Genomic DNA, 57671 nt, shown 5'->3' with positions numbered 1-57671 from the left:
TATTGTATCTGTAACCTCAACAGGCGGCAGCACTTCGATGGTCGGCAATAGTCCTGGGAATGTGACAGTAACGGCAGTAACTTATGATGGAAATTTTACGGCTTTCGCCAATGTAACAGTAGACCCAGGAGTGACATTACAGAGCGTTATAGCTAGCGCTCAGGTCAAGTTCAATGCAGCAGTGGAGGGCGACGGGGACGGTCAGTTTGTGACTGGCTCCAAAGCACAATTACAGTCAGCTATTGAAGCAGCTAAGGCGATAGCAAACGATTCGAATGCTACGAAGGAGCAAAAAGATAGTGCGAAAGCAGTATTGCTTGCGGCTATTCAAGAGTTTGACAAGATGAGCATTAACGCTGATGTCAATCGAGATGGAAAACGCTCTGTTGGAGACTTGGCTATTCTTTCTGGTGTATACGGCAAACAACAAGGTCAAGAGGGCTGGAACGAAAGAGCAGATGTGAATCATAACGGTACGGTTGATATGGCAGACTTTGTAATTGTCTCCAATGCGAGTATGCAATAGAATTTACCATCAGATATGGATTACTGGCTTTGTTACCGGCGGTAACAGAGCCAGTGAATTTTTGTTCAACTACTTGGTCCATTTTATGAAAAGAGGTTCAGCAGCTATGAACTTAAGAATTTTCCTCTCCTTGTTCATCATCGTATTATTTTTCGGAAATGCCACAACATCTTTTGCACATTCTGAAAGCATGGGTTACTCGGCGATATACGTTAAAGGGAATGAAATTAACTATGAGCTATTTCTTGATCAACGAGACCTGTTTGTGAAATTTGATACCAACAAGGATAATAATTTGGAGAATGAGGAGCTGACTTCGCAAAAGGAAGGAATCGAATCGTTATTACAGAAAGATCTTCAAATAGATGTGGATTCGGAACCCTTGAAGATGGAATTACTTTCGATGAACTTGGCAACTAAAGGATCCACAAAAGGCGTAGTTTTTCAAGTAAGGTTAACCAACGATGAAGTGATCGAACAATTTAGTATTCATTACAATCTGGGGTTTGAAGATGCGGCATTTCATAAGAGTATGCTCTCGGTCCATTCAGGGGAATTTTTCTATCAGGATATTCTTGATATCAATAGAAAAGAGATTCAAATAACTTTTCCCCAGTCCGAGATGGATTCCTCTGCTCAACCTGAGATGGGCTCTACGCTGTGGAAATACTTTGTACTTGGTATCGAACACATTTTGACCGGATATGATCATTTGATTTTTTTGTTATCATTAGTTTTAATCGCGTCCCGATTCAAGGATGCTTTGACCATAGTCACTGCTTTTACAATCGCCCACAGCATTACACTATTCTTGGTGGCCTCGGGCCGCATTCATGTCATTTCGTCTTGGGTTGAAGCGTTGATTGCAGTGACGATCTGTTACGTGGCCGTGGAAAATATGTTTGTTCTTAAGGCGAAATGGCGGTGGGTACTGACAGCCATATTTGGCCTGATTCACGGTATGGGCTTCGCCGGGGCTTTGGCTGAAACAGGACTTCCGAAAGGCAATCTGATTGGCACGCTCCTGACGTTTAATTTAGGAGTAGAAACTGGCCAATTGATGGTTTTATGCCTTCTACTGCCCCTCTTGATTTGGCTGCGAAGGTTTCCATGGTATCGTAAAATGATGATTTCAACGTCTTGCCTTATTTTTGTAATCGCATTATATTGGTTGATTCAAAGATTGTAAACCATACCCACTTTTCAGGGCATTCGCACTGAATAGCGGGTATTTTTATTTGTCTCAGACCATTACGGGCGAAATAAGATGACGCAGGAATACTGCGTCTTTTTGTATTTCTTTAATATGATACATTATATGGTGTATTACCCCTTATTTCATTTTATAATACGTTTTATATGATGATTTAAATTATATATTGTGTCATTAATAATATGGTGTTATATTTATGACATACTAAATAATGAATTGTGATAAGGGCTTAAGAATATGGCGTGTATCGAAAACAATAAGGAGGATAACAAATGAAGACTCAGAAAMAAGTGCTGCTGTTCCAAGAGGGAGACGCTTCAATGAAAACGTTACTAGGAGGCAAAGGGGCCAATTTAGCAGAGATGACTCGTGCTGCCCTTCCGGTCCCTCCGGGATTTACAATTACGACAGAAGCTTGTTTAACTTTTTTTAAGGTGGGAAATCGGATCTCCGATGGGTTGCTTGAACAGATTTCAGCAGCGCTCCAAGAGCTTGAGAAACAAAAAGGACAATTGTTCGGGGATGCTACAAATCCCCTATTGGTTTCTGTACGTTCGGGTTCTGTAAGTTCGATGCCAGGTATGATGGATACCATTTTGAATCTTGGACTTAATGATCTCACCGTACAAGGGTTGGCGGCTCTTACAAGTAATGAAACATTTGCATACGATTGTTACCGTCGCTTGATGCAGATGTTTGGGAACGTGGTTCTGGGCATTGAATCCTACCACTTCGAACAGCTATTGCATCGCTTGAAAGAGAAAGAAGGCGCAGAGCATGATCAAGATATTTCGGCCGTCGGTTGGAAGCTGCTCCTTGAGGATTATAAGAAGTGTATTTTGGCCAAAACGGGCTGTGCTTTCCCGCAGGATGTACATGAACAATTGAAAATGGCGATAGAGGCTGTGTTTAAGTCATGGAATAACCCACGGGCTCAAATTTACCGTAAAATAAATCGGATTCCAGATGATCAAGGAACAGCAGTCAACATTCAAAGTATGGTTTTTGGTAATAGGGGAGGGAATTGTGGCACAGGTGTTGTTTTTACTAGAAATCCATCTACAGGTGAGAATACATTTTTCGGTGAATACCTCATTAATGCGCAGGGCGAAGATGTTGTAGCAGGTATAAGGACGCCGCTTGCGATAGCTGCTTTGAAGGAAGAGATGCCAGAGATTTACGAGCAATTGTTTGCGGCTTCCAAGCAGCTTGAGAGGCATTACAAAGATATGCAGGATATTGAATTTACGGTTGAAAATAATAAGCTTTACTTGCTGCAAACACGTAATGGGAAGAGAAATGCCCAAGCAGCTCTGAAAATTGCGGTCGATTTGGTCCACGAAGGGTTATTGTCAAAGCAGGAAGCAATTGGACGTATAGAAGTGTCTCATCTTGATCAGCTCTTGCACAGAGGAATTGATGAAGAGGCCATTAAGGATGTGCTGGCAAAAGGACTTCCGGCTTCGCCGGGTGCTGCGGTTGGACAGCTTGTATTTGATGCTGACACTGCGGCAGAGTGGAACCGTGCTGGTAAGACGGTCATTCTGGCTAGAAATGAAACGACTCCTGAAGATATCCATGGCGTAATTGCCTCGGAAGGCATTCTTACAAGCCGTGGAGGGATGACAAGCCATGCAGCTGTAGTGGCAAGAGGAATGGGGAAGCCATGCGTATGCGGCTGCGAAGAAGTCCGAATCATGCCTGATGATAAGCAGATGACGGCTGGAGGCAGTATCATGGAAGAAGGAGATTGGATTACACTCGATGGTGCAACCGGGCGTGTCATTCTAGGTGCCATGCCTTTACGAGAAGCCAAAATGACGGACGAACTTCTCATTGTACTTAATTGGGCGGATGAAATTCGAACACTGAAAGTTTACGCCAATGCAGACAATCCCGAAGATGCCAAAATCGCCAGGCTATTAGGTGCTCAGGGGATCGGATTATGCCGAACAGAGCATATGTTTTTCTCCCCTACTCGCTTGCCTGTCGTCCAACAAATGATTCTAGCGGATACGAAGGAGAAAAGAATGCAGGCACTTGCGCAGCTGCTTCMCATGCAGCAATCCGATTTTGAAGGCATGTTCGAAGAAATGAACGGTCTTCCAGTAACGATCAGATTGCTGGATCCGCCTTTGCATGAGTTTTTGCCAAACCTCGAGGATCTACAAAAAAGACATATGCAGTTGACCTATGAGTTAGATGGGACAGACTCGGAACGGGAAGAAACGGCTGATCTTCTGCGTAAGGTACAAGCGCTCCACGAGACGAACCCCATGCTCGGTCAGCGTGGATGCAGATTGGGCATTGTATTTCCAGAGATTTATGATATGCAGATTGAGGCTATTTTCCGTGCGGCTTCTAAGTGTATGAACAAAGGGATTCGAGTTATTCCTGAAATTATGATTCCGCTGGTTGGCCATGTGAATGAACTTAAACTATTAAGAGAGCTTGTTGATTTCGTTGCCGAACAGGTGTTGGGAAATGACAAATTTAGAGAGTGCCCCTACATGGTAGGGACGATGATTGAGGTACCACGTGCCGCGCTTACTGCTCGTCAAATTGTGGCGTATGCGGATTTTTTCTCCTTTGGCACCAATGACTTGACACAGATGACATATGGATACAGTCGTGATGATGCGGAAGGGAAATTTCTAACTCATTATGTCGATCGCAAACTTCTTCCACATAACCCTTTTCAGGTATTAGATACAGAAGGGGTCGGACAATTAATTGAATTAGCCGTGAATGGAGGGCGTTCCATTAAGCCTACTCTCAAAACAGGAATTTGCGGCGAGCATGGCGGAGATAAAGAATCGATTTTCTTTTGTCATTTGACGGGACTAGACTATGTGAGTTGTTCCCCTTTCCGCATTCCTTTGGCACGCATAGCTGCTGCACAAGCATTCATCCTACATGGTAATCCTAGTGAAATAAAAATAACTAAAGTAGTTTGATACGAAAGTTTAGGGAGGGGTAGACGATACAACTTACATCCCGTCAAATGGAGATCATTGAAATTGTTAAGAAACACGCTCCGATAACAGGAGAGAGCCTTGCAGAATTGATCGGAATCGCTCGTCCAACTATTCGTTCCGATCTTTCATTACTTGTGATGCTTGGTTATTTAGACGCAAAGCCCAAAGTGGGTTATTTCCTCGGTATGACACTAGAACGTGAGGAAGTTGCTTTTAAGAAGCTAGACGATATTAAGGTCAAGGATGTCATGGGGTTACCTATCGTCCTAATGGAAAAAGCTACGGTGAATGATGCCGTAGTTACTTTGTTTCTGGAGAATGTCGGAACCCTGATGGTTGTCAGTGATAAACAGGCGTTAGTGGGTATTGTTTCGAGAAAAGATTTGTTAAAAGTAACACTAGGTAATGCGGGTGCTCCTACAATGCCAATTAGTCTAGTGATGACCAGACATCCGAACATTGTGACAATAAATTTGAATGATCATGTCCTGGATGCAGCTCGAAAAATGATTTTTCATCAAATAGACAGTCTGCCTGTGATGAGAACGGACGTTGTACATGACCATGAAGAAATTATTGGACGAATAACGAAGACAACCATAACCAAATTACTTTTGGATCTAGCAACGAATTAGGAGGTAAGCAAGGATGGAAGAGAAAGTTCAAACGATATTCGTTTGTTCGGATTCGGTTGGAGAAACTGCGAATACGGTCGTTCAAGCGACAATTCGTCAGTTTAATACTAACCAGGTTTATGTAAAACGGTTTGGATCTATGCGTTCGGAAGAAGACATTCGAAATATGATGGAAGAAGCTTCGCGTATAGGGAGTTTTGTTGTCTACACACTCGTTCTTCCAGAATTAAGAGAGATGATGCGACAAGAAGCGATACGCCTAAATGTGATTAGCATAGATATCTTAGGTCCTGTTATGCAAGCTTTTATTGATACCTATAAAGATTCACCTAAAAAGAAAGCCGGATTGCTGCATCAAATGGACGAAGAATATTATAAAAGAGTGGAAGCCATTGAGTTCGCTGTCAAAAGTGATGACGGTAAAGATACGAGTGCTTTAAAACAAGCACATATTGTTCTTCTCGGCGTTTCTAGGACATCGAAAACACCACTTAGCATTTTTTTGGCTCACAAAGGTTATAAAGTTGCCAACTATCCGTTAGTACCAGAAGTAAAGCCGCCGCTGAACTTATTGATGAACAACAAAAGCAAATTAGTTGGCTTGACGATGAGCGCCGATCAACTAGTCAAGATCCGTACAGAAAGGCTGAAAGCAGTAGGTCTGCCATTCGGCGCTAAATATTCAGCATTAGAGAGGGTTGTAGAAGAATTGGAATATGCGTACGGGATGTATAAACAGCTTGGATGTATGGTGATAGATGTTACTGAGAAAGCCATTGAGGAGACAGCTGGAATTATCTTGGACGCTATGTAAGGATCTCGTTCGGCATTCGTTGATGATATAAGATTAATATGTATAGGACATTTGTCCTTAGCCAGCAACTGCGTTCACTCCACAGGGTGAACGCAGTTTTTAATTTCAGGGGGACGTAACTAAGACAATTTTTATAATTTCCGACGTAATTTACAGTATACATTCGAACTTGTGTTAGCTATGTTTAAAAGAAGGATTGGGCTGCTACCCAGAGAGCTCATCCTATTCGAAATTCACATGGAGATGAGTGTAAATGGAGACCATACAGCTTCGAAATCGTTTAACACAAGTCAAAAGTAAGCTGCAAGAAGGGCAATTAACGTTGGGATTCATTGGTGGATCTATAACCGCAGATAGCAGAGTGATGGCGAATTGGCCAGAGCCTGTCGCACGTTGGTTTGTAGAAACGTTTCCTCACGCACGCATCACAGTGGAGAATGCTGCGATTGGTGCGACAGGCAGCGATTTGGCTGTTTTCCGTGCAGACCGGGACTTGATTAACCATCAATGTGATCTGATTTTCATTGAATTTGCCGTCAATGACTACAATACACCGTCTGAACAGCGGATGAGGGCGAGAGAGGGATTAATCCGCAAGCTATTGGCAGACGGACGAAGTGAGCTCGTATTTATTTATACCTACTGTCAGAAAATGTACGAGGACATGTCTCAAGGGAAAGTTCCAGCTAGTATCGCTGAATTCGAAGAATTAGCGGAACATTATGGCATCAGCACGGTGTGGGTCGGACAGCATGCCTGGCAGGAAGTGAAGAAGGGCCGAATGACCTGGGACGAGTGGTTGCCAGATGGGCTGCATCCTACGCATCGAGGCAGTTTGAGTTATGGGCATTGTGTGATTGACTATTTGGCTAAAGAATTGCTAACAGCTCCCGACTTGGAGAGGGACATAACCTCTAATCTGCTCGCAGCGCCGCTTAATAGCAATCATTGGGGACATGTGAGTACGCTCTCCTTCGATGAGGTTCAGTTGGATGGACCATGGATGACTAGACGCGCTGCGGCTCACATATCTTGGGTTGATCAAATATTGAGCACATCAGCGATTGGGGCTAAGCTGTCTTTTTCATTTTCAGGCAAGGGGCTGGCGTTAGCTTTCGATTTTGGTAAAAAATCAGCTGAATTCACGTATAAGCTTGACGGTGGCCCTGCGATTACGACTTGTCGCGATCGGCCTAATTGGTGTGAAGATGGAGGCTGGTTCCGCATCTATTGGATCGCGGATGATCTGAAGGACGGGCTGCATCATATGGAGCTAGAGGTTGTTCACGGTAACAGAGAGGAATGCACGGGGACGAATTTTCATTTGGGACTTATTGGAATAGTCAAGTAAGAGGAGCGATGGCAATGAAACTACTTTTAAATGAAGATTGGCACCTAACGTGGGAGCCGCTCTATCGCCAGACGGCAGATTATATACAAGTTAAAAATAAACAGCAGGATTGGCTGCGGAGCGATTTGCCTTGTGACGTGCATATGCCGCTCATCGCACAAGGGATCATCGCGGAGCCGCTAGTAGCGGATCAGTGTTTTACGAGTGAATGGATCGAGGACCGCTCTTGGTGGTTTAAGAAATCTTTTGTGCTGACGGAAGATCAGCTGCATGCAGATCAAATTATTCTTCGATTTGAATCTTTGGATGTAGAAGCCGATATCTGGTTGAATGATGGCCATCTGGGCCATCATCGCAGCGCCTTTTATCCGTTTGCGTGTGATGTGAAAGGTAAGGTGCAGCAAGGGGTTAATCAACTTTTTGTGCGTGTTACCACTGGTTTGGAGCGCTATTCAGAGAATGATCTTGCGCTGATTCGTGAAGCCAAAGTAGTGTATGAGAATGAGCAGATCGGTCATCGAGGCGATCATCGCCGTGGTATGCTGAGAAAACCGCAATATGTATTTGGTTGGGATTGGGGACCCAGGGTCGCGACGTGCGGGATCATGGGCGAGGTGAGTATTGAATTTGGCCAGAGTTTTCAAATTCGCGACATTCATGTTACAACGACAAGCTTGGATCCTGTGAGCAAAGCGGCACACTTACAGTTTCAATTAGAACTGGAGAATCTACACCCTTTTCAAACGTTAGAAACGGAGTTGAAATTGGCGCTGCTTTTCAATGGTAAGGAAGTGCAGCTGATTCACATGGATTGTTGTCTTCGTTCTGGGCTGAACTATATCACAATTCCGATGGAGGTGCCTGAAGCTAAGCTTTGGTGGCCCAATGGGATGGGTGATCAGCCTCTGTATGCGGTTCGGGCAACGCTGCAGACGTCAAAGCATGTAGTGGAATATCCCTCCTTCTCCTATGGGATACGCACATTGTACTTAAACATGGATAAAATCCCTGAGAGTCAGGATGAACGTTCATTCGCTTTTGAAATTAACGGAGTGTCTGTCTTCAGTAAAGGTGGAAACTGGATTCCTGCGGATGCCATCTATGCGCGGGTCACGGATGCTACATATGAGGCTCTGCTTAGTGAAGCCAAGGAAGCTAACTTCAATATGCTGCGTGTGTGGGGTGGGGGTATTTATGAAAGAGATATTTTCTACGAAAAGTGTGACGAGTACGGAATTCTCATTTGGCATGATTTCATGTTCACCTGCGCGAAATATCCAGATCACTTAGCTTGGTTTCGGGACGAGGTGGAGCGGGAGATCGATTATCAGACTCGTCGGCTCCGCAATCACTGTGCGCTCGCGCTTTGGTGCGGCAACAATGAGAATCATTGGGGCTTTGAGGAATGGTGGAATGAGACGGAAGCTGCGGATTTCTACGGGGGAGCGGCCTGTTACAATGACATCGCGCCACGACTTGTTCAGCGGAACTGTCCGGCTATTCCCTATTGGAATAGTTCGCCGTACGGTGGTGTCCATCCGAATGGCAACCAATCTGGCGATACGCATCATTGGAACGATTGCATGATGCATGCCGACATGGAAAAGCGAATTACACCCGAGGAATATGACAAGGTGAGCGCTAAGTTTGTCTCGGAGTATGGATACATTGGTCCCTGCCGGAAGCCATCCATGGCTATCTACCATAACGGTCAGGAAATGGATCGCGCGAGCAAGCTATCGCAGCTTCATACGAATTTTTTCGAAAAAGATACGGTACTTGCCGGTATAAACAAGCATTATTTGGCTACCGAACATTTGGAAATCGACGATTACTTGCTATTCGCGGGTTTATGTCAGGGTCTGATGCTGGGGTATTCGCTTGAGGCGATTCGGTCTAAGTTGTTTTGTTCTGGCGCATTATTTTGGATGTACAATGATTGCTGGGGGGAGGTTGGCTGGTCGATCATTGACTATTACCTCACGCGCAAAATTTCTTATTATTTTGTAAAACGAGCATTAGCACCGGTAAAACTCATTTTACGCGAACAAGATGGGATGATTCAGCTCACGGCCATCAATGAAACTAGCTCGGTTATTCGTGAAGTCCTAGAATACGGACTTGTCTACTATGATGGGAGCGGGAAGCAAGCGACGGAAGTAACAGTTGAACTCCAGCCATTCTCGCGGGTAGTCGTCCTGCAATGGGCTACGCCTGTCTATAATTCGAAAGAGGCATGTATTTACGTCAGAGCGCTAAGTGAATCCAGCGAAATTATGCCGGCTACCCTACAAAGCGATGTGTTTCGCGATCTCATTTTACCTGACCCACAAGTAAAGGTGTCAAACATCCATGCCATCGAACCAGGGCAAATTCGCCTTACGGTTTCATGCGAAACCTTTGCGCATGCGGTGCATTTTGGATTGGATGAAACGATTCAGTTGAGTGATGAATATTTCGACTTGCTCCCAGGCGAGAAGCGGGATATTACGATACGACACGGGGAGATTGCCCTTACATTAGATCAGATTGTACCTCGAGGAATCACACTAACTAATAGAGAAGGCGGCGTATAAAATGAAACAGAAATTTGCGGTACAGCTGTATACCTTTCGTAACGAATGTGAGCAAGATTTTCCGGGGGTGCTTAGAGAACTGAAACAGATGGGCTGGGCAGGGGTTGAACTTGCAGGGCTACACAGTTACTCGGCAGAAGAAATTTCCGCCGTGCTGCAAGAAACAGGCTTACAAACGGCAGGTATGCATGTTTCTTTTCAACGTCTAAGCAGTGAGCTGAAAAGTGTGCTTAAGGAAGCACGACTTTGCAAGACGACTTCCTTAATCTGTCCCTCTGTCCCCCATGAGCTGCGAACCGAGGAAGGTTACCGTCAGTTCCGCAATGAATTAAATGATATTGCGAAGCAAATACAGCCAGATGGCTTTACCCTCAGCTTTCACAATCATGCTTTTGAGTTTGAAACAACTGTGGATGGTAGAAGTGCTCTGGAATATCTGATTGAGCCTTCTGCTGATAATGCAATACTGGCTGAAATTGACGTCTATTGGGTGAAAAAAGCTGGCAAAGATCCGGCTGATTTCATACGTCCATATAGCCACAGGATGCTAACGATGCACGTAAAGGATATGACCAACGATGAGAGGCAGACGTATGTTGAAATTGGTACGGGCGTGATCGATTTCGATCCTATTTTGCTATGGGGAGAGCAGAATGGCGTGAAGTGGTACGTTGTGGAGCAGGATGTGTGTCAAGGGAATCCCATGGACTGCGTGAAGTTAAGCTTAGAGAATTTACACCGAATTGCTGAAAGACTCGTAGCAAATACATAAATCTATATAAGGAAGAGCTGCCACGAGGCAGCTCTTTTAATATAGAAGCTTGCCTGAATGCCAATGAAAAACCTAAGACTTCCAGACCTGAACCTTCTCTTTCATATAGGTGGAGGGTAGGGTGCCGGTACATTTTTTAAACACCTTGTTAAAGTACGACTGTTCGCAAAAACCGAGAAAATCGGAGATTTCTCCTACGTTCATCTGTGAGTTGGTTAGCAGGTCGCAAGCTGCGGCAATACGGATTTGCTGGATATAGTCCGTGACGGATTGTCCGGTAACCTGTTTGAAAATCGTGCTGACATAGTTAGGGGTCCGATCCGCATATTCGGCTAATTCACTCAAGGTAATGGTTCGGTGATAATGATTGAGGATGTAGGCTTGAAGCAGCATCACGATGCTGTAAGATTTGCCCTGTGTAGATTGCGAATCAATTTCTTCATTGATAACCGCGAGCATTTCAAGCAGGATGCCGTGGCAGATCGTGTCTGAATAGACGGATTTGCGCAGCCAATGCTGGGTCAACAATGAAAATCTTTGCTTCATATAATCAAAGTTAAAAGGTCTGGTTAAGCAGCGATCAGGTGTGATCAGCAGCGGAAGTCCATCCCCATCCCCTTGATAATGAAAGTGCGCGACATACATATCATGCGGTTCTTTGGTCGAATTCATCGCGCTGCGCCACACACCTTGAGGGACAAATAGAAGATCGCCTTTTTGCATTGTAAAGGTATGATCTTCAACGGTATAGTGAATGGTTCCATTGGTCATGAGGATTAAAATATGGTTGTTCGTCTTACTCTTGGGTACATGCCAATTCGGCTCACAATGCTCGAAATAAATAGCAACAGGTTGGATCATAACGCGCTCCTTTCAGTAGATACTCACACCTCTGTGAGGTCTAATACTCATTCTCTTAGTATAAATGAAATCGTAGAATTATTTAAATAATTATTGGATAGTTCATTGTTTCAATAGCCTGATTTTACTAAGCTTAAGATGAAAGATATGCGGGGAGGATGAGGGAGAAATGAGTAGTTTATTCCAAAAAGTAAAAGCGCGTGTAGGCGTGATGATGGTAGGTCACGAGCCATATTGGGTACAATTTCCGGGGTTGAAAGAGGAGCTGGAAGGTTACGGACGTGAATTCGAGGAAATGCTTCGTAAGCATGACGTCGAAGTGGTATCGGCAGGCTTTGTCGATACGGTAGATAAGTCTTTTGCTGCTTCCTCCTATTTGAAAAGCCAAGATGTTGACTTCCTATTTTGCTTCTTGAGCACGTATGTGACGTCATCAACAGCTGCTACCCCGATCCTGAACTTGTCGGTTCCGACGGTACTTGTTGCGTTGCAGCCAAGGAAGCGGCTAGACTATCGCAACACGACGACGTATATGCAGCTAGCCAACGATAATATTTGTTCACTTCCTGAAATAGGCGGTGTGCTTGTGAGGGCAGGAAAACCTGCGGCAGGGATGATTGTGGGAACGCTCTATGATGATCCACGCGCGATGAAGGAGTTACAAGGATGGTGCCAAGTCGCCAATACGCGCAGAGCGTTTAAATATGCCAAGATCGGCTATATGGGGCATACCTACGAGGGTATGTATGATATGAACTCCGATCCGACTGCTTTTACGGCTTCCTTTGGTTCGCATGTGCAGATGCTCGAAATGTGTGATTTAGCCAAGCTAGTCAATGGGGTAACGGCTAAGGAAACCGCTGATAAACTGGATGAAATTAAAAGCGTTTTCAAAATATCCGATCCGTTTATCGATCCGGTGACAAGACCGATCAAACAAGAGGATCTCGATTGGTCTGCTAAAGTTGCGGTTGGGCTGGATAAGCTGATTGTAGAAAATGGGTTAACAGGTCTGGCCTATTATTACCGGGGTCTCGACAATAATGAATATGAACGAATCGGATCGAACATGGTGCTCGGTAATTCGCTGTTGACAGGCAAAGGAGTTCCGCTTGCCGGGGAAGCCGATTTGAAAACATGCGCAGCGATGCTAATTATGGATCGTCTAGATGCAGGAGGTTCGTTCGCAGAGCTGCATCCATGTGACTTCGTCGACGATATCGTGTTAGTCGGACATGATGGGCCGCATAATATTAAAATTAGTGACGGGCAGCCGATCATTCGCGGATTGGATCTGTTTCATGGTAAAAGCGGATCTGGTATCGGCGTAGAATTCAGCATCAAATCAGGACCTGTTACGTTGCTCAGTATTTCACAAACCGCTAACGGCAAATACAAAATGATCGCCACGGAAGGCGAATCCATCAAAGGTGAAATTCCGCAGACGGGCAATACCAATACACGCTGTAAATTTAATTACAGTGTTTCAGAATTCGTAGAGAAATGGTGCTCAGCAGGTCCTACGCATCACTTTGCGCTTGGTGTAGGGCATGTGGGTTCCAAGATTCGTCATGTAGCCAAAGTTCTAGGCATTGAGGTGGAAGTGATATGACAACACTCGTTAAATCAAAGAAGTCCTTGCAGAGAGTTACACTGGAAATGAGCCTTAAGCCTTTTAAAAGTATGGCACCTGAGGCCATTGAAGCTGTTTGTGCGGAGGCTATTCGGCAGTGGCTCCCATTGATCGGCATGGCAGACAGCTGTTCCATCCTGTTATGGGTAGCTGATGGTAGCGAGATCCTAGTTTGGGACGGCGATTTACAGCGCGAGATTGAATGGGGCCGCTATATTGGATTTGCCAATGAGGCGTATTTCGGTCATATCAGAGACGATAAAGACCCGCGAATCGCTACGCCCTACATTAATGAACCGGCACGAATCACTTATGGTGATTTGCAAGTTATTATTGCGTCTTTCAAAAGAATTGCCTCCGAGCGTTATGGCATTCGCATGGAAGTGGGAGCGACTTTTGACGCAGGACCTGAATTTGCCTACTCGGATTTCAAATATAAGCTGCACCCGGAAATCAATCGCGCCGAAGTTGGTGGGCAATTTATATCGCTGAAGGCGGACTATACAGTAGTATGCAGTTGGTCGAAGCTAAAAGAAGATAAGGTTGCTTATGCGGCTTATCCTGACGGCATTCCCCAAAACACAGCGTTTGGCGAGTTTCTGGGGCGGCAGTGTGCCAGCTTTTTACCTACATTAGGCTTTGATTATATATGGTTTTCTAATGGATTCGCGCTGTCGTACTTTCCCTGGACCTATTTAGGCGCTAATTATGATGGCACGCAGATTGCGATGTCGGAGTATGAAGAGTTATCGTCTAAGATGTTGTCATTCTGGGAAATTTTCAAGCAAGAGTGCCCGAATTACCGCACAGAAATCAGAGGGACGAACTACGGAACGGGCATGGATCTTGCCAAGGACTGCATTCCCTTACTTGATCTGTATGAGAGAAAGTATGTTGAATATCCGCCGCCGAATTCGCCTTGGGGAGCGCTTAACTATGATTTCGGCTTAGAACTGACGGGTTACATGTCGCGTATTGCTGTATTGCCTGCAGAGACGTACCTTTTCCGCTTTTATGCCAATGATCCTTGGTTTTGGCAAAATCCGTGGTGGGATCTCTACGATCGGGAGCCGCATGATATTTATTGTCCGCTCACGGTCGCTCGTGTTAACAAGGAGGGCGAGCTGGAGAGCCCGGGTGTTGTAGAGATTTTGACCATCGATTCGGAAAAAGGCGAGCTGGATGCAGATATCCCGTTGGAAGTGATTCCTCATATTAAAAGAGCATTCAAAGACGCTCCCGACCAACCTGGGATCTTAACTTGGTTATACCCGTTCCGAGAGTTGCATGAAGCGATGGTGGAATCGGGTGAGCATTCGAGCGACGTGTTCTTCCATGATTGGTTTGTGCGAAATGGGATTAACCAAGGCTTGCCGCTGAATACGGTGCTTAGCACAGATGATTTCTTCGCGATGAATGATGATGCCCTCTATAAGCTTCAGGATACGATCTTGTTTACTTCGGCCTTTTGGATCAAAGGGGAGAAAGCAGAGCGAATCATCGAGTATGTTCGTCGTGGCGGAAAGATCATATTCTATGGCCGTGTCGAGGATCCTGAACTATATAAGCTGCTGAATCTTAGAAACGAGCCTGAGCTTGAAGGTGCTTTTTCTGTGAACCTCTCATTGCCAGAAGATACGATCAAGAGTGCGGAGCGCACAAAGGGTGAGGCGACTTATCAACTGCAACACTATCCCCACATTTCAGGCGGTGGGTTGAGTGAAGTTGTGGACGATCTGGCTGATCGCGCAACACAAATTCATGCAAGTGTGAATCAGAGAGGGCTAGAACGTGCATTTACAATAACTAGAGCTTTACCTGAATGGGATGGAGGCCAAGTGGGGTGGGTGCGCGGTTCGCTGCCATTCCAAGCAGCCGGCGTCTCGCATTTACCGATTCGGCAGGAAAAAGAATTTCTAGATTCCTCGCTCTTCGTGCGGTATGTCCTGCGACAATTTGGTTACTCACTGTACCAGGTGAAGGAAGAGGCAGCATCTGAATCAGCGCTGATGTTTATCACAAGAAATGACAATGCATTTATCTTTACGGGATGTAAGCAGGATACATCTGTTGGGCTTCAGCTTCAATTTCCCGATGGTGCTCCACTGATCATCGGTCAGTCCGTTATGATTGGAGAAGGAATGGTTGCTGCTTATACACTGGATCGCACGTTTCATGATGAATGCCGCGTGTTTGTTAATCAAAAGCAAACATCTCGCATTACGTGTAGAGAAAAAGCTCCTGATCCAACACCACAGAAGCGTAACCGTACGCTTCGCAATTTTGCTGTGCACAATCTGATTGAGGCCGATCTTACCATATATCCACCACTTGCACAGCTGCAAGCAGGCAGCGTCGAAGTGAAGAATGGGGAGCATAACTTGGAATTATCCAATAAAGTGGTAGGGAATTGTATACGACTAACCCAAATTAGCGGGACCATTGATATATCATGGTAGGCATCTAATTGTTTTGTTACTTGAATCAATCCGTTATGTGAAAGGCTGGTGAAAATACATGAATGCATCAAGGAAGAATGAGATCGAGAAGCTGGACAGTAGTATGAAAATTGATGTCGATACCAACAACGACTGGGAATGGCACTCACCGCGAAGTGAACCTTTTCGAATAACAGGACTGCCTTGGCTGGAACAAGACGGCGTATATCGAAGATTACCAATTGAACCAAGCCATCCGATTCGATCAGAGGTAGATCGACTTGCGAATTATACGGCAGGCGTGCAGATTCGTTTCCAGACAGATTCACCAAAACTTTCTGTAAGGGTTGTTCTGGCTGACAAGTCCACTATGTACCAAATGCCTGCCACTGGTCAATGTGGAGTTGATTGCTATATCGGTTCGACTGGAGCTCAGCTTTATGTAAATACCACTCGCTTTGATCAGTCGCAAAACGAATACGAATCCATACTCTTTGAAGCCTTACCATGGGAAATGCGGGAAATCACACTTAATCTTCCACTATATCAAGGCGTGAAGGAGATTTGGATAGGTTTGGATCCTTCTTCATCGGTAGCTGGATTTCCTGGCTTTGTCACCAACAAGAAAGTACTTATCTACGGAACATCCATCACTCACGGCGCTTGCGCTTCGAGACCTGGTATGGCCTACTCCAACATTTTAAGTCGGAAATTTCCGATTGAAATGGTGAATCTCGGTTTCTCTGGAAATGCCCAAGGGGAACCAGAGCTTGCCCATTTGATCAGCCAAATCGATGAACCGGCGTTGCTTGTTCTGGATTATGAAGCGAATACACCAAGTACAGAACGCCTTCAGGAATCGTTGCCTGAATTTATCCGGATTTATCGTTCACGGCATCCTGAAGTTCCAATTCTCGTCATCTCACAGATTCGACTAGCGAAGGAAGCCTTTGACGAAACCATGCTTCGCCGCCGGGAAGAACGGAAACAGCTTCAAATAGCCATCGTTGAGCGATTGCAGCAGGAAGGGGATACGAATCTCCACTTCTGTGATGGTGCAGAGTTGTTAGGGGCGGATTACCAGGAATGCACCACAGATGGTATTCACCCTTCGGATTTGGGTTATTTTCGTATAGCGGAAACACTTAGCCCTATTCTTGGGAAACTGATTTTCTAATTGCGTATTTAGACTATTTTGTAGATCGCCTTGCCCGGATCGTAGTTCCGGACGKGGCGATTTTTTTAAAGTTCCCTTATTTATAGGAAATGACGTATATTAAAGTATACATTCGAACTTCATACAATTACATTTAGATAACATACTAACATGCAAAATGTAGGAGTTTAGACGTTGGATTGCGCGGTGGGACTGGTGCATGCCAGACGCTTTCACTTCGAATAAAGGAGAATATAAAGGCATGAACATAAAAGCTTTTTTAGGAGCTAAAGCCTATTTTATAAAAATGGTTCTTTGGATTAGCATAGCTATATTGATTCTTGTTGTCGTACTTTCAACGGTCATTTATATTAATTCGCAAAATCTTTTGGTCAAAAATGAATATGCAGCCAATCAAAAAATACTGTATCAGGTCAAGTATAATATGTCTTTTATGGATCAAACGATTTCCAATTTATCGAAATTTCTTTACTTGAACAGCGATGTAACCGCTATCATGTATGCGAAAAAGGAAGATATGATTGAAGTGTCAAGCCACATGTCTAAAGTCGTTAGCTCTGTCACTTCAGCTATTCCTTATATTCACTCTATTGGCATTTATAATCGGAATTTGGATCATTCCTATAGCACGGGTTTTCCTTTATTTTTTAAAGATCAGATGCTCTTCGACTTTATTAATTCGGATCAAGCGCTGCCTAAGTTGAAACCGATTTTCCGTGATATCAAAAAACTAGTAAATGGGGTAACCGAGTCTGAGTATGTATTCTCCTATTTCATATACGAAACGACAGTGAGTGGGGCTAAGCCGGATGGTGTTGTCGTTATTAATGTTAAGCCGGAGTGGTTGCTGGAGAATATTAATCAAATCAATATGATCGATAAACAAAAGGGAGATAACGTATTTATTCTGGACCAGGCTGGCGAGTACTTGGATGATAGTACCAATGACCMTGCAATCAAGAAGTGGCTGAGAACTGACTTTTTGGTGTATAAAACAGCACATCCACAGGCTGATCGAGATGGTTTTTTTCAAAGCAAGCATGGCGGAACGAAATATTTAGTCACGTACACAAATGTCGACAACACGGGGATGACGCTGTTAAAAACGCAGCCTGTTCTTGAAATTTATACCTATATCAACAGCTTAAGAAATAGTATTATCATCATCACGCTCATTTTTCTTGTCATGGCCATTGTGATTTCTATTGGCATATCTCGGAAAATATATGGGCCCGTGGGGAAACTGGTGAATTCGATTATGTTGGATCGGATACGGAGATCGGACAAAGACGAGGTCGTCGATGAGATCTCGTATTTGAACACCGTTTATAGACAATCCATGGAAATGCTCGATCATTATGATAAGGAAAAGATGCAGTATAAAGATGTCATGAAGCATTATTGGTTAAGCAGACTGCTCACGGAAAGTTTATCGATCGGTAGGTCGGAATTGGAAAGCATTTTTAAAGAAATGAGGATTTCTTTAGTTTTGGATGGTTCCTATGCCATATGTGTATTGAAAATTGATAACTATAAGGAATTCCAGCATGCGTTCCATGCCAAAGATAAAGACACGATTCGCTTTGCTATGATCAATATTGCATCAGAAATTATGGCTAGAAAGTATCCGAACGAAGGACTGGATATGAAGGACGATCATGTCGTCTTGATTGTAAGTATTCCGGAAGAAGATGATCAGTTTCAATCACATATCCATTCACTTATCAAAGAAGCTCAAGAGAATGTTTCCCGATTTTTTAAAATCTCCTTTACCGCATCGATTAGTGAAAAGACGAGTCATATGCAGGAATTGAATGGCATGTATCATAAGGCTCTCGATCAGGGGATGTATCGCTTATTACTAGGGCATTCCTCGGTCATAACCTACGAAACGGTTAAGAAAAATGTGGAAAGTAAAAAGACCGGATATTCCAAAAATCATGAGGAATGGCTTGTGGAAGCGATGAAATCGAGCAACTCCGCAGCGATAGAAGAGGTTTTGGGGAAYATATTTGAAGAGCTGGGCACGCTAAACTATCACAATGCTTTAGTCTCCATCATAAGACTTGTGGATGCAGTCATTGAGACATTAGAAGTAATGAAAGTGACAGCAGTGCCATCTTTGCACATCTCTTCGATCAGCCGCAATATCTTGGAGAAGGAGACGATTGCCGAGATTCATCGGATCATAGTCGGTGCCCTGCAAGATTCGTTCAAAAAAGATTTCGAGGGAAATGCCAATAAACTAAACTACTTTTTGGTGGATGCGGTCACGGAATACATACATAACCATTATCAAGACCCTACCTTGAGCTTGACTTCGATCGCTTCGATGATGAAAATATCGACAAGAAATTTAAGCAAGACATATAAGGAAGCTACCCAGATATCGATTCCTGATTTTATCAACGAGTTTCGATTAGCCAGAGCGGCAGACCTTCTTATCCAAGATGACCTTAGTGTGTATGAAATTGCTGAAAAGGTCGGGATCTTGAATGAAACTTATTTTTTCAGTTTGTTCAAAAAGAAATATAAGGTCACACCGAAGGAATATGCCTTGCGGAGAARTATGACGAATTTGATTCAAAAGTAAAATATGAAAGCTATTGGCTAGGTTCATTTCACCTGATATTCGGCAACGGACAGACTAGCGTAATCGCCTACAAGTTCACCTAACCCGGCAGGGACTACGCGGCATACACGATGAGCATGAGGGAGCGCCTCCCTTTGAAGTTCCTCAAGTGCGAAAGCTTCAAGCAGATCGCGCTGTCTGGCATACATGCTGCCAATGACGATTAACTCCGGGTTTAGAAGGTCCACCAGGACAGATAGTCCTCTTCCAAGCTGTACTCCTACAGTACGAAATACTTGTAAGGCTAAAAGATCCCCTGATTGCGCGGCCTCCGCGATCTGCTGAGCGGTCAACGAGTCCAATTGCGACTCGGATCGGCAAAAGCTCGGAGGCTGCCCAATCGCCAAAGCTTCCGCGGCTTTCATTCGTCCCAATTGGGCGATGCCGCCTCCGCTGCAGAAGCCTTCGAAGGAACCGGCTTTGCCATAACCGATGGGTCCTGTAGGCTCAAGCCTCATATGACCGATCTCACCAGCCATATCATTGGTCCCCGTATATAGCTTGCCATCGAGAATAAGGCCAGCGCCCATACCCGTACCGAAAGTCAGGAAGATCATATTCCGGGTTCCAACGCCAGCACCCCAGCGCCATTCTGCCAACGCACAGGCATTGGCATCATTCTGCAAACCAACGGGAACACCAAAGTGTTCCTTGATTAACGAAGTAATAGGAATGTGATCCCACCCTGGCAAATTCGGTGGTGAAAGGATGACCCCTGTTTTGCTGTCAAGCGGCCCCCCGCAACTGATGCCAATCGCTGCGAGTGAACCACCTTGTTCTAGCAATAATTKCTCTAAGACTGAAATAAGCTTCGTGATGGTCTGATACGGATCTTTGGGAGTGGGAAATTGAACTTTTTCAAGTAGCGTAATCTCATTATGATCCATCCGTCTTCCAATCGTAACGGCACACTTGGTGCCGCCAATATCGATGCCCGCAAGGATCATGCTCATCCGAAAAACTCCCTTTCCAGCATCGTACATAGGATGTGATAAATCGGTAGGTGACGCTCCTGGATATCTGGTGTTCGCTCCCAAGGCACCCTAATGGTCACGTCGCATAACTCCTTCAATCGGCCCCCCTGTTTTCCGGTTAATCCGATGGTACGCATTCCTATCGCTCTCGCGGTTTGGACAGCCCGAAGGACATTCGCGGAATTCCCGGAAGTGGAGAGAGCTAGGAGGACATCTCCCTTTTTCCCATAGCCATACACTTGTTGGGCAAAAATCATCTCCGGTTCTACATCATTAGCATACGCGGTTATCAAGGCAGCGTGATTGGTAAGTGAAATGGCGGGGAGCGCCTGCTGCAGATGATTTGCTAAATAGTCCCCTTCTTTTTCATCCCATTCTTGGATTAAAGAACCACGGAATGATAAGGGGACAGGCCTTCTGGATAGAAAGCCTTTCATCAGCTCACCGGCAATATGATCACAATCGGAGGCGCTTCCCCCATTCCCGCATAGCAGCATTTTCCTACCTGTATGGAACGCTTCCGCACATAATTGAAATGCTGCTATAATGTCTGGCGTACATATTTCTAGGTCTGGATAACGCGCCACAAGCTGCTGCATGTGATTTTCCACTATCATTTTATCCATTGTAGAATTCCTCCTATCGACCGATTTCATCGGCCTGAAATTCATTGGAAATAGCAGCAATTTGCGGCAGCCAGCGTTTATAAGCTTCTAATGAGAAAGCCGGAAAACCGTGCAGGTAGTGATTGCCATAGGTTCGTCCATTGAAGCTCCATTGAATTAGAAACAATTGCTGGTTGGCATGAGAAATCGGGATTTTCCCTAGTTCGGAAGTTCCGTTAGCCTCGACCGTGAAGCTTCCCTCCATAAGTGTTTCATTGGAATCTGCAACCCATATACGATAGCTGCCGGCAGCAGATTCTCTGGAGTCATTGCCTACGGCTACTCGCACATGCCAATTCTCAGGTTCATCGATCATGATGCAGACAGGGACTTGGCTTCTTTGGATGTAATGAAAAGCCAACTTCTTGCCATAGTAATAATCAACGACGGCATCTGAGAATTGCGGCCAACCGTCAATCATATTCCACCAAATGATCCCTGTTTTCCGCCATTTTTTGAGCCGAGTCGTCTCGATGAAGAACTTCTTGGCCTCAGCTTGGGAAATTTGCGAAGCAAGTAAGAAGTCTTCCATGGATTCAGGAATAGCCCCAAACAGCTCTTTAATTTGATTCGCCATTAATTGGATCCGTGTCGCGTTATGTCCTTCATAGCCGCTAACTGCCGTTGCGTGTGTGACCCATTGCTCATCCTTACTGTTAAATGGCCATAGATGATCGTGTTCGATGAACTTCTGAATTGACGATAGATTCGGACAGCCGTGATAGCCAATTTCAGATATAAAATGGTCACTACTCGTCTTATAATAGGAACTTTTATAATAATCCCGCGGCCCCCAAAGATGCCGTTCAGGAGCTAGGTTCATGTTGCCTGATCGGATAACCTCAGGTGACAGATAGGGAGAACTTGGCAAATAAGCACGGTGAGGATCATAGAGCTGAATCACTTGCGGAAGCAGGTTACGGGTAATGGAATTCACATTAGGATCAGACAACCCATACCACCCATAAGCCTCGTCGCATTCATTATCCCCGCACCATAGGACAAGCGAAGCGTGGTTCCGTAATTTGCGGACAACAGCGCTTGCTTCAAGTCGCATGGACTCGCTGAACTCAGGCGTCTGTGGATAGACAGCGCAGGCCATGGCAAAGTCCTGCCAGACCATCAAGCCATGACGGTCGCAGAAGTCAAAAAAAGCATGATCCTCATAGACATTGCCTCCCCAGCAACGAACGATATTGCTGCCTGTTTCAGTGAACAGCTGGAGAGCCTTCTCGTAGCGGCTGGCGTCTCGGCTATGAAACGCATCTATCGGCACCCAATTTGAGCCTTTGCACATGATCGGGGTATGGTTGACTTTAAATAGAAATTCGCCGGCAGCTTCAACCGTGGTTGTTTCTGTGCGAATCAATTGAACTTGACGAATGCCGATCCGCTCTGTACGTGAAGCGAGTACACGTCCTTGATGAATCAGTTCGGTGGTAACCTCATAGAGATGAGCTTCCCCGTATCCATTTGGCCACCAGAGCAGGGGATTCTCGATGGATACGGTCAKGGAGCCGACGTTGAATAAGACGGGCCTACTCATCTGAAACTCGGATGTACCTGATTTACCAGTTATCCGAATCTCCAATCCATGATAAAAATAAGCAGGATCTGTGGCCACTCGGTAAAATAATCCGATTTGTGCAGCTGAAAGATTTTTATCTACAGATAGGGTATAGAAATAAAGGTCGGTCAGGGCATGATCCTCACATGCGACCAACGATACGGATCGCCAAATGCCCGCAGACACTGCGCGGGGCATAATATCCCATCCGAAGCTATGAGCGGTCTTCCGTACGAATAACTGCTCGACATTGGGGACCTGTCCATAGCAAATCGCATCGGTGCTGCGCTGCCCTGCCTCGATAATCGGCGAACGCAACCGTACAAATAGCGTATTCTCACCATCGTGCAGGAGCGACTTCGTTGTTTCGAGACTCACCTCAATGAACATATTGTCGCTGGAGCCAAGCTCTTCGCCGTTCAACCAGTAGGTTGCGCAGCAGTCAACCCCTTGAAACACCAGTTCGGTTCGCTTGCCCGCCATCGTCGGCGGAGCGGTGAACGATAAACTGTACCACCACTCATAGAGCTCGTAAGGGCGGAGTTCATTGATATTAGTTCCCAAGAAGGGCTCAGGAAGCAGGCCGCTTCTTACCAAGTCGAGCTCGACATTCCCTGGTACTTGAGCGTGAATACAAGGCAAATCTAAGCTGTTCAATTCATCTGGATGGTGGACCTGCCATTCTCCTTGCGGGAAATAAACAAGCTTCCATTGACCGTCCAGGCACAGTTCATTTGTCATTTGAAAACCTCCCTCAATTAAGTGCCATGAACTCATTGTAAAAGGGAGGTTAGGATAAAACTTGCCGTATGTTCAGAAAAATTGCATGATCTTCGGATATGACTCATTTTGAAGGAAAATGCTTAATGTGAAATATACTTTCCCGAAATCATCACCTAAAGTGGAGTTGTGTAGCAGGTAGGAAGGCAGTATAAGTAATCGAGAGAAATGAGGTCGTCACATGGTTACGAAACATTATGAGCTTCACCGCCAGATTCCAGATTTGACGGCTTCCAATGTAACAAGACATCCAATGGATTTTAAATGAGGCTGACCTCGGGTGAATATGATTTTACAATTGAAGGAGTTGTGTGCCCATGAATCCAGAGAGCCGCAAACAGACTGCGGAAGCATTCATTTTTGTAAAAGAAGAGAACGTGTCTATCCGATACCGTCCTTTAGTCAAGCAGGGTATGGTATTGCGGAGTCATGCGGATGAGGATCATCCGGACAATATCATTTACGCAGAGGGAATAGACTATGTTGTCGATTACGATCGCGGTGTCATTCGCCGGACGAAGCAAAGCGGGATCCCAGATTGGTCCCGTCACGAATTATACGGCCAAACGGTGTTTGATCATGCAGCGTTCAAAAACTGCAGCAATCGTGAATTTACCGTGTATGGGGATTATTTGTATGAGAACGATCCGTTAACGGGCTGTATCGTAGCCCACGATAGCGGAAATCGAGCCGGGATGGAGCGCTGGCTTTCCAAATTGCGAACCAGTGAGGAGCGTTCAATCGTTGTTTTTGGTGACAGCATTAGTGCAGGTGGGGATGCGAGCGAAGAAAAGTTTATGTACTTCAACCGGGTTCATCAATTTCTCACTGCATACTATCCGCGCAGCCAAATCCGTCTGTTGAACAAATCAGTCGGCGGTGAAACGAGCAAAGAAGGAAAAAATCGCATACAGCACGATGTCATTCCTTTGCGCCCCGATCTCGTGATCATCGGATTCGGGATGAACGATCAGAACAAATATGGGGAAGGAGTGGGCGTTTCGCCGGCGGATTTTGAAAGTAATCTATGTCAAATGATCGAGGCCGTCAAGAGGTTGGACAACAGCGATATTGTGCTCGTGACGCCTTGCCTGCCGAATCCGAAATGGTGGTATTCCAGTGGATTGACTGGCAGGTATGCGGAAATCATCCGCCGGCTGGGCCGGGAATACGGTGTCGGCGTAGCTGACGTCACTGCGGTTTGGGAGCAGGAACTGGCAGCCGGTAAATCCGCGGAAAGTCTGCTCCTGAACAACATCAATCATCCGAATGATTATGGGCACTGGCTTTATTTCCAAGCTTTTGTCCCGTTGCTGAAAGCTTGAGAAATCAAGCTTTTTTGTCATAAGGTAGAAAAGAAAGAGGTTAGGATTCCATCCCAACCCCTCTTCAAGCCACCAAAGTTTGAATTACACCAAAGGACCTGAGTCAGAGCCTTTTTTTAACATGTTAGCGTATAAGTTTCCGGGCACCAGATAAAACCTAAGGTACCTCCCTCGTTCGACGGGCGCTAGCGCACAAATATTGTACGCAAGGGAGGTACCTCCCTCGTTCGACGGGCGCTAGCGCACAAATATTGTGCGCAAGGGAGGTCCCTCCGTCGTTCGACGGGCGCTAGCGCACAAATATTTTGCGCAAGGGAGGTCCCTCCGTCGTTCGACGGGCGCTAGCGCACAAATATTGTGCGCAAGGGAGGTCCCTCCGTCGTCCGACGGGCGCTAGCGCACAAATATTGTGCACAAGGGAGGTCCCTCCGTCGTCCGACGGGCGCTAGCGCACAAATATTGTGCACAATGGAGGTCCCTCCGTCGTCCGACGGGCGCTAGCGCACAAATATTGTGCACAAGGGAGGTCCCTCCGTCGTCCGACGGGCGCTAGCGCACAAATACTGTGCGCAAGGCAGGTACCTCCGTCGTCCGACGGGCGTTAGCGCACAAATACTGTGCGCAAGGAGGTCCCTCCGTCGTCCGACGGGCGCTAGCGCACAAATATTGTGCGCAAGGGAGGCACCTCCGTCGTTCGACGGGCGCTAGCGCACAGTATGCGCTGCAGAAAAACCTGAGTCAGAGCCTCAGGTTTTTCTTTTCATTGGACTCCTTCACAGAACCCGCCGACCAGCACGCGGAGACACCCCATATTTACTTTTAAAACAACGGATGAAGTAAGGCAAGGAATTAAAGCCGGATGCTAGTGCTATTTCCGTAACGGGTAAGGAGGAATTGTGCAGCAACCTATGGGCATATTGAAGCCTATGGTCCTGGACATATTGTTGAAAGGATTGACCGATGATGGTACTGAACTTTTCGCTGAAATAGTTCGGGCTCCACGATGTGTGGGCGGCTGCTTGTTTCAGTGTAATGGGTTCGCGGAAATGGAAATCGATATAGTTCAAGGCTTTGCGCAGCTTACTTCGCTCAGACACATCGCTGGACGAAGTCTCTATGGTACTCTGGGGATCATTCGGAATCATACGCAGCAGATCAACAAGCAATCTGTCCAATGTGGCACGGATCGCTTGTTTTTTGCCGATTTGAGATGTCATGCTTTCCGCCAATAATCGGCGGCATTCCTTTTCGATGTCAGCCAAATGTTCACCCTCGCAGCGGACGGACAAGCGATTCGGCTGCCTAAAGAGCAAGAGTCGCAACTCCTCATCGAGCCACTCCTCGGTAAATTTCAAATTAATTAAACGAAGAGGAAAACCAGGATCAGGAGTAATGGTATGGAAATCGACAGGGGTTAAAAGGTAAACCGAGCCGGGGGTGAGTCGGGAGGACTCTCCGTTCAAAATTTGTGTGCCTTTTCCAGATAAAATAATCTCCATCTCAAAAAATTCATGGCCATGCAAATCGTGAAACCGACTTACCTCATACTCGGAGATACTGAAATGAAAAGACGGAGTAAGAAATTCATCGATCATATAGCGATAGGGCACTACTGCTTTTCGCATGTTTACGCTCCTCTACATGTCTTCCCATGTGTGTAGTATACAATATCATTCGCCTAAGGTGGAGGTTACAACGCAGTTTCCTTTCCATGCCTACGAAGGTTAGAGGAACTCACTTGATTTGGAGTTTTCTATCCTCAAGGAAAGGCAGCTTACCTACATATTTTTGGAGGAAAATGCCTAGTTCATAATATACATTCCCTTGGGCATCACCTAAAGTTGGGATATCGACCAAGATGGCAGTCAAAATTACAAAGCTAGGATGTGTTGGATGGATGGTAAGAATTTTCAAGAAAAATTTCGGAGTGACCCTGCTGGCACTGCCAGGTTTCCTGTTGATATTGCTCTTTAATTATGTGCCGCTTTACGGATTGCTGCTTCCTTTTAAGAATTATAAGTACAATCTGGGGATTTGGAATAGCCCTTGGGTAGGGTTGGACAATTTCGGATTCCTATTTAATGGCAATGTACTTTATCGTGTTCTGCGCAATACGCTCCTGTATAACATGGTATTCATTATTTTGGGGACGTTTCTCTCCATCGTCATTGCCTTATTGTTATTTGAGCTGAGTCGGAAATTTGTAAAGGTGTATCAAACGATTTTGTTCATTCCTTACTTTATTTCCTGGGTGGTTGCAGGCTTTGCCTTCAGGGCGTTGTTTGATATGGATCACGGTGTTATCAATAGCATCTTGGTTGCTGTGGGTAAAGCACCCATCCTCTGGTACAGCGAACCTCAGTATTGGCCATACATTTTGGTGGCAGCTGCTGTTTGGAAGGGACTCGGATATGGATCTGTCATCTATTACGCTGCTCTGATGGGGATTGATGCTGAGTATTATGATGCTGCGAAAATCGATGGAGCGAGTAAGTTTAGGCAAGCTTTTTCGATCTCAGTTCCAATGATCAAACCCATGATTACCATGTTGGTTATCCTTCAAATCGGAAGTATCTGCTACAGTGATTTCGGTTTGTTCTACAATGTGACGTTGAATTCATCCTTGATCTATCAGACAACAGATGTCATTGATACTTTCGTTTATCGTTCTCTGATTGATATGGGGGACATTGGGATGGCATCGGCAGCGGGATTTTTTCAATCGATCGTCGGGTTTTGCCTCGTTTTGTGTACCAATACTATCGTGAGAAGGATTAATCCTGAAAATTCACTTTTCTAAGGAGCATCGACTATGAATCCTCAAAAAGCAATTCGGTTACGACCTACACTAACAACGGGTAACTTAGTGATTCATATCCTATTTATCTTGTTGTGTGCCGTGTGTGTGTTTCCTTTCCTTGTCATTATCGRCACCTCGTTTCAAACGGAAAATGACATTATCAAATATGGGTATTCCATGATCCCTAAGAACTTTACGTTAGATGCGTATAAGGTGATTCTGCGTGAGCCAACAGTTCTGCTGAACTCTTATCTGGTTACGATCGGTACGACGGTCATCGGTTCTTTGATTGGGATGTGGGTGACCACGACCTACGCTTATGCGATTTCGCGCAAAGATTATTCCTACCGTACGTTCCTTGCCTTTTTCATCTTCTTCACGATGCTCTTTCATGGGGGGATGGTTCCTTCTTATATTCTCATGGTGAAATGGTTGGGACTCCGCAACAATATCCTGGCACTCATTTTGCCGTATCTGATTAGCGGTTGGTTCGTGCTCCTCATGAAAGGATTCTTGCAGACCATACCGGATGCCATCATCGAGTCAGCTAAAATGGACGGCGCAGGCGAGCTGCGAATATTTACGCAAATTGTTCTGCAAATATCCAAACCGGCATTGGCGACCTTAGGTCTGTTCTTTGCACTCCAGTACTGGAATGACTGGTGGCTGACCTTGCTCTACATGGATCAGAACAATTTAATGAAACTGCAATATTTACTTATTCGTGTTCTTAAAAATATGGAGTATTTGAATTCCAGTGAAGCCATTCAGTATGGACTTGTGAAACCAGGTATGCAAGTACCTTCCTTAACTGCTCGCATGGCGATGTGTATTTTGGCTGCAGGACCGATGCTGCTTGTTTTCCCACTGTTTCAGAAGTATTTTGTTCAGGGGTTAACGGTAGGTTCTGTCAAAGGTTAATAGTTTCAGGTGCAGGAGAAACGCGCTGCGTCTGTAAATTATATAAAGACAATATAAGGGAGGCAATCCACGTGAAAGGTCAAAAAACAAAAGCGTCAAAATGGTTTGGACCAGGAACATCCGTCTTGCTTGCAACAACGATTGTGATTAGCGGCTGCAGTACGGATAACAAAACGAGTGAAAGCGCTAGTCCAGCAGCTAGTAGTGCAGCAAGCACGAGTCCGACGAAAGATTATGTGGATATTAGCTGGTACATGCCAAAACCGATCGACAATATGAAGGATCAGGAAGCGGTTGAAGCGGCAGCGAACAAACTGATCAAGGAAAAATTGAACGCCAATGTACACTTTAATTTAATTGATAATGCGGGCTGGGAAGATAAAATCAAGTTGAAATCAGCTGCTGGCGAGCCTTATGATCTTGTATTTACTTCCAATTCTTCCAATAACTTAAATGCGAATGTGCAAAAGGGTGCCTTTATGCCCCTCGATGACTTATTGCAGAAGTATGGTCAAAATATTTTGAAGAAAGTAGATCCTCGTGCTTGGAAAGCAGTTACGTATAAAGGGAAAATTATGGCGATTCCTGCACAGACCCCTTACAGTCCGGCATCTGCGTATGTATTTAAAAAAGATTTAGTTGAAAAGTATAAATTTGATTATAAGAGCGTCAAGAGTCTTAGTGATTTAGAGCCATTCTTAAAAACAATTAAGGAAAATGAGCYGAACATGATTCCAGTTATTGCGACGGCCAATGGAGCTACCTCTGGCGTAGGATTACCCGACTATACAACAGTTGTAGGTGGAATATCTTTTAGCGAGAAGGATGGTAAATTCGTCAAAACACTTGATATTCCACAGAATTATGAAAATTATCGAATTATGAATGATTTCTATAAGAAAGGCTATATTGCCAAAGATGCGGCGATCAAAACGGACTATTTGGCTGAAGCGAAATCCGGGAAATATGCCGTGTTGCGCGATTCAGGCGGTTATACCGAGGATGGGTCGAAATCGACGAGCACGTATGGATTCCCAACGGTTGAAACATTTAGCTCACAACCAACGATTTCAACTGGCTCTATGACAGCAGCAGCGACAGCGATTAGTGCAACGTCGAAGAATYCAGAGAGAGCGATGATGCTGCTCGATTATATTTGGAGTGACAAGTACTTATTAAATACACTTGCTTATGGCGTTGAAGGTAAAAATTACATCGTTAAATCGGGTACGGTTAAAGATGCTAACCCAACGATCGAGGCTAAAAGCGGTGCTGAACAAACATGGGCGATTTGGCACAACTGGCTTGGGCCGCTTTGGGATCAATGGGATTCCAACTGGAATTCAACGAAAGCCTTAGAAGCGATGAAAAAAACAAACGACAACGGTAAGGCATCGGGTCTGCTTGGATTTGTCTTTAATAATGAGCCGGTCAAGACCGAGATTGCGCAAATCAATGCGGTTAATAAAGAGGCGAATCCGATCTTTACGACGGGATCCATGCCGGATTATCCGAAGTACGTCGAGGACACGAAGAAAAAGCTGGTGGAAGCTGGTATAGACAAAGTGATGGCTGAGATCCAGAAGCAATATGATGCTTGGAAGGCAGATAATAAATAAAGTTAAACTCGTGACAACAATGACTCTACTAATTTAAAGTAGGGTCATTGTTTTAATAAAAGCTAATCCAATAGGAAAGGGAGTTTATTGATGATTAAAAAGCTCTTAGGCATGATTATTACATTCTCATCTGTATGCGCTTTCATTTTTGCTTTCCAGCCAACGGATGAGCGATGTATGGGGTTGCGATGTGGGAAGGCTATCCGGAGTGGGACTTGATCGATGGCAAGCTTCAGTATTCCGGGATACAGCCTAATATGAAAGAAGGCTATCAAATGAGAAATTCTAAAATGGGTCTGGACATGTACACTAAACCAAGCAAAAAGATCAAGCTCACATATAATAGGGACATCATAAGGATAAGGGTTGATTCAGATGCCATCTATAATCGGTACCTCAAAAGTAGTCACTAACTCAGGAAACATAATCAACGGTGAATCATTAATAATTATGGCGCCAACTCAAATCTCCAAATCTTTCAATGGGGCCGACGCCAGCGTTACTGGTGCCCACGCCATGACGTTTTCTTTCTTTAGCGTAACGATAACGTTGAGTCCGAACGGTAATGGAGAGTTATCAAAGCATCGAAGAAAGCGCACTCGAACTGGCTTGACGGTTAAATCACGAAATGGGTATCAACCTAGTGCGAAACCATCCACTTGACCATATATTGGTATTGATACCCAGCACACTCAACTTATTCGTCACCCTCATTTATAAAACGAAAAAAACGGTCTGTATTCGCATCTACTTCGCGATAAGACCGTTTTTGTGATGTTGGTATAAGGTCAGCATCTTGGCATTAAAAACGCCTGTCCGGTAATCCAATGATTGGCTTAGGTGAGGAGCTGCTGCTTCCTTCAGATGAATGATTTGGATGGAGCACGTGAGAGCCCTGTTTCAAGCGTCTTACTGCACGGTTGTTTGATACAAAAAAGAGAGACGCTGTGAAAGTTAGATTGTATATCAAGCCTCCGATAAAGGGAGACTTTTTTATGATAAAAACAACGAGAAAAAACGGTCCGTAATTTATTTCGCGGCCGTTTTTTCTAATTATTATTAGTGTTAGTTTAAGGAATTACCATACAAAAGCTGATGTGATGATAACCAAAAGAATAAAAAGAACCAAAATAGCTGCTGCGCTTGAACCGTAACCTGCACAACTTCCACCGTAACCAACTGCTCCCATGTGTACTCATTCCCTTCTGGTGATTTGTAACTACGGTATAAAATATGTTCGTTAAATAGTGATTGATTGGACATTAGTCAGGTATTCTTTGCTGGAAGGAAAAAAATGCCTGTTGGGCGAGTGTAAGGGGTTTTAAAACAGCATCCACATTGTTTTTCAGGTGCACATTTACATTTGTCCCCACATTTACAATTTGGATTATGACAATTCGGGTGATGACAATATAGAAATCTCTATTCAACAATTTTTGATTATGTAGTGTGCAGAATCATTGATGAATATTGAGAGGATGTTATGAATCGGAATCGTCTTGTAACATTCCTGAAGCGTTCACCGACATAATTTCGCGGCTGAACTATCGAGGAACGAGAGTTCAATAAATACGAAGAACGAAGAAACGGCATAGAAAAACACCCCTTAGCAGACTTCGGTTGAACCTGAATGGTTATCCGATATCTCGACTAAAGGGTGCTTTTAATAAGTGGGGAAATCTGTTATTCTTGTGCGTTGGATTCGTCTTGTTTCTCTGCGATAAATCCATTGATGCTCTCTTTGCGGCGAGCATTTTTGGATTCGATGCTCTCTTTGTCTACAGCAGAAATTTCATCCGCATGTTCATCCAAGTATTCCTCAGCTTCGTTTAGATTGGCCATTGTATTATCGATGGCATTCTGAATACGGGCTGGGTTATCTTCGCGATTGTCTGGCTTAGCCATAGTAGTTCCCTCCCTTTGTTGCGATAAATTAACATCCTGTTATACGATTCCAAATGATCAATCAAATTATTCATTCAAACAAAAAAACGGCTACGCCTAGGATGAAAGCCTAGGTAATTAAATTTAGACATATTACCTTAATATTGCACATTGCTCGCATTAAAGCGCAATCCTCTACGTGGAAGGTAAACCTAAATCTTTATCAATTGGGAGGAATGACAAGGGTGAATTTATTGGTTATTGAATTATTAGTACGATCGTGCTAAATTTTTATCCATGAGTACTAAATTCTGCCTATTTATTCGGATTGAGGCTTTCCGCTTCATTGCATATTATGAAGGTACCACCCTTCGGGGAGATAGTTAAGGGAGGCCGCGATGAACGAGACCGCATTTGACGAACCATTATTTGCAAGCTTGAAGCCGGGCTTAACCTCGTTCTGTTACCGAATGCTAGGCTCCATGGACGATGCGGACGATGCCGTTCAGGAGACGAGTATTCGGGTCTGGCAGAGCTGGAGCACGTTCAGACAGGATTCCTCGTTCAAAACTTGGGTCTATCGGATTGCCTCCAACCTGTGCTTGGACAAGCTGAGACAATCCAAACGCCGCGCACTTCCCGTTGACCTGTTCGACCCGGCCGTCTCCATCGTCGAGCCGCGCGACACGCTGCCGGACTCTGCCTGGATCTGGCCGTCTCCCGACTTTGGGGGCAATCCGGAGGATCGGCTCGTCCGCAGAGATACCCTTCAACTGTGCTTCATCGCTCTCCTGCAGACCTTGCCTCCGCGGCAGCGCGCGGTACTCATTTTGAAGGATGTATTTGAATGGTCCTCCAAGCGGATCGCGGAAACGTTGGCGATGTCGCCGGCAGCGGTGAACAGCGCCTTGCAAAGAGCCCGAGAGACGATGGACCGGGCGCAGCTTCGCTCGGATGAGCTCAGCAGCATGGACGTTCAACCGGAACAGCAGCTGCTGTCCCGGTATGTGGAGGCCTTCGAGCAATTCGATATTGCTGCGCTCGTCGCGTTGTTCCACGAGGAAGGCTGCATGTCGATGCCGCCTTTCGAAATGTGGATCCGTGGCAAGGAAGATTTGTCCGCTTTCTATTCGCTTACTCGCTGGCATTGCGAAGGTTCGCGATTTGTGCCCATTACGGTGAATGGCGGTTATCCGGCGTTGGCCCAGTATATGCCTGGCAAAGAGGGCTCTGGCCTGGTACCTTGGGGCATCCACGTCATCGAAACCAAAGAAAATCAAATCCTGCACGTTCAAAACTTCATTCATACGCCATTATTTTCGCGATTTGGGCTGCCTGAGCGAATTGACCAATGAATTTCGTCATTAGCTTACGTCTATATCATTGAGAATAACCAAACGACGAATATCATGAGAAAGGTGTCGGCGGCAAGTTTCTGACACGGATGGAAGCGAAGGATGGCAGCATGGGCTTTGATTTTGGCGGCGTCTACGATGTCGTGAATCGGCATGAGGCGATCGGCTACACCATGGAAGACGGAAGAAGAGTGGATATTGCTTTCGTCGATCAAGGGAATGAGACGAAGGTCATTGAAACGTTCGACGCGGAAAGCTCCAATCCCGTCGAGTTCCAGCAAGCAGGCTGGCAAGCGATCATGGACAATTTCAAAGCCTATACCGAACAAAACTAATCATCGCGAAGAAGACGCCGGGGAAGATGCCCGGCGTCTTTCTTTTTGAACCCTAGTACGAGCGTGCTCTCCGTTAGCCTTAACCTTGTGCCGCATCCATGTTCATGTAGTTAATGGCCCACAGATGGCCGTCCAAGTCCACGAAGCCCCAATGATACATGATGGACCCATGATCTTCAGGTTCAGCGTGCAATTTCCCGCCCAAGGAGACCGCGGTATTCACGATTTCATCGACCTTTTCCCGGCTCTCGAAGGCCAATGCGATCGTCATCTGCGCATACTTGCTCGTATCGACGGATTGCTTCTCCGTGAGCGTATTAAAGAATACTTGATTGATCAGCATGACCTGCAGGTTGTCGCCGATCACGATGGCTACCGAATTCTCGTTCACGGGGAATTGCGGGTTGAGCTCGAATCCGAGTCCGGTGAAGAACGCTTTCGATTGTTCTACGTTTTTTACAGGTAGGTTGAAGCTCGTGAATGCGGACGTTAATGCCATTTTCAAAACACCTCTTCGTCAAATTAGTTTGTGTTCATTTATGCCTTCGTTTATATAGACGACAGCCGATCCGGGAATTCATCGGTCTCATGGATTCGGAAGCGTAAATTTTGAAAAATAACTTGGTATTGAGTTCGGATACCCGCCATTCCCGTAAGGTTGCTTATTCTTATTGTGCAGGGATAAAGTTTGAACCTCTCTAAAAAGGAAATACGCTCGGTTCATTAAGCTATCGGGCAGATATGTTGAACAAGTTAAAATTACCGTTACGTTATATCCTAATTTTGGTAGAATAATAGAAATAACGTTGGAGGTGTGCTTGTGAAAACAATAAAGGTTTATCATTACGACGCATTCAGTAATATTCCCAACATGGGAAACCCAGCGGGGGTAGTATTGGATGGCGAAAATCTTACTGAAGAGCAAATGAGAGAAGTGGCGGAAAAAGTAGGGTTTAACGAAACGGCTTTCCCACTTAAATCTGATAATGCTGATTTAAGAATTCGTTTTTTTACTCCAGGTCATGAAATAAATCTTTGTGGTCACGCAACAATGGCAACTATTTATGCGTTAAAAACGAAAGGGTTGTTGGGTGATAAAACTGATTTTACAATTGAAACAAAAGCAGGGGTTTTGCCGATTAGACTTAATTCAAACGACGGACTTTACATAACAATGAGGCAAGCTGTTCCCCAATTTCAAGAATTTAATGGCTCTTATCAAGAATTGGCTCTTTCTATGGGAATTGAAGAGAGCGATATTGAGACAGAACTACGAACCTTGTATGGTAGCACAGGTACGTGGACATTGTTAATTCCAATTAAAAGTCTTGCTGCTTTCAAACGAATGAAGCCAAATAACAAGCTTTTTCCGAATATTTTAAAGGAAATGCCTAAAGCATCTATCCATCCTTTTTGTGTAGAAACATACGATACCAATGCGCATATGCACGCTCGTCATTTTTCATCACCGTTTTCTGGTACAATTGAGGACCCAGTTACTGGTACTGCCTCTGGGGTAATGGGAGCTTATTATGCAAGATTTATAAAAAAGGAGTCTGAAACTTCATTAAGCCTTTTAATTGAACAAGGTCAGGAAATCGGAAGGGATGGCAGAATCCGAGTAACAGTAACAAATGGAGATGTCATAGAAATTATGGGTAGTGCTGTTTATGTTAAGGACTTTGAGGTATCAATTCATGTTGACACTCGACAAAAATAAAAAAAGTTGGAAATGACGGAGTTATAAAAGAGCTTGTTAGCAAGGGGCTAGATGCTCAAGTAACCAACTCAATACAGGATTTACTTGAATTGGACAACTCATCGTTTGAAATTGTATCAAGAAAATATGGAATCCAAGATAAGCCTGGCGCACTAGAAGTCCAATCACTTCAAAATATCATTCATGACTTAGGATTAGAGCAAATATGTAAGTTTGATCCCTTCTTGTCACGTGGGTTATCTTTTTATACAGGAGCGGTCTATGAGATCTTTGATGACTTCTGTCTCTTTCTCTTCAAGCTTAGGCGGTGGTGGTCGTTATGATGCCATAATTGGACAGCTAATCGGTAGAGATGATATTCAGTATCCAACAGTAGGAATTTCTTTCGGTATGGAATCAATCATGGCGATGCTTGAGAGTCGCCCAGCTCAAATTTCAAGTGCTTTAGTCGTTGTCATTCCTATAGGGGAAACTGTAACAGAAGTGCCTAAAACAGCAGCTAAACTGCGAGCAAGTGGTTTTCGTACAAAGACAGATACGAGTGGGCGAAAGTTAAGGAAATCTCTAGCAACCGCCTCATCTAAGGGAATTCGGTATGTGATTTTGATAGGTAAAAATGAAGAGAAACTTGGAAAACTACGGTTGAAAGACATGGACGAGCAGAAGGAGTTAGTACTGAGCATTCAGGAGGTTATTGACTTAATCTCCACAACTATTACGTCAGTGGGCTAAAGCTCTATGGCTCATAATTGGAAACTAATTACAATATTGTAGTGACTGCCGATAAACTGGCAGCCCTATTACGCTAAAGGGCTTATGCAACATCGAGCTATCGAAAACTCAGAAGGGTGGTGCGGAGTAACAATGTATATTAGATTTCATGGTAATTATAATAGTCCTAAAACTAAAAAACCTTTTGKAATCTTTGTAGTAATATATCACCTATATCGTGATGGAAAGCTTTCTGAATGGGAGAGCAAGCTATATCTCGAGACCAAAGATTGGTTTGAACGAAATTTACCTAACCCACCGTATTATGAGGATAATAATTCAATTAACGCTGTAACTTGGTTTAAAGATGTTGATAGAACAGAAACCATGCTAGTTCATCTGGAACCTTTCTTTGGAATTGCTGAGAAACATCGAATAGAAATAATAAAATCTGTTTCCAGAGAACTTCCTGGAGTTCTTGCATACGAGGATGAATATCAAGTTGGAGTATTCTAGAATGTTGCCTATTAATAAACATAATGATAATTGGAACGCAGAAGAACAACTTAAGAATATTGAAAATCTAACAATTGTACGTCACTTACAAAAACCTAGACGAGGCTGCCAGCATTAATCGGCAGCCTCGTAAAAATAACGGGAAGACAAGGACAGTCACATATCGAAGTAGATTGCTAAGTATGTGTAATGAAATGATTTCTTTAGTAGCATAGAAGAGATCAGTAGCAATACTATTAAAACGGTGTTAACCGTTTACATATTTAGACACAGAGAAAGAAGCCTTCACGCGTTGGTGCAGGGCTTCCTTGCACGTTGGCAAACTTGGTTTAGCTCGGCTGGCCTATTGTCGCAGCCTCATTGGATGTCTCCGCTTCACCCACACGCTCCTCATTGTTCGCAGCCACTGGTGTCTCCGTTTCCTTCTGAGGCACCAGAATTGTCACGACGATATCATTCGGGTCCGATTTCATTTCAATGCCGGAGGGCACTACAATTTGACTGACATGCAGGTTGTCACCTAGCCCCAAGCTAGATACTTCCACTTGAATGGAAGTCGGAACTTGGCTCGGCATGCAGCGAATCTCGATGTTGTGCATCTGAATTTGAAAAATCCCGCCATCATGCACACCCACAGCATCACCAATAAATTCCAGCGCCACGACCGTTTTGATCGGCTCATCCATATTAATTTGATGGAAGTCGATGTGGGACAACTCGCGGTTCAGCGGATTGCGTTGGATTTCATTAATCATGACAGGTTGACTTCTCGTACTGCCAGAGATAGTCAAATCAATAATGGCATGAGGATTTTGCCGAAGCACGACCTGCAATTCTTTCAAATCGATGCTTAGGACCGTAGTCGCCATTTTCTTGCCGTACACGACAGCGGGAATTTTCCCTTTGGAACGCATTTGCTTAATTTCTGATTTTGTTGCTTCTTCGCGGACTTCCGCTTGTAAAGAGACAGCCATATGAAAAACCCCCTAAAATTTAGCCCGTTATCCAATGGAGCCATAGCTCACACCCGGGTGATTTACAGCTAGTTCATAACATACCCCAACTTTCGAGGTTCCATCCCCGAAATAAACTGTTGGGCAGTTTGCGATAATGAACTCTCGACATCAGAGAGGGATTAAAGAGCAATGCTACGAATAAATACATCTTATTCTTTATTGAAATGAGTGATGGGTTTTTAGGATTTAATGAGGAAAACTTCTGGATTAGTGTAAATGCACTTGAAAGAGACTTTGGACTATTGTTTGACAACGTAGTAAATCAAGCTAAATCTTAAGCAAACGATTTTATCGTGATGGCAGCCTTAGAAAGAGGTAACCTAATTAAAATATATCGAGTTCGGTATAGAGAATACCTGGATCGTTCGTTCGGAGAGCATGTTTGTCGAAAAGAAGCCTGCAGCCTGCTAGTCAAAGCGGGAGCTGCAGGCTTCTTCTCGTTTTGCTTGGGTCTGGCACAATAGGCGCTGCCCAGTTGACGTGAAAGAGAAATGCTTATGAGCTGATCTTCCCTGCGCGAGCCTTTTTGTGTGCTGCCCGGGAAGCCGCACCGACGCGGAAGTAACCGAAGGCCGCGGCCGACATGAGCGCGGCGACGGCGACGCCGGCGGCGCCGATCCAGGTGATGGCGGTCAGCGAAGAGCCTTCCACGACGATGCCGCCGATGCCCGCACCGGCTGCCATAGCTAGCTGCACGACGGAGCTGTTCAGGCTAAGCATGATGCTGGTCGCTTCGGGCGCGAGAGAGATTAGATGATACTGCTGCGTCGGACCAGACGACCAGGCGGAGAAGGACCAGAGCATKAGCAAAKGGAACATCAGCCCCGGCGAATGGGCGGCGAACGAAATCACGACCAGCCAGGTTGCGTGGAACAGCATGCCGGTCACTAGTGTGCTCTTGAATCCCCACCGGTCGGTGCCGAACCCGCCAAGCTTGGAACCGATCAGACTGGCAATGCCAAACGCGAGCAGCGCGATGCTGACAAATTTCTCGCTCATGCCCGTAATATCGAGCAGAAAGGGGGAAATATACGTGTAGGTGATGGAATAGCCACCTAGCCAGAAGAACGTTATGCTGAGCGCGACGACGATTTTCGGATTCTTGAGCAGTTTCAGTTGGTCGCGCAGCGGTACCGGCTGCTCGCCGTCCGTCTTCGGAATCGTGGAGGCAATGAGCAGCAACGCCAGTAGTCCGAGCAGTCCGATGCCACCGAAAACCACCTTCCAGTCATAGGCGGAAGCGACTAGCCTACCAAGCGGTACGCCGACGATCAGTGCTGTACTGAAGCCCATGACGAGCGTGGCAATGGCACTACCCTGCTTCTCCACCGGTGCGAGTTTCGCAGCGACCGTGAGCGCCGTCACAACGAATACGCCGCTGCTGAGCGCTACGATAACGCGAGAAACGATGAGGGCACCGAAGCCAGAGAACAAGTAGGCTGCGACATTGCCGATGATGAATACCGAGAGCGCGTATAGCATCAGCTTTTTGCGGTCGACTTTGGCAGCGGCTGCCATCAGGAAAGGCGTCCCGAACCCGTATGCAAGGGAGAACACGGTGATCAGCTGGCCTGCTGCTGCGACCGAGACGCCGATATCGTCAGATACTTTATCCAGAATACCGGCAATGATGAATTCGGAGGTACCGACGAGAAAGCTTACTAAAGCAAGCATATAAATTTTCAAATTGTAAGACAAACGTTCCAGCTCCTTATCCATTTCTCTCTATATTATATATTTTTATATTTCTAAATATATCGAAATATACGGCAAAAAAAATGGCTACCCCAGTAGATACKGGGCGTACTTTCGCGCGACTTCTTTATTAACGCTGTAATAAATGTACGTTCCGTCTTTGCGCAGCGTGAGCAGGCCGCATTCCGTAAGCTGTTTCAAGTGATGCGACAGCGTGGAACCGGCAACGGACTCGAGCTTGCTACTGATGTCGGAGCAGCAGAGATTCATCTCTTCCGTAAGAAGCATCGCTATTTTGATCCGGGTCGGCTCTCCGAGTGCTTTGTAGACTTTCACTGCCTGTTTGACTTCCTCGTTGTCCTCGACCATGGGTTCTCACCGCCTTTTCAAATGTATTTCGAAAACTATAGAAACAAGAGTAACACAACTAGGCAGCCATTGTAAATGGGCAATTTGACGAATGGATGGGGTTAGACTCTGAAGTAGAGTAGATATCTGGATAGGTAATCGGTTGCCGCGGTATGCGCATGGACGTCTGTTACTACGAAAGGCCGGTCTTAATCTAGCTGAAAGTACGTCGGGGAAACGAAAGGGACAGATCGTCATATCGAAACGAGGAGATTCTACTTTACGAAAATATCTGTTTCTCGCTACCATCCAGCTCATAGGTGTCAATTCTGTATTTCGAGAACTACATGAGTATAACGTTAAAGTTAAGCATATGAAGAAGCAGAGATCTGTATTTAAACTGCTGGGAAAAGTAGCTCGAATCTTAATCAGTATTCCGTCCGCTAAACGCGATCGGTCTCCACACCTTGGATAAGTATGACGATGGAATGTTAGGGCTAAGACCCGTAGAACCATGGGATGGTAAACTCCTAGGGTATTCGTGGAATATGCGTGCAGTAGAGTAAGAAGTAGAGGAAGGCCGGTAGGGTTCCTCTGTTCCCGCGCGCTCAATAAAAGGATACCTCATCACAAAAGTTTACTTTCCAGGTAACCGTAATTTATCCAGGTGATGAAATCCTGCGAATGAGTGAGTAAACGAAAGATAAACCGTTAAAATCGAGGGACGGGCAGTAATGTTCAAAACATTTAAAGAGATTTTTGTAAAAATAAGGTACTATACTAGTAGAGTTTTTCTATATGGTAGTTATATAGTATTTATGTTTGGAAGAATGAATGGGAAATTGGAGTTGAGAAAGTGCTCAAAGAAGAATTAAGAATAATCGTGGGAAATAATTTTTCTCTACCACAAGGAATAGATGAATATTCAATGGTTCAGAAAGTTGTCGATTTACTTTCTTCTACAGATCCAGAGTTACGTGATAAGTTAGCGTATAGGATACTAAATAATTGGCTACTGGAAAAAAAGTTGCTTCCAGATGATCAATTAGTGAAATTGCTCGATAATGCTATTTCTCATAATATGTTATTCAATAGGATTGGAGAAGTAGGTACAGATAGTATCTTTTTGCGTTCCTTTTCCTCATTATTAATTGCATTGTTGCTAATCCGTGATAATAGGGATCAATACTTAACCGAAAATAACGTTCATAAAATAATGAATAAGCTAATCACCTATTGTAAGAGTGAAAAGGATTATCGTGGCTATGTAGAAGGAAAAGGTTGGGCACATGCAGCAGCCCATATTTCTGATGCCCTTGATGAATGTGTCCGCAACAGGTACGTAGGGTTAGAAGGGTGCAAGTTGGTGTGGAGTGGACTAAACTCAATACTTGAAAGTGCTCCAGAGGTGTTTAGTTCAGAAGAGGATGAGCGTATAGCTACTACTGTAACTGCAATGGTGGAGTTGGGGAAAGTACCTCTCTCGGTATTATGTGAGTGGCTTATGGATGTAAAATTACCTACAGTGAATGAATTAACTAGAAGACATAGTCGAATTAATTTCAAGCATTTTACACGATGTCTTATGATACGATTATCTGAAAAAGGATTGCTGGGTGCGGGAAATGATCTGATAAGGGTTGAGAGGAGATTTAATCCGTACATCGAATAAATTATTTCCGAAGCAACAATTGATAATCGACAGCGTCTATATTTTGACAACAATAAATGGAATTGAGTGAGGGAGATAATGCGTAAATTCAGTGTTTTTGTAATGGTCTCCAGTATACTTTTGGCAATTTACTTTATTGGTCTCACTGCACAAATAACTAGTGGCGACCGAATTTGGTGGGGATTATCTAAAGATAGTTCGGAGTATTTTTATTTACCATGTATTGTACTGGCATTCATTAGTTTGATTGTTTATTTAAAATCTAAAGATTAAATAAAAATCGCGTTTTTTTATCCCTTAATAGGAATATGGTTCGTGCGATGATCTTGGAATGCAGCACCTTATGACTGGAAAAGAGGCGTATTTTGTAGGTGAACGACTGTTTTTTACTCATGTGTGGACGTGTATCCAATCGATGTCATCAACACAGGAGTATATTGTATAGCAATGTATCTCTGGTGGCAGAAGGAGGTGGACGTTCGTGACATCCCAAATTCGGAAAGAGGACGTTCGTAAAATGGTCGGGAAACAAATTATGGCACTGAAAAAAGACGGAACAAGCGTATCAGGTAAATTGGTCAGAATTAGTGGGAACACGTTGATTGTAGCTCCACAAAAAGGCGAAAAAGTAAAGGTTAAAGCGATCATTCCTTTGGTATTGTTTGATCTCTTAGCCATCGGCACTGAACCTTTTGCATTCGGTGGTTTTGGTGGGTTCCCGTTTGGCGGCGGCTTTGGCGGCTTCGGTGGTCCAGGATTCTGGTGGTAAAATGAAATAACGGGGATGCACCGAAAGATTTATTTCGGCGCATCCCTTTCTCATTGAAATTTTTATATAAGGGCGGGGTTCCATTAAGCGCCCACAGCCCACTCATCTCATATTTCAACCTTCATTTACCATAAAAAGTCACCCTGATATAAAGATTATGGGTGACTTTTTTTATGATAAGAACAAGGAGAAAAACGGCCCGTGTTATATTTCGCGGCCGTTTTTTCTCCTTGTTTGTTTGTTTGTGTTAGATTAAGGAATTACCATACAAAAGCTGATGTGATGATAACCAAAAGAATAAAAAGAACCAAAATAGCTGCTGCGCTTGTGCCGTAACCTGCACAACTTCCACCATAGCCTACTGCTCCCATGTTTACTCATTCCCCTCTGGTGATTTGTCACTACGGTATAAAAATATGTTCGTTAAATAGGTTTGATTGGACGTATGAACCAATTAGATTGTCGGAATAACCGGCATTCGAAAAAAAGAACTCGGATGGTACGTTCATTGTGGGGAAAACGTGAAGTATATGGAATTATGAGGGAATTAAGTAAATCCAGTCCTCGGATCACGGGGATGGATGACTAAAATGTATCAGATTTATTTTTGTTAAAGTGGCCCGGTTTCGGGTTCCAGGGCTATTTAACATATGCCAAGCGGTATACTGTTCAGCATAAGGATTGAGAGCTGACATTCCATCAACTGGAATAATGACATCGTATCCTCGGAATGCAGCACTAGTGGCTGTATGAAGGACTGCACCATTAGCGGCATAACCGGTAATCAGAACGGTTTTAATGCCATGCTCATGCAATATTTGTTCTAAYTCAGTTTTGTAGAACTTATCAACGTTTGACTTCACAACAGGATCATTTGGCAATGGGGCTATCTGCGCGGCAATATCCGAGAGGCTTCCCGTTCGTGTAAGGCTATAAACGACAAGCATGCGCCGTTCACGACTTTTCGCCAATAGTTGATTAATTTTAGAAATGGAGGCAATACAACGAGGATTATTACATATAGAGGTCTCCATATCCAATACTAGGAGTGCACTTGTTTTGGGGTCCACTGAAACGGATTGCAGCTGAGGGGGAGGAGGAGCAGGAATAGCGTTCCATCCATCTATGATAGTTGAATCCTTTCTTCCAGCGTAATTGTTCACATGAAGCCCATGACTACATGGCGTGCAGTATTCACACCAAACACCGTACTGGGGACAAAAATAGATCATTCAAATCCACCTCTGGGCCGCTTATTTGATAATAGATTATGTACGCAAATAGGAATAGGTGAGGCGGGGTTTCATGGAAAATTCCACAATTAAACATAGTGGGACATCTGTCGTTCATACGCTTTCTTAAGGTATTAACCGTGAGGAGGTCTCCACTCATATGCTCTTAAAAGTAAAACTTCAAAAATTCGTCGATAAACTGCCGATTCCCAAAACTATTTCCCCGATCAACCAATACAAGAAAGGTTCCTATTATGAAGTGACCATGAGGGAATTTACCCAAAAACTACATCGTGATCTTGGGCCTACCCGTCTATGGGGTTACAACGGAATGTACCCGGGCCCTACTTTCGACGTGATGAAGAATGAAACGACATATGTCAAATGGATGAATGACCTGCCAAAAAAACATTTTCTCCCCGTCGATACGACCATTCATGGTGCAGAAAAAACACTTCCACAGGTAAGGACTGTGGTTCATTTACACGGTGGAAAACAGCATGACCATAGTGATGGTTACCCTGATGCTTGGTTTACGAGGGATTTTGAACAAACAGGACCTATGTTTCAAAGGAAAGTATGCGAGTATCCCAACCTTGAAGCCACTACGTTATTTTATCATGACCATACAATGGGTATTACAAGATTAAACAATTATGCGGGTCTTGGAGGTTTTTTTATCATCCGTGATGAGCATGAGCAATCCTTAAATCTACCGAAGGGAAAATATGAGATACCGCTTATGATTCAGGATCGCTCGTTTAACCCGGACGGCTCTCTCTATTACCCCGCTACTCCAGATAAAAACAATTCTCGTCTTCCTTATCCCTCAATTGTCACACCTTTTGACGCAGATTACATTTTGGTTAACGGCAAAGTATCCCCCTATCTTGAAGTAGAACCGAGAAAATATCGATTTCGTATATTAAATTACTGTAATAGTCGAGCCATCACATTCAAACTGGACACTGGACAGCCATTGTATCAAATTGGAACTGATCGCGGATTACTGGAGAAACCAGTGAAAATGAATGAGATCCTCCTTCTAACAACCGAACGTGCGGATGTGATCGTCGATTTTTCTCGATTTTTCGGTAAGACGATCGTTCTTAAAAATGTCTTCAAGGGGGCCTCGCCCGAAACAACCGATGTGATGCAGTTCAGAGTAGCCACTCCTTTAAAAGGTAAAGATACCAGTTCTCTTCCAGATCATTTATTGAAAATCGATTTTCTTTCAAGAGAAATGGCAACAAGGACAAGAGATCTTACACTCGTTAGGGTGGAGGATGAATATGGAAGATCGTTGAATTTACTGGACGGTAAAAGGTGGAGTGATCGTATATCCGAGAAAATGGAATTAGGAACTATTGAGATCTGGCGGTTAATCAATCTGTCAAATGATGACCACCCCATTCATCTACATGTTGTTGACATGCAAATTCTTGAGCGCCAGCCTTTTAACGTTGCTCATTTCCAAGCCACTGGAGAACTTACATTTACAGGGCCTGCAGTTCCTCCTGAACCTAACGAAAGGGGATTTAAAGATACGATTCGTGCTCCCGCTGGTAACGTTACTTCTTTTATTGCGAGTTTCGATCCTTTCACTGGACTTTTTGTATGGCATTGTCACATGCTCGAACATGAAGATTACGATATGATGCGACCTTTTGAAATCCTGAAGAAAAAAAAGAGATTTAAAAATATACTTATGAGAATGATTAACTGGAAACGATAGTACTTGACACAGTTTGCCGGCGTGACAATGTCAGCCCGTTGAGTGATTTGACACTAACATGTAAGGCAATAAGCCTATTTTACAACTAACTACGAACTTGTTATGACAGTAGCCCATACAATACATGGTTAAATGACTATATCATCATAAACGGAGGACAACACATATGGGCTTTCACGGAGGATTGGGAGGTTTTGAGCACGGAGGTTCTGAGCCAGGCACGGAGGTTTTGGGAGCCCATATAGCTTTGGCGGTTTTGAAAGGAGGTGGTAAACCATGCAATTCTCCTATCCAGTTTACCCCTTCCTGGGTTATCAAACCAAGTTAGTACAGGAGCCTATAGCTTTTCCACCACAACATCAGGATCAAGTCCCTGGTTTAGAGTATCTCATGGTACCTCGTCCTATTTTTGATTACCCTGGGTATGTCGGTAGCTGCAAGCTGAAAGGGAAGGTTGCGATCATTACTGGAGGCGATAGCGGATTTGGACGTGCAATTGCAGCCGCTTATGCTAAAGAAGGAGCCGACTTGGTTATTGTATATTTAAATGAACATATTGATGCGGAAGAAACCAAAAAGTATGTTGAGCAATTCGGAACTCGCTGTCTGTTATTAGCCCGAGATCTTCGCGATCCAGCGAGTTCGCCAGATATAATAGCTGAAACGCTCAATCATTATAATAGACTTGACATCTTAATCAATAATGCTGCTGTTCAACCTTTTACAAACAGTATAATGGACATTTCCAATGAACAACTCGAAAACACTTTTCGAACTAACATATTCCCCTTGTTTTATTTGACTAAAGCGGCTTTACCTTATTTGGATAAAGGCAGCGCCATCATCAATACAACTTCAAGGGTCGCCTACGAAGGAGATAAGGATGTCATTGATTACTCTACAACTAAAGGTGCAATAGTAAGTTTTACTCGCAGTATGGCGCTGTCTTTGGCAGAGAGAGGGATCCGTGTCAATGCGGTCGCACCTGGTCCGTCATGGACGCCGCTTAATGTGAGTACCTACTCCAAGGAACATGTAGCTACTCTAGGCACTGACAGCCCGTTCGGCCGTGCAGCACAACCTTTCGAGGTAGCACCAGCATTCGTATACCTTGCAGCAAATGAATCTATGTACGTAACAGGTCAAGTAATTCATGTAAATGGAGGTTTGATTCGTTACTCATAACAAGCGAATGTGTGGAGTTTCGGTGTGAAGCTAAGAACTAACAAAATATTTCAAGTTAAACGTTTGTTTGGTATCGCTTTTTTCACCTAGAACTCTTACATTCGCTTTTTTGTGCTTATAAGGGGCCATTCATGAGGATTGGATTCGAATGCCCACGAAACTGGAAATGGAAATATACAGGTAGCGGACTCGCAAGTCACAATTCAATAAGGCGTAAAAAGATGGATGGTTATTGCGTCATGTGTACTGGCAACGAGCCTTATGACAGGATCGCATTTGCAAAGTCCGAAACAAGCAATGCTAATGAGAGCAAGTCGGATAATATGAAAGTTAACGTTGATCTGAAAGTGAATGCTAAATTGGATGTGACTGTTACATCCGATACTTATGGCAATCAAGGTGGCAATGGATACAAGGGGCTGCTCAACGCGATCAACAATGTGAAGGACAAGCCTGCAGGGGCAGTTATTGCCGATCTTCTTTTGACAAAATACGAGACTCAGCTTACTGCTGAAATGAAAGCTGAGCTTGAGGCCATCAAAGAGAAGGACGCAGCCTTATCGGCGTTTGCTGATCTGTTAGATAGAACCGGGAGCGTAACCGACGCGGTTTACGTTCAAAAGGAAGCTATTATTGCAAACGTTACAAATCTTGATTCTTACAAAAAACTTGGTAAATTGTACGATAAACTAGGGAAAAAAGGTGTGAAATTATACGTAAACGGTGAAGAGCCAACTTTCGAGGTAGCTCCATTTATCCGCGAAGGCAACACTTTAGTTCCATTCCGTGCTATCTCAGAGGCGTTGAAAGCAACGGTTACCTGGAATGAAGAAGAGCGTTCAGTTACTGTTACACGTGATGGTATCACAGTGAAACTCTTTATTGATAGTAAGACAGCAACTGTCAATGGGAATGAAGTTACTCTCGAAGTTCCAGCAGCGATTGAAAACGGCAGCACGGTTGTGCCGGTTCGTTTTGTAAGCGAGGCATTAAAAGCAGCAGTTAAATGGGAGTCAGAGACTCAATCTGTTGTTATTTACGAAGATTAATCCAGTATCAAATTCTAGGAGCCATCCAAACGCGGATGGTTCTTTTCCATTTTAGAATAGTTGAGGAGCTGGTAACGAGGAACTGTACGTCAGATCGGGGTGTTTACMTAAGCGGATGGATAATAATGGTTATTGATTTTTAAAGGACTAAATATTGTTAGTAAAGAATCTAATAACTTGATGTAAAATTCGCCCAAAATAAGGAAGAGTATCAGATGACACTTCGCCGCAGATTCATGCTCTATGTTGGAGTTACTATCCTGGCATTGCTTGCAATACTTTGCATCATTTCGGACAGAACGATGCTCCGTACCTACACCATGATGGAGCAGCAGTACTCCCTTGAGGGTATGAAGAGGGCGCTTCTAGCTTTCTCCGACGAGTATACAAACCTTGGAGCTATGACCATCAATTATTCAGGCTGGGACGATACGTATCATTTTATCGAAAGGGAACCCGTCCCTGATGGAAATGATCCTTATTTGCAGACGAATTATCCTGATACGCTTTTTTCATCGAGTAGACTCAACCTTGCGATATTGTTGAATAATCAGAAGCAAGTTTATTTTGCCAAAGCCTACGATTACATTGGTAAACAGCGGCTGCCAAATCCGAACTCCTTTATTGAAACACTAAAGAGTCAACATACTTCATTCCTGGACCATTCAGATAGCAATTCGCGTAAAGAAGGCTTGATCGTGATCGACAAGAAGCCAATGATTGCTACCTCATATCCGATTATAACGAGTAATAACGAGGGACCTATACATGGTACGTTTCTATTTGTTCGATTTCTAGATGATATTTATATCCAATACATATCGGCAAAATCGGATATTCCGCTAACGTATACATTGGTGGACTCATACTTCACAATTCCCTCCTCAAGTACATCGGTTAATATCCGTAATCAGGATATTCCGTTCTGGACGGTTATCAAAGGGGATACGATTGAGAGTTATGCTTTAATCAAAAACATTGAAAATAAGCCGGCGGTCCTTCTAGCATATACGATCCCGAGAGAGCTTTATCATCAAGCCCGTATAAATACGTTGTTCTTTTTAATTTTCCTTACTCTATCGGGTATAGCCGTTTTTATTGTTGCGATGATCACCTTAGACCGCACAATACTTACAAGATTGAATCGAGTCATTGACAGTATGAAGGAAATTGAACAGGCCAAGGATTTCTCCATCCGTATTAAAGTATCGGGAAAGGATGAGGTTAMACAGCTTGAGAAATCTATGAATCATATGATGTCTTCTCTCGAGTGCGCGCAATCGGAAATTCAATTCCAAGCTCATCACGATGTATTAACAGGATTAGCGAATCGGAAAGCATTTTATCTCCAAATCGACCAGATGATCGAGAAACACAGGAGAACAGTTTCACAATTTGCTGTGCTTTTCATTGATTTGGATGGCTTTAAAACCATAAATGATACGATGGGGCATAATGTAGGGGATTTGCTTCTGTTGGAAGTTACACGGCGCCTAAAATCTTGTGTCATGGAGGAAGTAATGCCATACAGGTTGGGTGGGGATGAGTTTTGTATTATTTCTGACTCCGATGACATAGAGAAGCTGGCGATTAGCTTGAAAGAGACCCTGCATATCCCCTGCTTGCTACAAGGTCATCATGTGGTAATTTCGGCAAGCATCGGAATCAGTGTTTATCCGGACCATGGAACCACAGCCGAGCAATTGCTTCAGCATTCCGACACGGCTATGCTTGAAGTGAAGGAATCCGGGAAAAATAATTACCAATGGTACTCCGAGGCTATTGAAACGCCGCGGACCCGCCGATCATTGATAGAAAGATTGCTAAAAAGTGCCATGGAACAAGGAGAGTTTCGTCTGGTCTACCAACCAAAGTGGGAAACGGGGCACAACGATGTAACTGGTGTGGAAGCTCTGATTCGATGGGATAATGCGATTCTGGGTCATGTTTCACCAGCGGAATTTATGCCTATTGTAGAATCCTCAAGTATGATTCATGAAGTAGGCGAATGGATCATGCACGAGGCATGCCGACAGTTCAAGATATGGCAAGACGTGCTGGGAAATGTACCGATACGCATTGCTATCAATATATCTGGAGCTCAATTACTGCATCCCCAATTTTTGGAGCGTGTCCAAAGCGTATTTGAAGACGAGAATGTACAGCCGTACCATTTTGAGCTGGAGGTCACGGAAAGTGTCGCTATTGAAAAGGTGGAACGTGTGATTGATGTGTTTAGCAAGCTGAGATCAAGGGGCTTTCTCATTTCTCTCGATGACTTTGGAGCGGGCTACTCATCTATGAAATATTTGTGCCTGCTGCCCGTGCAGTGCATGAAATTGGATAAGACATTGATCGATCATGTGACCCACGATGAACGGAGTCAAGTGATCGTGTCTACGCTTATCACTATGGCGCATCAACTAGGATTGTCAGTCGTAGCTGAGGGTGTAGAGCAGCTCGAGCAGCTCCAGCTGCTGAAATCCTACAACTGCGATCAGATTCAGGGGTATCTCATCAGCAAGCCGCTTGAGGCGGATCAGTTGTTGAGAACGATTGTTGATTTACGTACGAATGGGATCGGCGGATAATAATTTAGTGGAAAGTCTGAAACAACATATATTAAATTCTAAGGATTCTGTAATAAATCAAAAACCGCGCGTATTTGATCCGACAGCCTTTGTTTGAATTAGAGTTTCTGACTTCTTTTGTTTTGTCTTATTTACACAGATTTATTGTGATGTAGTTTGCATTGTTGATTGAGCTTGACTAATCATTGTTTGTTGTAATTGAACATGGAAAGATAGCGAGATATATTAGGACGTGTTGTTAAAAAGGCATGCAGGAACAAAGGTGGAGTTAATTCACCCAATTTACCAATTGTTCCAAGCTACAGTTAACTTCAAGTAACTTAGTTTAAATTAATTCACTACTTCTCATAAAAGGCGTTACTATCTATAATGGAAAATGCAAGTTGAAACAAATTTGGTGGTTTTATTAAAGGAGTCTAATGGAACACTAAAACAAGAGATGAATTGGAGCGTGATATAGATGAAAAAGAGAATTATCGTGACAGGTGGAAGTGGAAAAGCCGGTAAATGGATTATAAAAGAGCTGGTTGAGCAAGGGTATGAGGTATTGAATTTGGATTGGAAGCTGCCAGAAGAACCCTTGTGCCGCACCCAAATCGTAGATTTGAACGATTTGGGTCAGGTTCACAATGCACTGTCGCTATTCAGTGTCAGGGATAGAAAACCCGTGGAAGCAGTGATTCACTTCGCCGCAATTCCGGAAGCATTTATTTATCCAAATGACGTGACTTTTCGTAATAATGTCATGAACACCTATAACATTTTGGAGGCTGCAGCTAATCTCGGTATCCGTAAAGTGGTACTCGCATCCAGCGAATCATCCTATGGAATTGTGTTTGCAAATCAATTTTTCACGCCGAATTTCCTTCCAATGGATGAAAGTCATCCGCAATTGTCGGAAGATAGCTATGGGTTATCCAAGATGGTTAATGAAATGACAGGGGAAGCTTTCCATCGTAGGACAGGCATGCAGGTTATTTCCTTCCGTCTGGGAAATATTTTGGAACCGAAGGATTATGCACGAGTAAGACTGACCTTCGCTGATCCCAAAGAACGAATTCGTATTCTTTGGAGCTATATCGATGTCAGGGATATGGCAGTAGCCTGTAGATTGGCTGTGGAGAAAGATGGGCTTGGCGCACAATCACTTATTTTAGCGGCTGACGATACTTCATCCGATCTGTCTAGTGAAGTACTGATCCATAGGTTTATGCCCGAACTTGCTAATTACGCTCAACATTTACCTGGACGAGCTAGCTTTCTATCGAATGCAAAGATCAAAGAAGTTCTTGGCTGGAAACAGCAGCATTACTTCATGGAACAATAATTCCAATCAGCAATTGATATATTTAGCGTTCGAAATAAGTAATGCCTTTCCATGTTAAATGGAAAGGCATTTTTTCGTGGCGGAGTAAACCAATCTCGATTTTAAAGGTCGAATCRGGAAACGGAGGAAGACACAAAATTTATCAATCGAAAGCACAAAAATTATCATGTGAAAGCGCGTCCAATCTCACTAAAATTAGCTTTACATTAGGTAGGAATGAGAGGGACACACATGAATGACATGATGCAAAAGAGAGTGCTTATTTTTTCTTTTCTGGCTTTGCCGATTGGGTTGCTGCTGTTATTCCTGATTTACCCGACTGTCAAACTGTTTCAATACAGTATGACGGATTGGAACGGGATCAGCAGAGATTTGCATTTTGTAGGTTGGGATAATTACTTGAAAGCGTTCAAAATGTCGCAAGTGTGGCAATCGCTTTCAAATAACTGGCTGTATTTTATTATCCATGCAGCACTCATTCCGTTTGAGATATTACTAGCTGTCATGCTCAATGCCAAAATGCGGGCAAGTGAATTTTTCCGCTCCATTGTTTTATTGCCTTATATTATCAATGGCGTAGCGGTCGCTTATATTTTCAGCTATTTATATAACCCAGTAAATGGTCCTGTGAATGAGCTGCTGACAGCTATCGGCTTAGAGGGTTGGATTCATAACTGGCTCAGCGATGTGAACATTGTGAACTATTCACTTGTCGCCATCTCCCTATGGCGGTTTGCAGGATTTCATATCATTTTATTTCTAGCAGGCGTACAGTCGATTCCGAATGACCTTTACGAAGCAGCAACCATTGATGGCGCGAACAAATTGCAGCAAATTCGCTATATCGTGCTGCCAGGCATCCGGCGAGTGATTGAAATTATTTTGTTCTTAAATATTCGAGGCGCACTTCAAGTGTTCGATATTCCTTTTCTGGTTACGCAAGGCGGTCCAGGCAATGCAAGTAGTACCTTTACCATTTTTACGATCAATACTGCGTTTAAATATAATAGCTACGGCTTGGCTTCAGCGATGGCCATTATTCTTATGTTGATGATCATCATATTTACTTTCATCCAAAACTTATTGATCCGTGAGAAGGGAGACAAAGCATCATGAGCAAGTCAACAATCCAATTGGCAACTAAATCGCAAAAGTTGGAATCATCTGTGTTTATCGCAAACCTTGGCAAAATCCTGTATTACTTGCTATTATCAATCATCACGCTAATTATTTTCGTTCCCCTGCTTGTCGTTGTATTTGCAGCATTCAAATCTGCGCCGGAGTTGGCATCCTCATCGCCATTCTCACTTCCGATCAGCTGGTCGTTCAAAAATTTCATTGTAGTGTTCGAGAAAACGAATATGCTCCTCGGATTTCTAAATTCAATCAGCATTACAGTCTCAAGTGTAGTCATTAATGCCATTCTGGGAGCAATGACAGCGTTTGTTCTTAATCGGTTTAATTTCAGATTCAAGAAAACGATTTTTCTATTATTCATCGTTGCATCCGTAGTGCCTACCTATACGACGGAAGTAGCTCGTTTTCAGACCATTAAATCGCTAGGCGTTTATAACACACTTTTTGCTCCGCTTATTATTTATGCAGGAACGGATCTCATGCAAATTTTCATCTACTTGCAATTTATTGAGAAAATCTCCAAACAGCTGGACGAAAGTGCGCTTCTAGACGGGGCCTCTTATTTCCGAATTTTTCGCTCCATTTTATTTCCGCTCATGCTTCCGGCAACGGCGACGCTAGCGATTATTAAAGCTGTAGATATTATGAATGACATGTACATTCCTTATTTATACATGCCATCTAAGAAGTTAAGCACGCTTTCAACTGCATTAATGACGTTTGTAGGCGAACGTGCAACCTACTGGAACGAACTGTMGGCAGCGATCATTTTGGTCATGTTGCCTACGATCCTCATGTATTTGATCTTACGTAAGTTTATCTTTGCTGGACTGATGGATGGAGCCATGAAGGAATAAGTGGTTTTGATACGCTGAGAGGAGGACATGACGTCTTCCTCTTGGGGTAGAAGGAGATAATTGGGATTTATTGTGGAATTGACGTCACCTAGGATCCAATCTAAAATTAAAATAATTAATTGTAGAATTTTGTCAAACAACAAGAGCTTTATTAGATGGGGGCGCTTACATGCGTATGTTCAAAAAAAGATGGCCAATCACATCGATTCTGTATGTCATGTTCTTTTGCGTTATTGTCATGCCGATCGCTTTGGTTACTTTTTTATCCTTACGTGCCTATACAGATATCTTGCTGACCAACATCACTTCACGCACGATGCAAACGTTGGAGCAAGTATCGTATTCCATCGATCAGGAACAAAGCAGATACATTAGGACAAGTGCCGCCATTGCCACGGATAAAAATCTCATCTCCCTTGCTACCTCTTACCATCGCAGCAACGAATCCAATGAACAATTCAGCTATTCCAGCCAAATCGAAAATCAAATAAAAAGCTATTTACACGATATGCCTGACTTCGTTTCTGCGATGTTTGTTTATCGAGATGGAGGTGCTTACTTCTTTGAAGGAACCCATTTTCACAACATTAACACGCGCATTAACGCAAATTATTTGAAAAGTACGTCTCTTTATAAGCAAGCGCTCCAGAATCAAGGGCGTGTCATGCTGTTTGGTTCTGAAGAGAACAAGTTGATCGAATCGGGCGATAAATATATCGTATCAGCTGCCATTTCGCCGCAATTCGAGAAATCTTTCAATGATGTTGAAATGATCTATTTTGTAATCCAAGCCAAAATGTTCGAAAATCTCGCTGAGTCCAGTTCCAACCAAAACGGCAGCTACATCATCCTCGATGGTAAGGGAAATATCATGTTGGATACGAGTAAAGATAAAAATAATATCGTTGAAAAGAAAACGATCGATGGGGCAAGCGGTAAGAAAAGCGGCCATTTTGAAACGGTAGAACAAGGTGGCAAGATGTTTGTAACCTTTATGACAATGGAACGAACGGACTGGAAGATTATCTACATTACACCGTATGATCAACTGACGGCACAAGTCAAACAGATCTATACCTTTATTATGAATGTATCCGCTGCTGGGTTAATCCTGTTTCTAATTGTCTCTTTTTTCCTTGTCCGGAGTATTGTCGGGCCTATCAAATCATTAATCTATCAAATGAATAAAATGAAGAGCGGTTCCTTTCAAGTTGATTTGGATCTTCAGGGCCCCTTAGAAATATATTCGCTAGGGAAAACATTTCAGAATATGGCGGTACGCATTCAAGAGCTCATTATCGAAAGGCAAGAACAGGAGAAGTTAAAGAACCGAGCAGAGATTGATGCGCTTCAATCTCAAATTAATCCGCACTTTCTTGTCAATACGCTCAATGCGATAAAAATTATGGGCATGCTGTCTAAGGCGACAAATTTGGTCGAAATGACCGATTCACTTATTAAGCTTTTATCCTCTACGTTTCATCGCGGCGGATCGTACATCCAAGTATCGGATGAAATGCAGAGTTTAGAGAAATATATTCATATTATGAAAGTTCGATATGGGGATCGTTTCAAAGTGGAGTATGACATGGATGCAAGTGTTACAAATACCTACATTCTCAAGCTTCTTTTGCAACCTATTGTTGAAAATGCCATTATTCACGGATTTTACGGCAAAGAATCGATGGGGATCGTCAAAATTACAGGTAAACAAGACAATAATCAACTTATTCTTACGGTTACTGACAATGGGAAGGGCATGGAGCAGCGGAAGACGGGAGCCTTGCTCCAAGAGAAGAAGGTGGAGTCGCTGTGTGGGATTGGGATTGCTAATGTGAAGGATCGCATTCGTTTAAATTACGGAGAAGCCTATGGACTGATCATCACAAGTGAGCTTGGACTTGGCACGGAAGTCGTCGTAACATTGCCGCTGCTGTCCAGCAATCCTGACCATCCTGATCGTTCTATAGAAAGTTAGAGAGATGTAAGGGGGGCAATTTGAATGAAATTTTGTTTATATGATACCAAGTATGAACGCATCATCCTTGTTGCGAAAAACTTGACGATGGCTTTTTCGCAGAAAGAAAAGTTCGCACTATCCAACGATGTATCTGTTCTTCCACTTTTATCAAAAGAGGAATACATGCTATATCCACATTCATTTCGTGGGATCGTTAACGGCCAAAGTTATTTGTTGTTTGAAGTACCAGGTTGCCTCGAGCATAAGTATGATCGTGTGATTGTTCAAGATGCGTAGAATCCGGATGACTTTCAAGAGGGGAAATGAAGCGTATGTTTAGGGTGATGATCGTCGATGATGAGCCGCTAGTGAGACTTGCTTTGAATGCCCTTATTCCCTGGTCTGAATTGGGATGTGTTGTGGTAGCTGAGGCTGTAGATGGACTTGGAGCTTGGGAGCGCATATCGGGTTATCAGGATATTGATCTCATGATTGTTGATATGAGCATGCCAATTATGGATGCGCTCACGCTGCTATCTAAGCTGCAGGAAGCTAATCTGGCTCACGCTCCGATGAGTATTGTACTGAGTGCCTACTCGGATTTTGAATTTGTACGAAAGGCATTTTTACTTGGCGCTGTTGATTACATCATGAAAGCAGATCTTGACCCTGAACATATTATACCGGTCATTCAAAAGACAACGAGCCTCCTGACCGAAAAGTCGGTATTTTCGGCAAATTTGGATAAGCAACATCATGAGTTAGATAGTAAACAGCGTGAAAGTTGGCTGCGAGGTTTGATCTGCGATAAAGACTATACATATAACCATAATGTAGCGCAAGATGATACGTTTCAACAGTGGGTGACGGCATATGCAAGCTATCAGGTTGTCCTAGTAGCTATATTGCCGGATAAACCATCGCCTGATATCTCATTGTCTGACGCTGTAGAGATCGGTAATTATGAACATTTGGCTAGAACTATTCAACAAAGGATCGAGATCGTCAAGCATCCATTCGAGCTTATTGCTGTTCAAGAGGATGAAATTTCACTCCTTCTCTGTTTCGAATCTTCGACTTCCTATTTAAATTTGCGAGGACAAGTGATGGAGCTCTTAGACTCCTTGCGAAATACGGTCAAAAATTTTCTGAACGTTTCGCTATCGATAGGTGTATCTGACGCATGTAAGGATTGGAAGAGCTGGCATCTCAAGTACAGCCAAGCAAGAAGCTTGGCTTGTCTGCGATTCTCAGAAGGTCCAGGGCGTGTCTATTATCCTGAAACGATCGTCATGAATGATCGACCCTATCTAATGCCATGGGATCATGATCTGATGATGCACCGTATGGAGAATGGCGATATGAACTGGCAGAAGCAGTTGTACGAAGGATTACACCAATTGAGCGAAGTGTCTAATGTGACCTTGGAAAGCGCTCTTCCTGTGTATGAAGAATTAATTTGGAATATTGGCGCCTTGCTGCATGCGAAGGGGATGAATTGGACGCATGTGATTGAGACACGGCGAAGGCCCTATGAAATTGTTGAGCAGTTTACATTCCGTGAGGATCTCCATGCGTGGATTGAGCAACTTGTGATCAGGTTCGCAGAGCTGCTTCATCCTGATAAAATGCGCGAAGAAAACCCACAGCGCTTAGTAGAAAAAGTTAAACGTTACATTGAGAAGCATTATTGTAGCAGCATCACCCTTGGTCAAGTGAGTGAATGGGCGCAAGTCACGGAGAGTCATCTCAGCAAGCAGTTTGTCAAAGAAACAGGAGAGCATTTTATTGAATATGTCACGAAACTACGTATCAATGAGGCGACAAGGTTAATTGAAGGTGATATGAAAATGTATGAGATTGCTGTGAAAGTGGGGTATGAGAACCCCGAACATTTCAGTCGAGTGTTCAAAAAATACCGGGGAATGAGCCCACAGAAATATCGGGATTGTTACGCTAAGAAGAAAGAATAAACCCCAAAATTTATCAAGGTAATCACTAAATATATCAATGAAAGCGTATTCTGGTTTTGTGTAAGATAGGGGTGTAAACAACTTAACGTAACTTCAAGGGGGTAAACAAAGATTATGAAAAGAAAATTAGTTACATCTGTACTTTCCATTGCCTTAACTTTCGGACTAGCAGGATGCGGAGACAAAACGACGCCGACGGGCAATAGTTCTTCGGTTACACCTACGATCGCAGATAGCAAGAAAGAGGATGCGATCACATTGAAACTTGCAATGTGGGATAGCGACAGTGGATTTCTAGACAGCTGGACAAAGAAAGTGAAAGAGTTCTCGAATGTGATGCCTAACGT

The 57671-nt window shown here is 43.9% G+C and carries 46 protein-coding genes and 3 pseudogenes (1 of these 49 running past the window's edge); 36 read left to right on the top strand and 13 right to left on the bottom strand.

What is annotated here, in order from left to right; all coding sequences use genetic code 11:
* The 8 genes from AC1DLM_RS16150 to AC1DLM_RS16115 all read left to right on the top strand — a co-directional run.
* On the top strand, positions 1 to 526 hold the 3' portion of the coding sequence (locus AC1DLM_RS16150) for an Ig-like domain-containing protein (protein WP_477570556.1). It extends 533 nt beyond the left edge of the window; the window shows 526 of its 1059 coding nt (coding positions 534–1059); its start codon lies off the left edge, out of view; its stop codon occupies positions 524 to 526.
* A gap of 106 nt (positions 527 to 632) precedes the next feature.
* Positions 633 to 1715 carry a HupE/UreJ family protein gene (locus AC1DLM_RS16145; protein ID WP_477570555.1) on the top strand — a complete coding sequence of 361 codons (1083 nt, stop codon included), beginning with the start codon at positions 633 to 635 and terminating at the stop codon, positions 1713 to 1715.
* Between the two features lie 296 nt (positions 1716 to 2011).
* Positions 2012 to 4696 (top strand): pyruvate, phosphate dikinase, encoded by a 2685-nt coding sequence (gene ppdK / locus AC1DLM_RS16140; protein WP_477570554.1) that lies wholly within the window; start codon positions 2012 to 2014, stop codon positions 4694 to 4696.
* A gap of 47 nt (positions 4697 to 4743) precedes the next feature.
* A complete protein-coding gene (locus tag AC1DLM_RS16135) occupies positions 4744 to 5352 on the top strand; it encodes a helix-turn-helix transcriptional regulator (RefSeq protein ID WP_441987344.1) in 609 nt (202 codons plus the stop codon).
* Positions 5353 to 5365: 13 nt separating this feature from the next.
* Positions 5366 to 6166, top strand: a complete 801-nt coding sequence (locus AC1DLM_RS16130; RefSeq protein WP_477570553.1) for a pyruvate, water dikinase regulatory protein — start codon at positions 5366 to 5368, stop codon at positions 6164 to 6166.
* A gap of 253 nt (positions 6167 to 6419) precedes the next feature.
* Positions 6420 to 7517: an SGNH/GDSL hydrolase family protein gene (locus AC1DLM_RS16125; RefSeq protein WP_477570552.1), complete on the top strand. Its 1098-nt coding sequence runs from the start codon at positions 6420 to 6422 to the stop codon at positions 7515 to 7517.
* Positions 7518 to 7531: 14 nt separating this feature from the next.
* Positions 7532 to 10093, top strand: coding sequence for a glycoside hydrolase family 2 protein (locus AC1DLM_RS16120; RefSeq protein WP_477570551.1), 2562 nt, complete (start codon positions 7532 to 7534; stop codon positions 10091 to 10093).
* Position 10094: 1 nt separating this feature from the next.
* Positions 10095 to 10865: a sugar phosphate isomerase/epimerase family protein gene (locus AC1DLM_RS16115; protein ID WP_477570550.1), complete on the top strand. Its 771-nt coding sequence runs from the start codon at positions 10095 to 10097 to the stop codon at positions 10863 to 10865.
* Positions 10866 to 10937: 72 nt separating this feature from the next.
* On the opposite strand, the gene AC1DLM_RS16110 is transcribed toward AC1DLM_RS16115, so the two are convergent.
* Complete coding sequence (locus AC1DLM_RS16110; RefSeq protein ID WP_436242075.1) at positions 10938 to 11726, bottom strand: helix-turn-helix domain-containing protein; 789 nt, start codon at positions 11724 to 11726, stop codon at positions 10938 to 10940.
* 169 nt (positions 11727 to 11895) lie between these two features.
* Between AC1DLM_RS16110 and AC1DLM_RS16105 the strand changes: the two genes are divergently transcribed.
* The 4 genes from AC1DLM_RS16105 to AC1DLM_RS16090 all read left to right on the top strand — a co-directional run bounded on the left by AC1DLM_RS16105 (position 11896) and on the right by AC1DLM_RS16090 (position 19567).
* Positions 11896 to 13338: an L-arabinose isomerase family protein gene (locus AC1DLM_RS16105; RefSeq protein WP_477570549.1), complete on the top strand. Its 1443-nt coding sequence runs from the start codon at positions 11896 to 11898 to the stop codon at positions 13336 to 13338.
* Complete coding sequence (locus AC1DLM_RS16100) at positions 13335 to 15818, top strand: hypothetical protein (RefSeq protein WP_477570548.1); 2484 nt, start codon at positions 13335 to 13337, stop codon at positions 15816 to 15818. The genes AC1DLM_RS16105 and AC1DLM_RS16100 overlap by 4 nt, the downstream gene beginning before the upstream one ends.
* 58 nt (positions 15819 to 15876) lie before the next feature.
* The gene (locus tag AC1DLM_RS16095; RefSeq protein ID WP_441987336.1) at positions 15877 to 16974 is read left to right on the top strand and encodes an SGNH/GDSL hydrolase family protein; all 1098 of its coding nucleotides are present in this window, start codon (positions 15877 to 15879) and stop codon (positions 16972 to 16974) included.
* Positions 16975 to 17215: 241 nt separating this feature from the next.
* Positions 17216 to 19567 carry a helix-turn-helix domain-containing protein gene (locus AC1DLM_RS16090; protein ID WP_477570547.1) on the top strand — a complete coding sequence of 784 codons (2352 nt, stop codon included), beginning with the start codon at positions 17216 to 17218 and terminating at the stop codon, positions 19565 to 19567.
* Positions 19568 to 19590: 23 nt separating this feature from the next.
* On the opposite strand, the gene AC1DLM_RS16085 is transcribed toward AC1DLM_RS16090, so the two are convergent.
* Genes AC1DLM_RS16085 through AC1DLM_RS16075 form a run of 3 tightly spaced genes read right to left on the bottom strand, consistent with a single transcriptional unit; the run spans position 19591 to position 23553 of the window.
* Complete coding sequence (locus AC1DLM_RS16085; protein WP_477570546.1) at positions 19591 to 20559, bottom strand: ROK family protein; 969 nt, start codon at positions 20557 to 20559, stop codon at positions 19591 to 19593.
* On the bottom strand, positions 20556 to 21206 hold the full coding sequence (locus tag AC1DLM_RS16080; RefSeq protein ID WP_477570545.1) for a D-sedoheptulose-7-phosphate isomerase: 651 nt from the start codon (positions 21204 to 21206) through the stop codon (positions 20556 to 20558). Before AC1DLM_RS16080 ends, AC1DLM_RS16085 begins: the two co-directional genes overlap by 4 nt.
* A gap of 13 nt (positions 21207 to 21219) precedes the next feature.
* Positions 21220 to 23553 (bottom strand): glycoside hydrolase family 2 protein, encoded by a 2334-nt coding sequence (locus AC1DLM_RS16075; RefSeq protein ID WP_477570544.1) that lies wholly within the window; start codon positions 23551 to 23553, stop codon positions 21220 to 21222.
* Between the two features lie 356 nt (positions 23554 to 23909).
* Between AC1DLM_RS16075 and AC1DLM_RS16070 the strand changes: the two genes are divergently transcribed.
* Entirely contained in the window at positions 23910 to 24917 is a 1008-nt protein-coding gene (locus tag AC1DLM_RS16070; RefSeq protein WP_477570543.1) for an SGNH/GDSL hydrolase family protein, read from the top strand.
* Between the two features lie 773 nt (positions 24918 to 25690).
* Here AC1DLM_RS16070 and AC1DLM_RS16065 read toward each other — a convergent pair.
* Positions 25691 to 26542, bottom strand: coding sequence for an AraC family transcriptional regulator (locus tag AC1DLM_RS16065; protein ID WP_477570542.1), 852 nt, complete (start codon positions 26540 to 26542; stop codon positions 25691 to 25693).
* Between the two features lie 272 nt (positions 26543 to 26814).
* Here AC1DLM_RS16065 and AC1DLM_RS16060 point away from each other — a divergent pair, with 272 nt between their 5' ends.
* From AC1DLM_RS16060 to AC1DLM_RS16050, 3 genes are all read left to right on the top strand, one after another.
* On the top strand, positions 26815 to 27717 hold the full coding sequence (locus AC1DLM_RS16060) for an ABC transporter permease (RefSeq protein WP_441987329.1): 903 nt from the start codon (positions 26815 to 26817) through the stop codon (positions 27715 to 27717).
* A gap of 12 nt (positions 27718 to 27729) precedes the next feature.
* A complete protein-coding gene (locus AC1DLM_RS16055; RefSeq protein ID WP_477570541.1) occupies positions 27730 to 28638 on the top strand; it encodes a carbohydrate ABC transporter permease in 909 nt (302 codons plus the stop codon).
* A gap of 71 nt (positions 28639 to 28709) precedes the next feature.
* A complete protein-coding gene (locus tag AC1DLM_RS16050; protein WP_477570540.1) occupies positions 28710 to 30257 on the top strand; it encodes an ABC transporter substrate-binding protein in 1548 nt (515 codons plus the stop codon).
* Positions 30258 to 31322: 1065 nt separating this feature from the next.
* On the opposite strand, the gene AC1DLM_RS16045 is transcribed toward AC1DLM_RS16050, so the two are convergent.
* Positions 31323 to 31520 (bottom strand): hypothetical protein, encoded by a 198-nt coding sequence (locus tag AC1DLM_RS16045; RefSeq protein ID WP_477570539.1) that lies wholly within the window; start codon positions 31518 to 31520, stop codon positions 31323 to 31325.
* A 420-nt stretch (positions 31521 to 31940) separates the two neighbouring features.
* Complete coding sequence (gene tlp / locus AC1DLM_RS16040) at positions 31941 to 32162, bottom strand: small acid-soluble spore protein Tlp (RefSeq protein ID WP_236291939.1); 222 nt, start codon at positions 32160 to 32162, stop codon at positions 31941 to 31943.
* Between the two features lie 377 nt (positions 32163 to 32539).
* On the opposite strand from tlp, the gene AC1DLM_RS16035 reads away from it, so the two are divergent.
* Both AC1DLM_RS16035 and AC1DLM_RS16030 read left to right on the top strand, forming a co-directional pair.
* Complete coding sequence (locus tag AC1DLM_RS16035; RefSeq protein WP_441987325.1) at positions 32540 to 33496, top strand: sigma-70 family RNA polymerase sigma factor; 957 nt, start codon at positions 32540 to 32542, stop codon at positions 33494 to 33496.
* Positions 33497 to 33561: 65 nt separating this feature from the next.
* A pseudogene (locus AC1DLM_RS16030) lies at positions 33562 to 33831 on the top strand (SRPBCC domain-containing protein); the annotation flags it as partial.
* A gap of 79 nt (positions 33832 to 33910) precedes the next feature.
* Here AC1DLM_RS16030 and AC1DLM_RS16025 read toward each other — a convergent pair.
* Complete coding sequence (locus tag AC1DLM_RS16025; RefSeq protein ID WP_441987324.1) at positions 33911 to 34330, bottom strand: VOC family protein; 420 nt, start codon at positions 34328 to 34330, stop codon at positions 33911 to 33913.
* Positions 34331 to 34651: 321 nt separating this feature from the next.
* Between AC1DLM_RS16025 and AC1DLM_RS16020 the strand changes: the two genes are divergently transcribed.
* The 4 genes from AC1DLM_RS16020 (at position 34652) to AC1DLM_RS16005 (ending at position 36778) form a co-directional block, all read left to right on the top strand.
* Complete coding sequence (locus tag AC1DLM_RS16020) at positions 34652 to 35551, top strand: PhzF family phenazine biosynthesis protein (RefSeq protein ID WP_477570538.1); 900 nt, start codon at positions 34652 to 34654, stop codon at positions 35549 to 35551.
* Positions 35548 to 35874, top strand: a complete 327-nt coding sequence (locus AC1DLM_RS16015) for an ATP phosphoribosyltransferase regulatory subunit (protein ID WP_441987476.1) — start codon at positions 35548 to 35550, stop codon at positions 35872 to 35874. The genes AC1DLM_RS16020 and AC1DLM_RS16015 overlap by 4 nt, the downstream gene beginning before the upstream one ends.
* A complete protein-coding gene (locus AC1DLM_RS16010) occupies positions 35813 to 36283 on the top strand; it encodes a His/Gly/Thr/Pro-type tRNA ligase C-terminal domain-containing protein (protein ID WP_441987322.1) in 471 nt (156 codons plus the stop codon). The genes AC1DLM_RS16015 and AC1DLM_RS16010 overlap by 62 nt, the downstream gene beginning before the upstream one ends.
* Positions 36284 to 36415: 132 nt before the next feature.
* Entirely contained in the window at positions 36416 to 36778 is a 363-nt protein-coding gene (locus AC1DLM_RS16005) for a hypothetical protein (RefSeq protein WP_477570537.1), read from the top strand.
* 329 nt (positions 36779 to 37107) lie between these two features.
* Here AC1DLM_RS16005 and AC1DLM_RS16000 read toward each other — a convergent pair whose 3' ends face one another.
* The 3 genes from AC1DLM_RS16000 to AC1DLM_RS15990 all read right to left on the bottom strand — a co-directional run bounded on the left by AC1DLM_RS16000 (position 37108) and on the right by AC1DLM_RS15990 (position 39858).
* Complete coding sequence (locus AC1DLM_RS16000) at positions 37108 to 37752, bottom strand: 50S ribosomal protein L25 (protein ID WP_441987320.1); 645 nt, start codon at positions 37750 to 37752, stop codon at positions 37108 to 37110.
* Positions 37753 to 38289: 537 nt separating this feature from the next.
* Complete coding sequence (locus AC1DLM_RS15995) at positions 38290 to 39492, bottom strand: MFS transporter (protein ID WP_477570536.1); 1203 nt, start codon at positions 39490 to 39492, stop codon at positions 38290 to 38292.
* A gap of 84 nt (positions 39493 to 39576) precedes the next feature.
* Entirely contained in the window at positions 39577 to 39858 is a 282-nt protein-coding gene (locus AC1DLM_RS15990; protein ID WP_477570535.1) for an ArsR/SmtB family transcription factor, read from the bottom strand.
* Positions 39859 to 40000: 142 nt separating this feature from the next.
* Between AC1DLM_RS15990 and AC1DLM_RS15985 the strand changes: the two are divergent.
* From AC1DLM_RS15985 to AC1DLM_RS15975, 3 genes and pseudogenes are all read left to right on the top strand, one after another.
* Positions 40001 to 40312 (top strand): annotated as a pseudogene (locus AC1DLM_RS15985) (transposase); the annotation flags it as partial.
* Between the two features lie 381 nt (positions 40313 to 40693).
* Positions 40694 to 41509: a DUF2785 domain-containing protein gene (locus AC1DLM_RS15980; protein ID WP_477570534.1), complete on the top strand. Its 816-nt coding sequence runs from the start codon at positions 40694 to 40696 to the stop codon at positions 41507 to 41509.
* Between the two features lie 517 nt (positions 41510 to 42026).
* Positions 42027 to 42278, top strand: coding sequence for a hypothetical protein (locus AC1DLM_RS15975; RefSeq protein ID WP_441987475.1), 252 nt, complete (start codon positions 42027 to 42029; stop codon positions 42276 to 42278).
* Positions 42279 to 42538: 260 nt separating this feature from the next.
* On the opposite strand, the gene AC1DLM_RS15970 is transcribed toward AC1DLM_RS15975, so the two are convergent.
* Both AC1DLM_RS15970 and AC1DLM_RS15965 read right to left on the bottom strand, forming a co-directional pair.
* Positions 42539 to 42649 carry a YjcZ family sporulation protein gene (locus AC1DLM_RS15970; protein WP_082595659.1) on the bottom strand — a complete coding sequence of 37 codons (111 nt, stop codon included), beginning with the start codon at positions 42647 to 42649 and terminating at the stop codon, positions 42539 to 42541.
* Between the two features lie 198 nt (positions 42650 to 42847).
* Positions 42848 to 43510: a cysteine hydrolase family protein gene (locus AC1DLM_RS15965; RefSeq protein ID WP_477570533.1), complete on the bottom strand. Its 663-nt coding sequence runs from the start codon at positions 43508 to 43510 to the stop codon at positions 42848 to 42850.
* 160 nt (positions 43511 to 43670) lie between these two features.
* Between AC1DLM_RS15965 and AC1DLM_RS15960 the strand changes: the two genes are divergently transcribed.
* From AC1DLM_RS15960 to AC1DLM_RS15910, 11 genes and pseudogenes are all read left to right on the top strand, one after another.
* The gene (locus AC1DLM_RS15960; RefSeq protein WP_477570532.1) at positions 43671 to 45245 is read left to right on the top strand and encodes a multicopper oxidase family protein; all 1575 of its coding nucleotides are present in this window, start codon (positions 43671 to 43673) and stop codon (positions 45243 to 45245) included.
* A gap of 276 nt (positions 45246 to 45521) precedes the next feature.
* A complete protein-coding gene (locus AC1DLM_RS15955; RefSeq protein ID WP_441987316.1) occupies positions 45522 to 46430 on the top strand; it encodes an SDR family oxidoreductase in 909 nt (302 codons plus the stop codon).
* A gap of 131 nt (positions 46431 to 46561) precedes the next feature.
* Positions 46562 to 47479: a copper amine oxidase N-terminal domain-containing protein gene (locus AC1DLM_RS15950; RefSeq protein ID WP_477570531.1), complete on the top strand. Its 918-nt coding sequence runs from the start codon at positions 46562 to 46564 to the stop codon at positions 47477 to 47479.
* 215 nt (positions 47480 to 47694) lie between these two features.
* Complete coding sequence (locus tag AC1DLM_RS15945) at positions 47695 to 50070, top strand: EAL domain-containing protein (RefSeq protein WP_477570530.1); 2376 nt, start codon at positions 47695 to 47697, stop codon at positions 50068 to 50070.
* A 460-nt stretch (positions 50071 to 50530) separates the two neighbouring features.
* Entirely contained in the window at positions 50531 to 51397 is an 867-nt protein-coding gene (locus AC1DLM_RS15940) for an NAD-dependent epimerase/dehydratase family protein (protein ID WP_441987315.1), read from the top strand.
* Between the two features lie 231 nt (positions 51398 to 51628).
* Entirely contained in the window at positions 51629 to 52513 is an 885-nt protein-coding gene (locus AC1DLM_RS15935; RefSeq protein ID WP_441987314.1) for a carbohydrate ABC transporter permease, read from the top strand.
* Positions 52510 to 53391 (top strand): carbohydrate ABC transporter permease, encoded by an 882-nt coding sequence (locus AC1DLM_RS15930; RefSeq protein WP_477570529.1) that lies wholly within the window; start codon positions 52510 to 52512, stop codon positions 53389 to 53391. The genes AC1DLM_RS15935 and AC1DLM_RS15930 overlap by 4 nt, the downstream gene beginning before the upstream one ends.
* A gap of 169 nt (positions 53392 to 53560) precedes the next feature.
* Positions 53561 to 55369, top strand: coding sequence for a sensor histidine kinase (locus tag AC1DLM_RS15925; RefSeq protein ID WP_441987312.1), 1809 nt, complete (start codon positions 53561 to 53563; stop codon positions 55367 to 55369).
* 24 nt (positions 55370 to 55393) lie between these two features.
* Positions 55394 to 55648: a hypothetical protein gene (locus AC1DLM_RS15920; RefSeq protein WP_477570528.1), complete on the top strand. Its 255-nt coding sequence runs from the start codon at positions 55394 to 55396 to the stop codon at positions 55646 to 55648.
* 35 nt (positions 55649 to 55683) lie between these two features.
* Positions 55684 to 57324: a helix-turn-helix domain-containing protein gene (locus AC1DLM_RS15915; RefSeq protein WP_441987310.1), complete on the top strand. Its 1641-nt coding sequence runs from the start codon at positions 55684 to 55686 to the stop codon at positions 57322 to 57324.
* A gap of 114 nt (positions 57325 to 57438) precedes the next feature.
* Positions 57439 to 57671 (top strand): annotated as a pseudogene (locus AC1DLM_RS15910) (hypothetical protein); the annotation flags it as partial.

It is taken from the genome of Paenibacillus sp. 01T442 (assembly GCF_056398345.1).
This window is presented reverse-complemented; position numbering and strand designations above follow the sequence as displayed.

Coding starts and splice junctions, on each gene's coding strand:
- AC1DLM_RS16145 (WP_477570555.1), top strand. CDS start 633: ATGAACTTAAGAATTTTCCTCTCCTTGTTCATCATCGTATTATTTTTC.
- AC1DLM_RS16135 (WP_441987344.1), top strand. CDS start 4,744: ATGGAGATCATTGAAATTGTTAAGAAACACGCTCCGATAACAGGAGAG.
- AC1DLM_RS16130 (WP_477570553.1), top strand. CDS start 5,366: ATGGAAGAGAAAGTTCAAACGATATTCGTTTGTTCGGATTCGGTTGGA.
- AC1DLM_RS16125 (WP_477570552.1), top strand. CDS start 6,420: ATGGAGACCATACAGCTTCGAAATCGTTTAACACAAGTCAAAAGTAAG.
- AC1DLM_RS16120 (WP_477570551.1), top strand. CDS start 7,532: ATGAAACTACTTTTAAATGAAGATTGGCACCTAACGTGGGAGCCGCTC.
- AC1DLM_RS16115 (WP_477570550.1), top strand. CDS start 10,095: ATGAAACAGAAATTTGCGGTACAGCTGTATACCTTTCGTAACGAATGT.
- AC1DLM_RS16110 (WP_436242075.1), bottom strand. CDS start 11,726: ATGATCCAACCTGTTGCTATTTATTTCGAGCATTGTGAGCCGAATTGG.
- AC1DLM_RS16105 (WP_477570549.1), top strand. CDS start 11,896: ATGAGTAGTTTATTCCAAAAAGTAAAAGCGCGTGTAGGCGTGATGATG.
- AC1DLM_RS16100 (WP_477570548.1), top strand. CDS start 13,335: ATGACAACACTCGTTAAATCAAAGAAGTCCTTGCAGAGAGTTACACTG.
- AC1DLM_RS16095 (WP_441987336.1), top strand. CDS start 15,877: ATGAATGCATCAAGGAAGAATGAGATCGAGAAGCTGGACAGTAGTATG.
- AC1DLM_RS16080 (WP_477570545.1), bottom strand. CDS start 21,206: ATGGATAAAATGATAGTGGAAAATCACATGCAGCAGCTTGTGGCGCGT.
- AC1DLM_RS16070 (WP_477570543.1), top strand. CDS start 23,910: ATGAATCCAGAGAGCCGCAAACAGACTGCGGAAGCATTCATTTTTGTA.
- AC1DLM_RS16065 (WP_477570542.1), bottom strand. CDS start 26,542: ATGCGAAAAGCAGTAGTGCCCTATCGCTATATGATCGATGAATTTCTT.
- AC1DLM_RS16060 (WP_441987329.1), top strand. CDS start 26,815: ATGGTAAGAATTTTCAAGAAAAATTTCGGAGTGACCCTGCTGGCACTG.
- AC1DLM_RS16045 (WP_477570539.1), bottom strand. CDS start 31,520: ATGTCCAATCAATCACTATTTAACGAACATATTTTATACCGTAGTTAC.
- tlp (WP_236291939.1), bottom strand. CDS start 32,162: ATGGCTAAGCCAGACAATCGCGAAGATAACCCAGCCCGTATTCAGAAT.
- AC1DLM_RS16035 (WP_441987325.1), top strand. CDS start 32,540: ATGAACGAGACCGCATTTGACGAACCATTATTTGCAAGCTTGAAGCCG.
- AC1DLM_RS16025 (WP_441987324.1), bottom strand. CDS start 34,330: ATGGCATTAACGTCCGCATTCACGAGCTTCAACCTACCTGTAAAAAAC.
- AC1DLM_RS16010 (WP_441987322.1), top strand. CDS start 35,813: ATGAGATCTTTGATGACTTCTGTCTCTTTCTCTTCAAGCTTAGGCGGT.
- AC1DLM_RS16000 (WP_441987320.1), bottom strand. CDS start 37,752: ATGGCTGTCTCTTTACAAGCGGAAGTCCGCGAAGAAGCAACAAAATCA.
- AC1DLM_RS15975 (WP_441987475.1), top strand. CDS start 42,027: ATGGTCGGGAAACAAATTATGGCACTGAAAAAAGACGGAACAAGCGTA.
- AC1DLM_RS15970 (WP_082595659.1), bottom strand. CDS start 42,649: ATGGGAGCAGTAGGCTATGGTGGAAGTTGTGCAGGTTACGGCACAAGC.
- AC1DLM_RS15960 (WP_477570532.1), top strand. CDS start 43,671: ATGCTCTTAAAAGTAAAACTTCAAAAATTCGTCGATAAACTGCCGATT.
- AC1DLM_RS15955 (WP_441987316.1), top strand. CDS start 45,522: ATGCAATTCTCCTATCCAGTTTACCCCTTCCTGGGTTATCAAACCAAG.
- AC1DLM_RS15950 (WP_477570531.1), top strand. CDS start 46,562: ATGAGGATTGGATTCGAATGCCCACGAAACTGGAAATGGAAATATACA.
- AC1DLM_RS15940 (WP_441987315.1), top strand. CDS start 50,531: ATGAAAAAGAGAATTATCGTGACAGGTGGAAGTGGAAAAGCCGGTAAA.
- AC1DLM_RS15935 (WP_441987314.1), top strand. CDS start 51,629: ATGAATGACATGATGCAAAAGAGAGTGCTTATTTTTTCTTTTCTGGCT.
- AC1DLM_RS15925 (WP_441987312.1), top strand. CDS start 53,561: ATGCGTATGTTCAAAAAAAGATGGCCAATCACATCGATTCTGTATGTC.
- AC1DLM_RS15920 (WP_477570528.1), top strand. CDS start 55,394: ATGAAATTTTGTTTATATGATACCAAGTATGAACGCATCATCCTTGTT.
- AC1DLM_RS15915 (WP_441987310.1), top strand. CDS start 55,684: ATGTTTAGGGTGATGATCGTCGATGATGAGCCGCTAGTGAGACTTGCT.